We start from the raw sequence: 57,339 nt of genomic DNA on the forward strand, positions 1-57,339 counted from the left end.
AAGAGGATTTTTTTTACCTGGTTGTACGACCCCAGTTTCTTTATCTTCCTCCATTGCAATTGTTCCACCTGTGTGTAAAACTAGGATTCTTTTCAATGCTTATACCCCTTTCAAGTAAAAAAATACATTTAGAACATAACATGTTTTGAGTAAATTCGACAATGGAAATGTATAAAAGTATGCCTCGAAAATGACAATAAAATTAACTGCTATATGTACGATGTATAAAATTACGAAACGAAATGTGCAAATATAGTATAGGAGGGAGAAATTACGGTGAAAAAGATGGAGAGAATTTTTATTCGTATATTAATAATACAATTCATTTGTCTTTCTGTTGTACAATTGTTATTTATACATAGGTCATCAGTGAAATATTTATCTAAAATTGTTTATTATGAGGGTGTTATGGTAAAAAACAAAGTGGAAATCTTGCAGGTGAATCGGTAGTTTTCATTTTCTTCTATGAAGGATTATGCTACAATAATTGAGGATTTAATGACGCGAAGCAAATGAGAAGAAGCAGGGTGAACACCTGCTTTTCGTTTTGTTTTATAAGTGAAAAAATGAGGTGTTACAATGGATAAACGAATTTCGATTGCTATAGATGGTCCAGCAGCTGCAGGGAAAAGTACAGTGGCAAAAGTTGTTGCGAAGGAACTTTCTTATGTTTATATTGATACAGGCGCAATGTACCGTACGCTTACATATGCAGCCCTTGAACAAAAAGTAGACATTGAAAATGAAGAGCAGTTAATGGAAGTTGTAAAGAATGTAAATATTGAGTTTCAGCAAGGAGAAAATACACAGCTTGTATTTTTAAATGGACAAGATGTTTCTGAAGTAATTCGTACACCTGATGTGACGAATCGAGTATCTATTGTAGCGAAACATCGCCTTGTTCGTGAAGAAATGGTACGTCGTCAGCAAGAGTTAGCGAAAAAAGGTGGCGTTGTAATGGATGGCCGTGATATTGGTACACATGTATTACCGGATGCTGAAGTGAAAATCTTTATGCTTGCTTCTGTTGAAGAAAGAGCGGAAAGAAGGCATTTAGAAAATTTAAATAAAGGTTTCGATTCTAATTTAGAGCAGCTAAAAGAAGAAATTGCTCAGCGTGATAAATTAGATTCAGAACGCGAAGTTTCTCCACTAAAAAAGGCTGATGATGCATTGGAATTAGATACGACTTCTTTATCAATTGAAGAAGTTGTCCAAAAAATTATGAGCATTGTTTCTGGAGTGTTTGCGAAATAAAGAAAGGGGATAATCCTCTTTCTTTTTTTGTTTAAATAGAAATGTAAAGGATACGTGAATTGTGAGTCTCTTTCCTTGACAAATGAGCTGATTTGTAAGAAGTTAGTTAAAGAGGAATAAAACTGTCAGAATATATTCGCTATTATATTTCAAAACATACTTTTTTCAAGCTGGTTTTGCTGTATACTATTTATATAGGTTTAATATATTTTCTTGTGAATGTTATTGAAAAAGAGTATGTGATGAGAAATTCTTAAACATGCAAATGAAAACTTTGTTTTCATTTCGTATATACATAAAAAATGCTTTGTCAATTCTGTAGGGAGGTATTTCCATGGTAGAGAAAATGAATGAAGAAGTTATGGATTCAAAAGAATTACAAGTTGGTGACGTTGTTACAGGTTCTGTAACGAAGGTTGAAGAGAAACAAGTGCTTGTAAATGTTGGATACAAAACAGATGGCGTAATTCCAATTAGTGAATTAGCTAACGTTCATATTGAAAAAGCAAGCGATGTTGTAGAATTAGATCAAACACTAGAGTTAAAAATTATTAAATTAGAAGAAGATGATCTTGTCTTATCTAAACGTGCTGTTGATGCAGAAAAAGCATGGGTAGAACTACAAGAGAAATTTACTTCTGGTCATGTATTTGATGTTACTGTAAAAGATATTGTGAATGGCGGATTAGTTGTGGACCTTGGTGTTCGCGGTTTTATTCCAGCTTCACTTGTAGAAGTACATTATGTAGAAGACTTTACTGACTATAAAGGTAAAACATTAGCGGTGAAAATTGTTGAATTAGACCGTGAAAAAAATCGTGTAATCCTTTCGCATAAAGCGGTAGTAGAATTAGAACTAGATTCTAAGAAAAAAGAAGCAATTTCTTCATTAAAAGAAGGGGACGTTGTTGAAGGAACAGTACAACGATTAACTGACTTTGGCGCATTCGTTAATGTTGGTGGAGTGGACGGTTTAGTTCACATTTCACAAATTTCACATGAACGTGTAGAGCAACCTTCTGAAGTGTTAGAGCAAGGTCAAAAGGTTAAGGTAAAGGTGTTATCTGTTGATGCTGATACACAACGTATTTCTTTATCAATTAAAGCAGCTCAACCAGGACCTTGGGAAAACGTTGCTGGCGAAATAAAAGCTGGAGATATTCGTGAGGGAGTAGTAAAACGCCTTGTTACATTTGGTGCATTCGTTGAGGTTTTACCGGGCGTTGAAGGACTTGTACACGTATCTCAAATTGCAAATCGTCACGTGAAAAATCCGAATGAAGTATTGGAAATGGGACAAGAAGTAAAAGTGAAAGTACTTGAAGTTCACGTAGCAGAGAAACGTATTTCTTTAAGTATAAAAGAAGCGCTTGAGGAAAATAATGTAACTGAAGATTATAGTCAGTATGAGCCAAATGCTGATTCTGCTACTTTCCAATTAAGTGATATTATTGGTGAACAACTGAAAAAATTAAAGAAATAATGAGGGGTACAAGTGGTAAGGGCAAAACGTAAATTAGATCATATTGAATACGCTCTTTCTACTGGTCAGTCTCGTACGCATGGCTTTCATGATATTGATTTTGTGCATCAAAGCTTGCCAAATTCAAATTATGACACAATAACATGTGAAACAAAAATCGGCGAACTTTCACTAAGTTCGCCGATTTTTATCAATGCGATGACTGGTGGTGGAGGAGAGAAAACGTTACATATTAATGAGCAATTAGCATATGTAGCGAAACATCATAACCTTGCTATGGCTGTAGGTTCGCAAATGGCGGCGTTAAAAGATGAAAGTGAAGCTGCTTCTTATAAGGTGATTAGAAAGGTAAACCCAAATGGTATTTTCTTTGCTAATTTAGGTAGTGAGGCAACTATCGAGCAGGCAGAGCGCGCCGTTGATATGATTGAAGCGAATGCATTACAAATTCATTTAAATGTCATACAAGAGTTAACGATGCCAGAAGGAGACCGTGATTTTACTGGAGTACTTCAGCGTATTGAGAAAATTGTTTTAAATAGTAAAGTTCCTATCATTGTAAAAGAAGTTGGATTTGGGATGAGTAAGGAAACAATGCAACAGTTAGTGAACGTAGGTGTAACAGCAATTGATATTGGTGGGCAAGGTGGTACAAATTTTGCTGCTGTTGAAAATGAAAGAAGACAGCGAATGCTTTCTTATTTTAATAACTGGGGCATACAAACAGCAACCTCGATTATTGAAGCAACCTCTACAAATAATAACCTCTCTTTTATTGCATCTGGGGGTATACAAACAGCGCTTGACGTAGCGAAAGCGATCGCATTAGGGGCGAATACAACTGCATTTGCTGGTTACTTTTTACGTATTTTAATGCAAGATGGTATCGAGAAGTTAGTGGATGAAATTGAGCTTCTACATACAGATTTGAAATTTATAATGACAGCTCTTGGTGCGAAGACGATAGAAGAGTTGCAATCTGTACCTCTTGTTGTAAAGGGTGAAACATATCATTGGTTAATGCAGCGTGGTATTGATACTGCGCATTATAGTAGGAGATAAAAAATCAACCGTTCGGTTGATTTTTTTTGTTCTATTCTTTTTCGTAATATAAAGTGGAGAATGGGACTAGTATTATATAAAAATATCATTTCGTAAAAATTGCAATTGAAAAAGGACTAAAAAATGTAGATGGTGTGTTGTCGAATTACTGGATAGAACTTAATTTTTAACGGGAATAGGTGAAGGTAAAAAGAAGTAATGGGAGGATATAGTGCGCAAAATATTATTTCAATATAAATAGAAAACATTAAACTGATTATGTAAAAGACGGTTTCGTACAATATCGAAACCGTCTTTTTGTATTAATTAGTGCTGGTTTTGTTTTCGAGCCTGTTCTGGTGTATCAAGTCCAGTTGCACCTGGATATTGTAGTGATTGATCACGATCGGATTCAACGCGGCGTGATTCTCGTAGTTTTCGTTCTTGGCGATCTTTACCCATAATGAATAACACCTCCTTGTTAAAAGTGTTGCTGTTATAAGAAAAAACTATGCGTAAATAAAGTGGATTAACTTTCATAAAAAGTTCCCATAATGGAAAACATAGGAGGTGAAGTTGATGGATGGAAGTACTTTTTATTTTGTAGCTTGGATAGGGTGGATCATTGTAACCTTTTTTATGAAAAAGGACCTTATTCGGTGGAAGTTAGGCGCTTGTATACTGATTTTTATAATTTGCTCTCCGTTACATGTAACGATTGCCTCATTCGTGGTATCAGTAAATGCTCTTTTACTTTGTATTATTTCTTTTATAGGGATCACGCTATATTCTGTCTGGAAAAAATTATATAGCTTACTTTCGGCACTTATTATTGCAATGTTATATACAAGTTTTCATCTGTTAGAAATATATGATCCGATTTGGATTGTGGTGGATAGAGTGTTTCTGCTAAGTAGTGCTCTTGTGTATGCATCGGTGTTATTGCATGGGGATCGCATATTACGATTATGTTCTCTATATGTAGGGATGTTACAAGGAGAGCTGCTAGTGACATTTATTTTTAGGAAATTGAATTTCCCATATGATTACGGTAGTTTAGCATTTTTTGATATCGTCGCCGTTTCTACATTATTCATGGCAGTATTGTTTTGGAGTGCAAAAGCATCAGTATACATGGAACGGTTTAAGAGAAAAACACGTAAAAGAAAGGCGAGGGTAATACATGACTGAATATACACCAGCCATTTTATGCGGCGTAATAGCGGGGACAGTTACAAGGGTGCTAATGCTTCGGACGGATACGCGGCAATATCCGACGAGGCTGCATGGGAAAATTATTCATATTGCAATGGGGTTAATTGCAGCTGCTTTAGGAGCGATTGCAATCCCGTCTATTTTGAAAAAAGATTTTTCTGCCATTACATTTCTTACGTTAGCAGCGACACAATTTCGTGATGTACGTAATATGGAAAGAAATACGCTTCAACAATTAGATGGGTATGAGCTCGTACCGCGTGGAAATACATACATTGAAGGAATTGCATTGGTTTTTGAAAGTCGCAACTATTTGGCAATGTTAACGTCGTTTGCAACGACGTTTGCGTATATAGGATTCCGTTCATGGATTGCAGGAGTAATTATGGCTATAATCGCATTTTTTATCGCGAAAAAATTAATGTCTGGTAAAAGGCTGCATGATCTTGTTGAAATTGAGCACGTTCCGCTTCGTTTTGAAGGAGCAGGGCTTTATATTGACAATATTTACATTATGAATATTGGATTGCCAGCAAGACAAGAAGAAATTATGAAATATGGTATGGGTTTTATTTTAAAGCCGAAATCAATTGATGCGATGGTTACAATCTCAAATTTAGGGCAACGACAAGCTATTTTACACGATGTTTCAGTAGCGTTAGGGATTTATAGAGATTCTGGTACACCAGCGCTTGTACCGTTAGCAAAGCGTGATTTAGAGGATGGCAGGGTTGGGATTTTTGTACTGCCGCAAGATCAAGATGCAGAGAAAGCGATAGGTGTCATAGGAAATGTACCAACGTTAGAAAGTGCTGTCCATATGTCATCGGAAGCCCCGAAAGGAAGGGGAGATAAGAGATGATGTTAGAAAGTGTTATTCTGGCAGTTATAACAACGACTCCAGAAAAATTTGCAGGTGGTGCTCCTTTATTCGTTTGCGAATCGACAGAGGAACTAGAATTTATTGCAAATAATTTAGAGGCAATTTTAGATGGTATTGCACATCGCTTACAAGAGAATGTATATATTATTGTGAAACATTAGCAACGTGTGTTATAATGTGAGGTGTTTTGATACGTTGAGAAATATTCTGGAATGCAAATCCCTTCTTGCACAAAGAAGGGTTTTTTACATAATAAACAGAAGCAAGTTGAAAGGATGAAAGTATATGCCGAAACCAGTAATAGCGATAGTAGGTCGCCCGAACGTAGGGAAATCTACTATTTTCAATAGAATTGTTGGAGAAAGAGTTTCAATCGTAGAAGATATTCCAGGTGTAACGCGCGATCGTATTTATAGCGCTGGAGAATGGTTAAATCATGAATTTAACATTATTGATACGGGCGGAATTGATATTGGAGACGAGCCGTTTTTGACACAAATTCGTCAACAAGCTGAAGTAGCAATTGATGAAGCGGATGTTATCATTTTTATGACAAACGGTCGTGACGGTGTAACAGCAGCTGATGAAGAAGTTGCAAAAATTTTATATCGTTCAAATAAACCGGTTGTACTTGCAGTAAATAAAGTGGACAATCCGGAAATGCGCAGTGACATTTATGACTTTTATGCATTAGGATTTGGCGAACCATTCCCAATTTCAGGTACACACGGATTAGGATTAGGTGACTTACTAGACGAAGCTGCACAACATTTTCCAAAGATTGAAGAAGACGGATATGATGAAGACACAATTCGTTTCTCTTTAATTGGACGTCCAAACGTAGGGAAATCATCACTTGTAAATGCTCTTCTTGGTCAAGAGCGTGTAATTGTTAGTAATGTAGCAGGAACAACTCGTGATGCTGTCGATACACCATATAGTAAAGATGGAAAAGATTATGTAATTATTGATACAGCTGGTATGCGTAAAAAAGGAAAAGTGTATGAAAGTACAGAAAAATATAGTGTACTTCGTGCGCTAAGAGCGATTGAACGTTCTGACGTTGTTTTAGTCGTTTTAGATGGTGAAGAAGGAATTATTGAGCAAGATAAAAAAATCGCTGGATATGCTCATGATTCAGGGCGAGCTGTTGTTATCGTTGTAAATAAATGGGATGCAGTGAAAAAAGACGAGAAAACAATGAAAGCATTTGAAGAAAATATCCGTGCTCATTTCCAATTCTTAGAATACGCACCAATTGTTTTCTTATCTGCAAAAACAAGAAAACGTACACAAACATTAATACCGGTTATCGATGAGGTAAATGAAAGTCATAGTATCCGTATTCAAACGAACGTATTAAACGATGTAATTATGGATGCGGTAGCGATGAATCCGACGCCAACTCATAATGGTAGCCGTCTGAAAATTTTCTATGCAACACAAGTTGCGGTAAAACCACCGACATTTGTTGTGTTTGTAAACGATCCAGAATTATTGCACTTCTCATATGAGCGTTTCTTAAAGAATCGCTTACGTGAATCATTTGGCTTCGTAGGAACACCGATTCACATTATCGCTAGAGCAAGAGACTAATGGAGAGGATGTGATTTTATGACAAAAATCACAGTAGTAGGAGCAGGTAGCTGGGGAACAGCGTTAGCGATGGTATTAGCTGACAATGGACATGATGTACGTATTTGGGGAAATCGCCCAGAACTTATGGATGAAATTAATACGAAACATGAGAATAGTCGATATCTCCCAGGCATTACATTGCCAAGCACAATCGTAGCCTACTCTTCTTTAGAAGAAGCATTAGTAGATGTAAATACAGTACTGCTAGTAGTACCAACGAAAGCGTACAGAGATGTATTACAAGAGATGAAAGAAATTGTTACTGAACCAATTACTTGGATTCATGCGAGCAAAGGAATTGAACCTGGTACGTCAAAACGTATTTCGGAAGTGATTGAGGAAGAAATTCCAGAGCATTTAATTAAAGATGTTGTTGTACTGTCTGGACCGAGTCATGCTGAAGAAGTCGGTTTACGACAAGCGACAACAGTTACGTCTGCAGCAAAGCGTATGGAAGCGGCTGAGGAAGTACAAGATTTATTTATGAATAGTTATTTCCGTGTATACACAAATCCAGATATCGTTGGAGTTGAACTTGGTGGTGCGTTAAAAAATATTATCGCATTAGCTGCTGGTATAACTGATGGTCTTGGATTAGGTGATAATGCAAAGGCGGCATTGATGACACGTGGTTTAACAGAGATTGCTCGTTTAGGAAGAAAAATGGGCGGGAATCCGTTAACGTTTGCTGGTCTAACTGGTATGGGAGACTTAATTGTAACGTGTACAAGTGTTCATAGCCGAAATTGGCGCGCTGGAAATATGCTTGGAAAAGGACACTCTTTAGAAGAAGTGTTAGAAAGTATGGGTATGGTTGTGGAAGGTGTAAGAACAACGAAAGCTGCTCATGAATTGGCAGAGAAAATGGAAGTTGAAATGCCGATTACAGCTGCTTTATATGACGTGCTGTTCAATGGGAATAACGTAAAAGCTGCGGTAGGCTCATTGATGGGGCGTGTTCGAAAACATGAAGTGGAAGCTATACCTGATTTACTGTAAAGAAAAGCGACAGAAGTACATTTGTACTTCTATCGCTTTTTTTATTTTTTGGGTCTTTTCACCATTTTTTCATTTTTGCATAGGATGAAGAGTAACTTGAGGAGAGGGTGAAAAGAATGGATAATAACATTTTTAATAATATTGAGAAGGAAGCGAAAGTAAATAAAGAGGATATTTTTAAATTAGCATCATCCGTGCAAAATGCGAATTTACGTGATGAAACTGTACTTCGTCAATTAATTCATCAAGTGGCTCTTATGGCGGGACGTGAAGTGCCGAAAGAGCAAGAGGATCAAATTGTAAAAGCGATTATTAATAATAATATGCCAACAGATTTTGGCTCGTTAAGCAAAATGTTTAAAAAATAAATTATGAGAAACAAAGAGTTTGTAGATTGCATATGATAGCCATGAAAGAATGGGAATAGAGCTGTTTTTGGGCATATTTGGTCAACCGAAGCGAGAGATACAATCGCTTCGGTTTTATTTTTGTCTAGATTGGTGAGAAATGCTGGAAAACCTATTGATTAAAGTTACATATTCGCAATTTGTAGTAAAAAGTTCTTTTTGTATTTGTTTAAAGATTTTAATTTGTTAAAATAGTATAAAAATAGATTAATAAAAAGGGGTGTGTATATGTCAGAAGGGCTTATGAAAATGTGGTTAGCTTTAGGGGCAATTGGATTTATGTTTTTTGCAGTAAGTTTTATTTTATTAAGTAGACATAAAATAAAGAATAAATTTTTGAAAGGGATTACAGCGTTAGTAGCGTACACCCTTATGATTGTGTCAGGAATTGTTATTTTTCTTGTTGTATTTAGTGGACCTGTACAGCAGTAAATGGAATGGTCTCGAAAATACTACATACGGAGCAAGTTAGATTAGTATGAAAAGGTGATGGTAGTGAAAAAATTCCATATTATTTTAATATTTTGTTGTATGAGCCTTTTAACGGGGTGTCTGTATCCGAAAGAAAATATGAAGCAAAATGCGGTTCCTTATGAAGATCAGCTACAGGTTGTTCAAAAAGCTGTTGTGACATTTAAGGAGCAAAATGATGGGATATTGCCAATTAAGACGAGGGATATGAGTACACCTATTTATCAAAAGTATCCAATCGATTTTCAACAGATTGCCCCGCGTTACATACAAGAAGCGCCAGGGAATGCGTATGAAAGTGGAGGAGTATACCAATACGTATTAATAGACGTTGAAACAAATCCAACAGTAAAGTTAATTGATGTTAGGATAGCTGAACAAATTCAGGAACTATCTTTAAAGCTTAGGATGTATCGTGATGAACATCAATATCCACCTTTTAAAAAAGTAATTTCAGATGGTGTATATGAATTGGATTTCAAAAAACTAGGATATAAAGATGTGCCACAAGTGACAAGTCCATATTCTGGTAAAGGACTTCCTTTTGTAATTAATGAAAAAGGAGAAGTTTTTGTTGATTATAGAATCGACTTATATGACGCTTTGAAAAGAAATGAAGGGCAGTTTGCGGAGGGAGAAGATATTCGAAATATACTTTCGAAAGGTTCCCCGTTTGTACCAGCTTATTCTTTACCGTACACAGTAAAGGACGGAGAACCAATTTTTTTAAAATGATAAGTCATGAACCTTTCTTTTAGTGAATAAGTTCTAGAAGAAAGGTTTTTTATGTTATACAACTTACGATGCAAACAAAAGATATTTTTTAATAGTCATATGAAATTGGACAAAATTATATGATATATTGTCCGAACTTCTAGAATACCATTATATTATATCAGATATTATAGGCAACGTTAGAGAAGGTATTAGTTGACTATAAACGCGGAATTATTCCCAAAAATTTTGAGGGAGGGAATCACTTGGAAAAGGTAGATATTTTTAAAGATATTGCAGAACGAACAGGCGGTGATATTTATTTTGGAGTTGTAGGAGCTGTTCGAACAGGGAAATCAACATTCATTAAAAAATTTATGGAACTTGTAGTTATTCCAAATATTGAGAATGAGTCTGACCGTCAAAGAGCGCAGGATGAATTGCCTCAAAGTGCTGCTGGTCGTACAATTATGACGACGGAACCGAAGTTTGTTCCAAACCAAGCGGTTTCTATCGAAGTAGATGAAGGACTTGAAGTGAATATTCGATTAGTAGATTGTGTTGGATATACGGTTCCTGGAGCGAAGGGCTATGAAGATGAGAATGGCCCGCGCATGATTAATACCCCTTGGTATGAAGAACCTATTCCATTCCATGAAGCTGCAGAAATCGGCACGCGTAAAGTAATTCAAGAACATTCAACAATTGGTGTTGTAATTACAACAGATGGAACAATTGGTGAAATTCCAAGAAGAGATTATATAGAGGCAGAAGAACGCGTTGTAAATGAGTTGAAAGAAGTAGGAAAACCTTTCATTATGATAATTAATACGGTACAGCCGTATCATCCAGATACAGAGCAATTACGCCAAAGTTTATCAGAAGAATATGATATCCCGGTTATTGCAATGAGTGTGGAGAGTTTAAGAGAAACAGATGTATATAATGTACTTCGTGAAGCGCTATTTGAATTCCCTGTATTAGAAGTGAATGTGAACCTTCCGAGCTGGGTAATGGTGCTAAATGAAGGGCATTGGTTGCGTCAAAGTTATCAAGAAGCAGTTCAAGAAACTGTGAAGGATATAAAACGTCTTCGTGATGTGGATCGCGTTGTTTGGCAGTTTAGTCAATATGAATTTATTGATCGAGCGAGCCTAGCTGGCATTGATATGGGGCAAGGTGTGGCGGAGATTGATTTATATGCGCCAGATGAATTATATGATCAGATTTTAAAAGAAGTAGTAGGAGTAGAAATTCGAGGGAAAGATCATTTATTAAAGCTTATGCTCGATTTATCTCATGCGAAAATAGAGTACGATCAAGTGGCGGATGCACTGCGTATGGTTAAGCAAACAGGATATGGTGTAGCAGCGCCTGCATTAGCGGATATGAGCTTAGATGAGCCAGAAATTATTCGTCACGGTTCAAGGTTTGGTGTGAAGTTAAAAGCGGTAGCGCCATCTATTCATATGATTAAAGTAGATGTAGAGTCAACGTTTGAGCCGATTATTGGTACTGAAAAGCAAAGTGAAGAATTAGTTCGTTATTTAATGCAAGATTTTGAAGATGACCCGTTATCAATTTGGAATTCTGATATATTTGGACGTTCACTTAGCTCGATTGTTCGAGAAGGAATTCAGGCGAAATTATCTTTAATGCCAGAAAATGCTAGATATAAATTAAAAGAAACGCTAGAAAGAATTATTAATGAAGGATCTGGCGGATTAATTGCGATTATACTATAAGAAAAAATCCCTCTCACTGTAGAGGGATTTTTTGTTTTTTTGATTATAAAATAGAAAAATAAACAGTCATTATCTAATACATTGTTGTAAATTGTCAAGTTTCATCAGATTTTCACATTTTCAGAGTAACAATTTCCTTAAAAATATTGAATTATAAAGGAGAATCGTATAATATAGGCGTTGATAATGATTTATCTACATCTTTGTAGTATAGAATTTGCAAAAATTGCCTACAAATGAAAGTAAGACTCATTTTATGATCATTATACAGTCTTATCTTTGGGAGGAGGTGAATGGCATGAACAAGACAGATTTAATCAATGCTGTTGCAGAAGCAAGTTCCCTTTCTAAAAAGGACGCAACAAAAGCAGTAGACGCTGTTTTTGATTCTATCTTAGAAGCTTTAAAACAAGGTGATAAAGTACAACTGATCGGATTCGGTAACTTCGAAGTTCGTGAGCGTGCGGCTCGTAAAGGTCGTAACCCACAAACAGGTGAGGAGATTGAAATCGCTGCAAGTAAAGTACCTGCATTCAAACCTGGTAAAGCGTTAAAAGATGCGGTTAAATAATCCTTACATATTAACAGGGAAGAAGAGTTTCCTTTTTGGGAACTCTTCTTTTTGCTTTTAAAAACATAAATATGCTAGAATGTGTTCGTATCACTTTTAGGTTTTCGGGAGGGCTAGCGGATGGCAAAAGTTAATTTAGAACAAATTGAACATGCAGTACGCCTTATTTTAGAGGCGATTGGGGATGACCCAAATCGTGAGGGAGTACTTGATACACCAAAGCGTGTTGCAAAAATGTACGCAGAAGTGTTCTCAGGTATGCATGAAGATCCGAAAGAGCATTTGCATAAAGTATTCGGAGAAGATCACGAAGAGCTTGTACTAGTAAAAGATATACCATTTTATTCGATGTGTGAGCATCATTTAGTTCCATTCTATGGAGTTGCTCACGTTGCATATATTCCGCAAGGTGGAAAGGTGACAGGGTTAAGTAAATTAGCTCGTACCGTAGATACAATTGCACGTCGCCCACAACTGCAAGAACGTATTACATCAACAGTAGCGAACTCTATTATGGAAGTACTAGAGCCTCATGGTGTAATGGTAGTAGTAGAAGCAGAACATATGTGTATGACGATGCGTGGTGTAAAAAAACCAGGTGCGAAAACAGTAACGACAGCAGTGCGTGGTGTGCTTGAAAATGATGCTGCAGCGCGCAGTGAAATTTTATCGTTTATTAAAACGAAGTAAAGAAAAGCGGGAAACTGCTTTTCTTTTTTTTTTTAGTAAATAAATGATATAGTTTTAACTAGACAGAGTGAGATTAGAAAGATTGCTTACATGAATGGTAGGTGTAGCCAAGTTTTGGTTATAGAAAATAGAGTGTATGTGTTATAATAAGTTTTATGAATTAGAAAACAAGGGTGATTTTTTGTGTGTGACATCTACGGAGGGTATGCGGGTATAAAAGAAAAATTGATGGAGAAATTACGCCATCCTTACTTTATAAACTATATTGAAGAACCATTTATTGATGAAGAAAAGATAGCATTGTTATATGGTGCTTTAAAGAGTGCAAACTTACATATAGAACAAATTGAGCATTACGTAGTAACAATTATGCTTGTACAAATTGCGCTTGATACGCATGAAAGGGTATCAAATAAAGCAGGCGAGGAAGAGATTGAATTCCATAAATGTCGTCAATTAACAGTACTTGCAGGCGATTACTATAGTGGACTATATTATTATTTATTGTCTATGAATCGTGATATTGTTTTAATTCGTGCACTTGCTGAAGGAATTAAAGAGATAAATGAACACAAAATTATGTTATACCAAAAAGCGCATGAAACGACGGATGACATAATGAAAAGCGTAGTAGCGATTGAGTCTGCGCTCCTTCAAAAAACATGTGATCATTTTCATTTATCACATTGGAAGCCATTTATTACATACGTATTAGGTGGAAATCGCCTTCAAAAAGAAATTCAATTGTATGCTGATAAGCAACATTCACCTGTTTTTCAAGCTATGCAAGATGCTTTAGGGGATAAAGCAGAAGTAGTGATTAATGGTTGGATGAAGGAATTGAGAAAGAAAGAAAAACAATTTTTAGAAAATCACACAGACATAAATGAAATAAATTCTGTGTTAAGGAATAAATAGAAGACATAAGCAATTTTACATTGGAAGAAGGTACGAGCATGCAACAATCAAAAGAAGAAAGAGTACATGACGTATTTGAAAAGATTTCTGATAAATACGATGTGATGAATTCTGTAATTAGTTTTCAAAGACATAAAGCGTGGCGTAAAGAAACGATGCGAATTATGGATGTACAACCAGGTAGTCAAGCGCTTGATGTATGCTGTGGAACCGCAGATTGGACAATTGCGCTAGCTGGAGCCGTAGGTGAACAAGGAAAGGTTGTTGGCTTAGATTTCAGTGAAAATATGTTATCTGTCGGTAAGCAAAAGGTAGAGGCGTTACAATTAAAACAAGTAGAACTTCTACATGGGAATGCAATGGAACTTCCGTTTGAAGATAATACGTTTGATTATGTGACGATTGGGTTTGGTTTACGTAACGTACCGGATTATATGCACGTATTAAAAGAAATGACACGTGTAGTAAAACCAGGTGGAAAAGTAATCTGTTTAGAAACATCTCAACCAACAATGATTGGTTTTCGACAAGGGTATATTTTATACTTTAAATATATCATGCCGTTATTTGGAAAGATGTTTGCGAAAAGTTATAAAGAATATTCATGGCTTCAAGAATCTGCTAGTACGTTCCCAGGGATGAAAGAATTGGCTCAAATGTTTGAGCAAGCTGGACTTGAACGTGTGCAAGTGAAACCATTTACTTTCGGGGTAGCAGCGATGCATTTAGGTATTAAACCAGAATCAAAATAGAAAAAAGAAGTTTTAGGTTAAGGTGAACAATATGAAGTTACAACTTATGTACTCTTTTTTACGATCGGATATTAATGTGATAGAAAAAGAATTAAAAAAGACAGTCGCTTCTGAACAGCCATTAGTAGAAGAGGCAGCATTACAGCTTATTGAAGCTGGTGGGAAACGAATTCGTCCTGTATTTGTGTTGCTTGCAGGGAAATTTGGAGATTATAAGTTAGATGCGATTAAGCATGTTGCTGTTGCGTTAGAACTTATTCATATGGCTTCTCTTGTTCACGATGATGTTATTGATGCTGCATTTTTACGACGCGGCAGTGCGACTGTGAATGCGAAATGGGGAGATCGTATTGCGATGTATACAGGGGACTATCTGTTCGCTAAGTCTCTTGAATGTATAACAAATATCGAAATTCCAGAGGCGCATCAAGCGTTATCACATACTATTTTAGAAGTCTGTAAAGGTGAAATTGAACAAATTAAAGATAAATACAATTATGACCAAAATTTAAGAACGTATTTAAGAAGAATAAAGCGAAAAACAGCATTATTAATTGCCGCGAGTTGTCAATTGGGAGCGATTGCTGCTGGTGCTAATCGTGATACGGTAAATCGTCTATTTTGGTATGGGTATTTTGTAGGGATGTCTTATCAAATTATTGATGACATTTTAGACTTCGTTTCCACAGAAGAGAAACTTGGAAAACCTGCTGGCGGAGATTTACTACAAGGGAATATTACACTTCCTGCTTTATATGCGATGGAAGATCCAGTACTTCGTCAGAAAATCACATCTGTACATGAAAATTCAACAGCAAGTGAAATGCAAGAAATTATTGATGCTGTAAAAAATAGTACAGCAATTGATCAAGCATTTGCGTTTAGTGAACGTTATTTACATAAAGCTTTAGAAATAATAAAACCACTTCCACGTGGAAAAGCAAAGTACGCATTACAAAATGTTGCAAAGTATATTGGAAAACGAAAATTTTAATGTTTATTCTAAAAAATAAAATAATCTCTCTATTTCAAAACTATTGCACAATTGTGATAAGGGTGATAATATGTGTGTGGGGATATACAATTACATACATAATTCAGAAGTGGAGAGATTTTTTATGGAAAAAACATTTCTAATGGTAAAACCAGACGGTGTACAACGTGCCTTCATTGGGGAAATTGTAGCTCGTTTTGAGAAAAAAGGCTTTCAATTAGTTGGTGCAAAATTAATGCAAGTCACTCCGGAAATTGCTGGACAACACTACGCTGAGCATAAGGAAAAACCTTTCTTTGGTGAGTTAGTAGACTTTATTACATCTGGACCTGTGTTCGCAATGGTATGGCAAGGTGAAGGTGTAGTAGATACAGCGCGTAACATGATGGGGAAAACAAGACCACATGAAGCAGCTCCTGGAACAATTCGTGGAGATTTCGGTGTAACTGTTGCGAAAAACATTATCCATGGTTCTGATTCTTTAGAAAGCGCAGAGCGCGAGATTGCTATTTTCTTTAAAGAAGAAGAATTAGTTGACTACTCAAAATTAATGAATGAATGGATTTACTAATTATTTTGAAATAATTTGTAAACGCTTTAATCACTGTGATAATAGTAAAAAGTGCAAGGAGAATAGGGGTATTCTTCTTGCACTTTTTTTATTTTCAGTTAGTTACGAAGTTTGAGCTGTTATGATATGTTGATATTTAAATTAGGCCTATCGGAAATATAGAATAAGAAAATGGTCGATTTATGATATAATTTCTTTAATATTTTTAGAATGATAAAAGTTAATATAGTGAGATAAATACATATACGAAAAGAGGAATAACGTATGCGATATATTACAGCTGGTGAATCTCATGGTCCACAACTTACAACGATTATAGAAGGTGTTCCGGCAGGATTGTCTTTAGTAGCAGATGATATAAACGAAGAGTTAGCTAGAAGGCAAAAGGGATATGGGCGCGGTAGACGCATGCAAATTGAAACGGATCAAGTGCAAATTTTAAGTGGTGTTAGACATGGAGAAACATTAGGTTCCCCTATTGCACTTGTTGTTGAAAATCGTGATTTTGCACACTGGACAAAAATTATGGGGGCGGAGCCTTTAACTGAGCAAGAAGAAAAAGAGATGAAAAGGAAAGTGACAAAACCAAGGCCTGGGCATGCTGATTTAAATGGTGCGATTAAATATGGTCATAGAGATATGAGGAATGTACTGGAACGCTCGTCAGCGCGCGAAACGACGGTGCGTGTTGCTGCTGGTGCGGTTGCTAAAAAGGTGTTAGCAGAACTTGGTATTAAAGTGGCGGGCCATGTAATTGAAATTGGCGGTGTACAAGCTAAGGAGATTACGTATAGTTCAATTGAAGAATTAAAGAGTATTACAGAAGCATCTCCTGTACGTTGCTTAGATGAAGAAGCTGGTAACCAAATGATGAAAGCAATTGATGATGCGAAAGCAAATGGTGATTCAATCGGTGGAATCGTTGAAGTAATTGTGGAAGGGATGCCAATTGGAGTAGGTAGCTACGTGCATTATGATCGAAAACTGGATGCGAAATTAGCAGCTGCAATTATGAGTATTAATGCTTTTAAAGGTGTCGAGATTGGAATTGGTTTTGAAGCAGCGCATAGACCAGGAAGTGAAGTTCATGATGAAATTCTGTGGGATGAGGAGCATGGATATACACGAAGAACAAATAATGCAGGTGGACTAGAAGGCGGTATGACGACTGGAATGCCAATTGTTGTGCGCGGTGTGATGAAACCGATACCTACACTTTATAAACCTCTTCAAAGTGTAGATATTGATACGAAAGAGCCTTTTACAGCGAGCATTGAACGTTCAGATAGTTGTGCAGTGCCAGCAGCTAGTGTCGTTGCAGAAGCGGTTGTGGCTTGGGAATTAGCGACAGCTTTAATAGAACAATTCGGATTAGATCGTATGGAACTAATTCGTGAAAATATTGAGAAACATAATGAATATGCGAGGGGATTTTAATGGGAAACATACATATTCAAACGAAATCAAAAGAATATGATGTACATGTTGGTAAAGAAGCGTTGTCAAACTTAACAACGATCGTTCAAAATATGCAGCCAGCGGTATCTAACGTAATGATCATTTCAGATGAAGCTGTTGCATCACTACATTTACAGACAGTTATCGATGCATTACAAGTAGAGCAGCACGTGTTTTCGTTTGTTGTACCAAGTGGCGAAAAGGAGAAGTCTTTCGAAAATTTCTATGCGGCTCATACGTCAGCTCTTGAAAATAAATTAGATAGAAATTCTTTAATTCTTGCACTTGGAGGCGGAATGATTGGAGATTTAGCTGGTTTTGTTGCTGCATCGTTTATGCGTGGTATTCGCTTTGTGCAGGTTCCGACAACTTTATTAGCGCACGATAGCGCAGTGGGTGGGAAAGTCGCGATTAACCATCCGTTAGGTAAAAATATGATTGGTGCATTCCATCAGCCAGAAGCAGTTGTATATCATACACCGTTTTTACAGTCTCTTCCTGAAAAAGAGTGGCGTTCAGGTTATGCAGAGGTGATAAAGCATGCTCTTATCGGTGATGTGGAGCTATACCATTGGTTAAAAGAAGAAGTGCAAACATTAGCGGATCTTCATGATGAGAAGTTAATCCATATATTAACGAAGGCGATTCCTGTAAAGGCAAATGTTGTGTCACAAGATGAAACAGAGAAGGGTGTACGTGCTCATTTGAACTTTGGACATACGTTAGGACATGCTCTTGAAAAAGAGCTAGGGTATGGAAATATTACTCACGGTGACGGTGTAGCGGTTGGAATGTTATTCGCCATATTTTTAAGTGAGCAAGTGTACAAGGTTGATCTTGCTTATGAAGATATGAAGCAGTGGTTCTTGAAATACGGCTATCCAAAAATGCCAAGAGATTTGAATGTAGAGCGCCTCGTTCAATTGATGAAACAAGATAAGAAAGCAAATGCAGGAGCAATTCATATGGTGCTTATGCAGGAATATGGGGTAGTGAATGTCGTATCTATTTCAGATGAGACTGTTCATATTGCGTTAGAGGCATTTCAAAAAGATATGGTTTAAAATGATAGCGAAGTGCTGTGAAGTGCTCATTTAGAGGTATTCTCGTAATAGTGACGGTTATGACAAAAGATTACAGTAAGGGGCTATAACCGTATTGTAATCAAATTGAATGAAATGACTGGGGGAAGAAAAATGAGAGTGAAAGAGCAATTGTTAACTTTGAGAGCGTATGTGCCTGGGAAAAACATTGAAGAAGTAAAAAGAGAATATGGTTTATCAAAAATTGTGAAATTAGCATCCAACGAAAATCCATTCGGTTGTTCAGCACGTGTGACAGAAGCATTAACTTCTTTAGCGAGCCAATATGCCCTTTATCCAGATGGATATGCCTTTGAACTTCGGACAAAAGTAGCGGAACATTTAGGTGTAAAAGCAGAACAACTACTATTTGGTAGTGGATTAGATGAAGTCATTCAAATGATTAGCCGAGCGTTACTACATGAAGGAACAAACGTTGTAATGGCGAATCCTACGTTTTCACAATATCATCACCATGCTGTTATTGAAGGAGCAGAAGTTCGTGAAGTATCACTTAAAGATGGTATTCACGATTTAGATGCAATGCTAGAGCAAGTAGATGAGAAAACGAAAATTGTATGGATTTGTAATCCGAATAATCCAACAGGTACATATGTTGAGAAACAAAAATTACTTTCATTTTTAGAATCAGTTCCTAAGTCGGCTCTCGTTATTATGGACGAAGCATATTATGAATACGCGGAAGCAGAAGACTATCCGCAAACATTACCACTTCTTGAAAAGTATGAAAATCTTATGGTTTTACGCACGTTTTCAAAAGCATATGGTTTAGCTGCTTTTCGTATCGGATATGCGATTGGGGATGCGAAGTTAATCGGACAGTTAGAAGTAGCTAGGTTACCATTCAATACATCAACTGTAGCCCAATCTGTAGCACTCGCTGCATTAGAAGATCAAGCCTTTTTACAAGATTGTGTGCAAAAGAATGCTGAAGGTTTAAATCAGTATTATGCATTTTGTAAAGAATATAACGTATTCTATTATCCATCTCAAACAAATTTCATTTTCTTAAAACTCGGTATACCAGGTAATGAAGCTTTCGAACGATTAATGAAAAAAGGATATATCGTTCGTTCTGGTGCTGCATTTGGTATCGATGATGGTATTCGTATTACTGTCGGTTTGAAGGAAGAAAATGATGAAATTATAGAGTTGCTGAAAGAGCTTGTAAATGAGCAAGTACAGAAAGAAGAAACATATTCTTAAGAGATTGTGAAGGCTCCTAGTATAGGAGCCTTTTTTATCGCATTCAAAATAAAGGTTGAAGACTGCTAATTAAGTTATTCTGTAAACCACGGTTTGTATGGCTCGATAATTAGTGAGAGAAGTTATTTGCACGGTCATAAAAGAAAGCGGTACAATAGAATATGATGGTAAGGTATCGGTGTCATATCCGAACCTTTTGAACAATTAACTACTCTATAAGAAGAAGTATAAGAAGAAGCATGCTCATTCTAAAGGTTGCGTTCTAACAGTGAGTTGCTTATGATAAATGAACAGAAGAGAATATTTTTTAGAATTAAAGGAGACGTTTATGCAAAAGTTTGAACAAGCTGTTTCATATATTGAAAATGGTGAAGCGGAAAAAGGATTACAATTATTAAAAGAACAATTAAAAATTGCGAATGATGAAGAGAAGTATGATATCGCTCGTTACTATCATACGCTTGGATTTACAGATGAGGCATTAGCAATTACTGAAGACTTACGTTTACTGTATCCAGAAGAAAGTGAATTCACTGTATTTTTAGCAGAATTATATATTGATCTAGATAAAGAAGATGAAGCGATTGAAGTGCTTCATGATATTCCAGAAAATGACGATTTATATGTTCAATCGTTATTACTTGTTGCAGATTTATTCCAAATGCAAGGTTTTGATGATGTAGCAGAGCAAAAACTATTAAAGGCGAAAGAAATGATGCCTGATGAACCTGTTATTACGTTTGGGTTAGCAGAATTATATAGTAGTAAAGGTGAAGAACAAAAGGCAATTACTTATTATGAATCGCTATTAGCGGAACATAAAGTAATGGGTGGTGTTGTGATCGCACTTCGCCTCGCAGAAACGTTAAGCGCGATCGGAAACTGGGAAGAAGCGATTTCTTATTATGAAGCAGGCCTAGAGGAACAAAAAGATATTCACTCATTATTTGGATATGCCTTTACATTATACCAAGGTGAAGAATATCAGAGAGCAATTGGTGCTTGGCAAGAACTAAAAGAATTAGACCCTGAGTACGCATCACTGTACATGTATTTAGCGAAAAGCTATGAAAAAGAAGGAATGCTTCAAGAAAGCTATGAAACGCTTCATGAAGGAATTAAAGTAGATGAGCTTTCAGTTCCATTTTATGTAGAGTTAGCGAACATTGCGGCGAAATTAGGAAAAATAGTAGAAGCAGAGGAAGTTCTTCAAAAAGCGCTTGAGTTAGATCCAGGGCATTTAGGTGCAACATTAAAATATGCATATATCTTAAAAGAACAAGAAAAGTACGAAGAGTTAATTGCAATTGTAGAGCGTGCTATTGATAGTGGAGAACCAGATACACAACTACTTTGGGATCTTGCGTATGCAAAAAAACAATTAGAAATGTATTCGGATGCATTAAAACACTATGAAAGTGCATATACTTCTTTTAAGAATCATCCAGACTTCTTAGAAGAGTACGGTTATTTCTTATTGGAAGAAGGAAAACGAAAAGAGGCGAAAGAAGTATTTACCCAGTTATTACAACTAGACCCGACACAAATTCATATTGAAGAGTTGTTATATAATTTAGAGGATTTTTCATAAGTTGGAAGGAAACTGAATGCCGCTTCTTGAATCTAAAAAGAAAAGAGAAAGACAGAGGAGGGACTTAATTGCTATGAATACCCCTGTTTCTGTAAACGAGAAGAAGGATTTTGTAAAATGGTTTTTGAATAATTACCAACTGAAACAGCGTGAATGTGTATGGATTCTGAATTATTTAATGAGTCACGACCAATTGATGCATAAAGTCCACTTCGTAGAGCATGCAAAATATTGTCCGCGTGGCTTAGTGATGTCAGCGAATTGTGTGAAAGACACACCGTTTCACTTTTTTAAACAAAATGTTATGACAACAGATGCTGAAAAATCGTTTCATGATATTCGTTTAAATCGAGATGAGGATATTTATATTCAACTCAACTTTAAATCATCGTTTCAAAATGCGAATTATGTAGCTGTATTAGAAGAAAACCCATATCTACCAAAGCATATTGAAGTAAATGAAAAAGATCGTTTACTTGCAGAAAGGTTTTTGGAAGAAAGTGTATTTTCGTTTAGGAGAGAACGCCTTTTGAAACAAATTGATGAAGCGTTAGATAAGCAAGATAAGGAAGCGTTTCATAGATTAACGGCAGAGTTAAAGACTTTATAGAATTTATTTGGATTAATTAATTTTTACAAATTTCAGACTTTTATCAAGAAAAACTACCTATATTGGGTAGTTTTTCTTTTTTTACCTCTTTTAGTGTGGTTTAATATATATAAAGTGAAAGTTCTGTCATTTGTAAGTGAAGGAGGGAAGGGATTTGAAGTGGATTGTAAAAGATGTAGAACAGTTTGAACAAGCAAGAGAGTATGTTGATACAGGAGTAATACCGCTGTTATCAATTTCGGCAGCAAAAGAAATGAAAATGGTTGTAGAACAAGGCGAATTTATCGAATTGTTGAGCACGGAATTGGAAAGAGAGTATAAAGGAAGAGTGCTTTTACTGCCTGCGTTTACGTATTTGGTAGAAAGTCAAAAGAATGAAAAAGGTCGTTTGCAAGAATGGACAAATCATTTACGAAGTGAAGGTTTTAAGCATATTGCTTATGTTACAAGTGATTTTTCATGGAAAGAGGATATGCAAGAGTTACAGGGAGATTTATTTTGGTTTCCTTCATTAGCGTTAGAACAATTTAGTGATCAAGCAAAAAGAGAAGTTATTCATGCGCATATAAAAAATATAATGGTGATGTTGGAAGAGAAATGGGGAAACTCGCAATAAACAGAAAGTTCTTATTATTATGAGTAGTATGATATTGACCTGTGCATGAGCGTATTATATCATGATAGTGTCCTAGTTTTTATTTTTTATATAATTTATCACGAGGGGACAATTTCTGATAGAGGGGGGAAATTTTCGTGAGCGACAAAGAACATCGCGTGTCAAGAAGACAATTTTTAAATTACACACTCACAGGGGTAGGAGGCTTTATGGCTGCCGGTATTTTAATGCCGATGACGCGATTTGCGCTTGATCCGGTGTTAAGAAAAGAAGCGGGAACAGATATGGTTGCTGTTGCGCAAGTAAAGGATATTACAACAGAGCCGAAGCGTTTCGATTTTAAAGTGAAGCAGGTTGATGGTTGGTACAAGTCTGAAGAACCAAAATCGGCTTGGGTTCATAAAGATGAAAGCGGAGACATTGTTGCGTTCTCTCCAGTATGTAAACATTTAGGATGTACAGTTAACTGGAATTCGGACAAAGCACATCCGAATCAATTCTTTTGCCCATGTCACGGGGGGCGTTATACAAAAGATGGGATTAACATTAAAGGTACGCCACCCCTTGCTCCGCTTGATGTGTACGAGTCTAAAGTGAAAGATGGAACGCTGTATCTAGGAAAAGCGAAGCCAAGAGGGGGTGCAAAGTAGATGTTAAATAAAATTTATGATTGGGTGGATGAAAGATTGGATATTACACCAATATGGCGTGATATCGCTGATCATGAAGTACCTGAACATGTAAACCCGGCACATCACTTCTCTGCATTCGTCTATTGCTTTGGAGGACTTACCTTTTTCGTTACTGTAATTCAAATTTTATCTGGAATGTTTTTGACGATGTATTATGTGCCTGATATTAAAAATGCTTGGGAATCAGTTTACTATTTACAAAATGAAGTTGCTTATGGGCAAATTGTTCGTGGTATGCACCACTGGGGTGCTAGTCTCGTAATTGTAATGATGTTTTTACATACACTCAGAGTTTTCTTCCAAGGTGCGTATAAAAAGCCCCGTGAGTTAAACTGGATTGTTGGTGTTCTTATTTTCTTTGTTATGTTAGGTCTTGGTTTTACCGGATATTTATTGCCGTGGGATATGAAAGCTTTATTTGCTACAAAAGTAGGGATTCAAATTGCAGAGCAAACACCGCTCATTGGTCCTTATATTAAAACATTACTCGCTGGTCATTCCGAAATTGTTGGCGCTCAAACATTAACTCGCTTCTTTGCTATTCACGTCTTCTTCTTACCAGCAGCACTTCTAGGTTTAATGGCCTTCCACTTCATCATGATTCGCAAACAAGGTATTTCCGGTCCACTATAAGAGATTGCTAAATTAAAGGGGAAAGAACAAAAGGAGGGAGATTATGCATCGCGGCAAAGGGATGAAGTTTGTAGGAGATTCTCGGGTACCAGTAGCTCGGAAACCAAATATTCCAAAAGACTATTCTGAATACCCAGGGAAAACAGAAGCATTTTGGCCGAACTTCTTGTTAAAAGAATGGATGGTTGGTGCAGTTTTTTTAATCGGTTATTTATGTTTAACAGTGGCGCATCCGTCGCCGCTTGAGAGAATGGCGGACCCAACTGATGCTGGATATATACCACTTCCAGATTGGTATTTCTTATTCTTGTATCAGTTATTAAAGTATTCTTATGCTTCCGGTTCATTTACTGTAATTGGAGCATTTATTATGCCAGGGATTGCGTTTGGAGCATTACTGTTAGCTCCATTTCTTGATCGAGGTCCAGAAAGACGTCCATTGAAGCGTCCTGTGGCAACTGGATTTATGCTTTTAGCAATTGCATCGATTATTTTTTTAACTTGGGAATCTGTAGCACACCACGACTGGGAAGCTGCAAAAAAACAAGGAGCAATTGTAAAAACAGCGCCAGTTGATAAAAATGATGATGGCTATAAATTAATGCAAAAAAATACTTGTTTAACATGTCATGGTGACAATTTACAGGGCGGGGCAGCAGCACCGGCACTGCAAAACTTAACTTTAAAGCCAGAAGAAATTGCTAAAATTGCGAAAGAGGGAAAAGGTTCAATGCCTAAAGGTGTATTTAAAGGTACGGATGAGGAACTGAAGAAGCTTTCGGAATTCGTTGCAAAGTATAATAAAAAATAATAAAAAGCTGACTACAAAATTTGTAGTCAGCTTTTCTATTTAGTTGGATGAAGTTTGTTATAATAGAGTAGGATTTAATGAATGAATTACTTTGCTTGAAAGGTGTTGGACATACGGATTGGTGTACTTGTATGCAATGTTAAGACAACGCTCGGTATTATTATTTTTATTAATTGTTAACATATTAGGTACAATTTACGGATTTATATGGTACGGAAATCAATTGAAAGAAACGTCACCTATATTTTGGCCGTTTGTACCAGATAGTCCTATGGCGAGTCTCTTTTTTGTCTTTGTTTTAATTGCTTTTTTGGCAAAGAGAAACTGGGGATTAATAGAAGCGTTAGCGATTGTAACTTTAATAAAATATGGTATTTGGGCTGTTGTTGTAAACGGGATTATGATTTACGTAAAAGGGCCTATTGGCCTTATGGGCTACATGTTAATGCTTTCGCACTTTGCGATGGCAGTACAAGGATTTTTATATGCTCCATTCTATCGTATAAAAAAATGGCATTTTATAGTAGCAGCTGTGTGGACGTTGCATAACGATGCAATTGATTATTTATTTTGGCAAATGCCGCGATATGGAATTATGCATTTGTTTGTAGAGGAAATTGGTTATTTTACGTTTTGGTTAAGTATTGCTGTACTATGTATTACATATTATTGTTGCTTACGTGAGCAAAGGAAACAATTTTCTTTATGATGGTTAGAACATTTAGGGGGAGAACATGGAGAAAAATAAGAGTGGTACAAAAATATTGGATCGATTGATTACTTTAGTTGTTTCATATAGCATAGCATTTTCTATTTTTGCACTCGCAACAACGGCAGTTGTGTATGGAAAATGGCTGTATTATTTTGAAATTGATTTTTTAAATATTCCTGATTTAGCGGATATGACGAAGGATGAAATTAAAAGAAATTACGATGTGCTTATTACATATTTATCCCCGTTTTATGACGGAGCATTACATTTGCCAACATTAGATATGTCCACAAATGGCCGTATTCATTTTGTAGATGTTAAAAATATTTTAGTAAAGATTCAATATGTGATGTATGCGACAATTATGATTGCAGTGATAGGCGGAATTTATTTATTAAAAAAGAAAAATGAAAAGTTTTTACTGCATGGATCGATTTTAACAATCATTTTTCCGATAGCGCTTATGTTACCAATTGCTATTAATTTTGAAAAGAGTTTTGTATTATTCCATAAACTTTTATTTAGTAATGATTATTGGGTTTTTGATCCTGAAAAAGATCCAATTATATTAATGTTACCAGAAGAGTTCTTTATGCATGCTGCGTGTGCTATTTTATTATTCATTTTAGGTGGTAGTATACTTTGTTACAGTTTATATCGATATTTCGTAAAAAAGAAAAGGATGTCACAGAAAAAATTCTCTGCTTAAAGAGAATTTTTTTCTTTGTAAAATGATAATATATTTTTCGGTCTAGTTCTGTTCTATTCTTGTCCAAATTAACATATTTTGTACTAGTAGTTATAGGGGGGACCGGGATGAAGAGAACATTAATTGGATTGATAGCATTTCTAATTATAATGTTTCCGTTACGTATATATGCTGAAGAGTGGAATGAGCTAACAGGGTTGTTAGACGACTCGTTACAGTTAGTGAAGCGTAATGAAGATGAAAAAGCGGTACAAGTATTACAACATTTCTCGGAGCAATTTTTAATAAAGGGGAATGAAAAGAAGCAGGAAGTAACACCAGATCAAGTTAGAGTTATTTCTTTAGCTTACGATAAGGCGCAACAATCGCTCTCTGAAGAAGGTTTAGGTAAGCAAGCTAAAATTGATAATGTGCTGGCATTACAACTTGCTGTTGATGCACAAGTATCGAAATATCAACCACTTTGGATGGAAAGAGAAAGGAAAGTAATGGATGCCTTTTCTCAAATGGAAAAAGCGATGGAAAAAGAAGATGCTGGGCAGTTTCAACAAACGTTAAATACGTTTTTAAATGAATTCAATATTATTTATCCAAGCTTAATGATTGCTTTGCCAGAAAACGAGGTTCAGCGTGTAAATGTTCATTTATCTTATTTAGATGAATTTCGTAACGTTATGTTAAAAACGAAAGGCGGCCAAATGCAATTAGGGATTATTAAAGGGGATTTGCAAAAGATATTTCACACAGTAAAAAAAGATGAAATTGCACCCTCTCTCATTTGGTTTATGACAATTACTGGGGGACTTATTTTATTCACATTAACTTATGTTGGATGGAGAAAGTATAAAGGAGAGAGAGAAAAAAGAAAAAGTAATGTACATTCTAAAAATAGATAATGCAATAAATAAAGATATGGATTGTAAGGTTTATTCATTGACAATAGTGGCAGAAGAAAATAGAATGAGAAGTACTATAATTAAAACTTCAATGGAGGTTCATGATGTTTTATTTAATTTACTTCGCGATCATAATGATCATACCGTTGTATGCACAGTCAAGAGTACGTAGTGCCTATAGCAAGTATTCACAAGTTTATTCAACATCAGGTATGACAGGAGCGGAAGTGGCTCGAAAAATTTTAGATGAAAATGGATTATACAACGTAGCTGTAGAAGAAACACCAGGTCATTTATCAGACCATTATGATCCAACCGCTAAGACGGTTCGATTATCAACAGATAACTATTATGGACATTCAGTTGCTGGTACAGCAGTTGCAGCACACGAAGTAGGACACGCAATTCAAGATGCAAAAGATTATAAATTTATGCGCGTTCGTCATTCGTTAGTGCCAGTTGCAAACTTTGGTTCGAATATGTCTTGGATTTTCGTCCTAATCGGTATATTTGCACAAATGTCTGGTTTGTTGTTATTAGGTATCATTTTAATGGCAGCAGGTGTTGTGTTCCAGCTCGTTACATTGCCAGTTGAGTTTGATGCGTCAAAGCGCGCAATGCAACAAATTGAAGCGTTAGGTATTGTATCAACAGATGAATATGGGCAAGCTCGTAAAGTATTAAATGCGGCAGCATTAACATATGTAGCAGCTGCAGCTGTAGCGGTATTTGAATTATTACGTCTCGTATTAATGTATACTGGTATGCAGCGTAGCGACGACTAAAGACTATCAATTTTGATAGTCTTTTTTTATTGTATAGATTGAATTATATAATGTATTGCAAATAGAAATAATAGAAGTAATGCGGAAAGGCGGTGGGGGGAAATGAAATATCCAGACCATTTAGTAAAACAAGTGCAAGAGCGCAGTGCTCCTTATCAACTAGAAGGTTTTTTAAGTGGACAAGGTCCTGAAAATCCCAAATTTATGTTGTTAGGAGAAGCGCCTGGTGAAACAGAAATTCATAATGGGATTCCGTTTAGCGGGAGGGCGGGAAAACAATTAATGGATTTTTTAGAGCGTATTGATGTTACAAGGGAAGAAGTATATATTACGAGCGCTGTTCGAAGTAGACCTTATAAATGGCGAGAGAAAAAAGAACGAAATGGTGAAATCATACAAAAAAAGTATAATAGAACGCCAAATCAGGGAGAAATAGTTGCCCATGCGCCTTTGTTAGATTATGAATTAGAGAAAATACATCCGAAGCTTATCGTCACGCTTGGAAATATCGGTCTTCAACGTTTAACAGGAAAAAATAAAAAAATCACAGATATACACGGGCAATTATTAAAACAGCCCATTCAAAAATTAAAGGATATGCAAAGTGCAGAGTTTACATGGTCAGAGAAAGAATATCATGTTTTTCCGACTTTTCATCCAGCTTCCATTTTTTGTAATCGGAGTTTATTGGAGCTTATTCATGAGGATTTTGAGAAGCTTAAAAGACTTGTAATAAAAAACTAGAAAAGCTAAGGCGCTTTTCTAGTTACATTTAATTATGTAAAGGGTTTTTATTTTCATCTAACGTAAATCCTTCACCAACTACATCATGTACATCACTTACAGCGACAAAAGCATGAGGATCTACAGAAGTAATGATATTCTTTAATTTCACGATTTCATTTTTAGCAACAACGCAATACAATACGTTACGTTCCACTTTTGTATACGATCCAACAGCTTTTAAAAAGGTTGCTCCGCGCTCCATTTCAGATAAAATTTTGGCAGCAATTTCATCGTTTTTCTCTGAGATAATAGTCGCTCCTTTGGCAGCATAAGCTCCTTCTTGCATAAAATCAATGACTTTAGCACCGATAAAAACAGCAACTAGCGTATACATGCCCTCGCGGTATGATAAATAGGTAAGAATAGAGACTACGATAACGACAGCATCAAACATAAACATTGTTTTCCCCATACTCCAGCCAACATATTTGTGAGCTAGTCGTGCGATAATATCTACACCGCCAGTAGTCCCGCCATATTTAAATATTATTCCAAGGCCGATACCGATAAATGCCCCGGCGAATAAAGCTGCGAGTGTCATATCATTTTGCAAGTTTAAATGTAAGTTGAGTACTTCGTAACGCTGGAAAATCCATAGAAATAAAGATACGCTAAAGGTGCCAATTAATGTATATAAAAATGTCGTTCTGCCAAGTAACCTCCAACCAATAAAAAATATAGGGATATTTAAAATTAAGTTTGAGTAGGAAGGATCAAACTTAAATAAAAAATACAATAATAGTGTAATACCAGTAAATCCACCCTCTGCAAGGTGGTTTTCAATATTGATATTCACAATACCGAAAGAAAATATAGCGGAACCGATTAAAATAAAAATAATATTTCGCATCTTCAATTTTGATGTCATATAGAAATCCCCCTAATTATGTAATGATTGCATTGCTCCGCTGAAACAGTAAAACATAATAATAAGTAATTTCTAGTTGCTAGTGAAAATAGTAAGAATTTGATTGGTGTGGGCTGATCTTTTGCGAAAAGCACAAAAGAAGGTTTCACTTTATCCCGCTCTAACGGCTGGTAGGAGATGAAGCAAAGAAGAGGGGCAAACCAGCCGTAGGAACCCGATTAGTTCAACTAATCTTTTGCAAAAAGCGCAAAAGAAGTTTCACTTTACCCCGTACCAACGGCTGGTAGGAGATAAAGCTCTGAAGAAAGGCAAACCAGCCGTAGGAACCCGATTAGTTCAACTAATCTTTTGCAAAAAAGCGCAAAAGAAGTTTCACTTTACCCCGTACCAACGGCTGGTAGGAGATAAAGCTCTGAAGAAAGGCGAACCAGCCGTAGGAACCCGATTAGTTCAACTAATCTTTTGCAAAAAAACGCAAAAGAAGTTTCACTTTATTATAGTCTATCCAAAAATGGGTCGCAAATAGGTGTTTGGCGGGGAATAATATTTGTCAAATCGCGATGAATTGGCTAACATGAAAGAGGAAGGATTAGAGGTGAATAGTATGGAAGCAAAAACGATGAAAGATATGCAGAAAGAAGTAGATGCATATATTGGTCAGTTTAAAGAAGGTTATTTCAGTCCGCTTGCAATGATGGCTCGTTTAACGGAAGAAATGGGAGAGCTTGCAAGAGAGGTAAATCATTATTATGGTGAGAAACCGAAGAAAACAACTGAAAAAGAAAGAAGTATTGAAGAAGAGCTTGGAGATGTATTATTTGTTATGATTTGTATGGCAAATAGTTTAAATATTGATTTAGAGACAGCACATAACATTGTAATGAATAAATTTAATACACGTGATAAAGATCGCTGGACACGTATTGATGAGGGAGAGAAAGAATAATGAAAGAAATTAAAGTAATTATCGCCGGACCAAGAGGACGTATGGGACATGAAGCAGTTCTTCTTATGGAAAGAACGGAACATTTTAATTTAGTAGCAGCAGTGGATTATAAGCATGGTGGTGAGAAGATTTCTGATTTACCTGGCATGCCAGCATTACATGCACCGATTTACGCTGATTTACATACTTGTTTAGATGAAGTAGAAGCAGATGTGTTGTTAGATTTAACAACACCAGAAGTGGGGAAACAACACGTTACACTTGCAGTTGAGCGTGGACTTCGTTCGGTTATTGGTACAACTGGATTTACAGAAGAAGAATTGGCACGTTTAACAGAGAATGCAAAAGAAAAAGCAGTAGGAACAATTATTGCTCCAAACTTTGCAATTGGTGCAGTTCTTATGATGAAATTCTCACAAATGGCAGCGAAATATTTCCAAGATGTTGAGGTAATTGAATTACATCATGATCAAAAATTAGACGCACCATCTGGTACAGCTGTAAAAACGGTAGAGTTAATTCGTCAAAATCGTGAATCAAAGCAGCAAGGTCATCCAAATGAAGTAGAGCAACTAGCAGGTGCACGTGGTGCAAATGTAGACGGTATTCACATTCATAGTGTACGTTTGCCAGGGCTTATTGCACACCAAGAAGTAATGTTCGGTGGAGATGGACAAATGTTAACAGTTCGTCATGATTCATTCAATCGTGCATCATTTATGTCAGGTGTAAAACTATCAATTGAGACAGTAATGAACCTTGATCATCTTGTGTACGGTTTAGAAAATATTATCGACTAAAGGGGAGACAACGGATGAAAATTGCCTTAATCGCACATGACAAAAAGAAAAATGATATGGTTTCGTTTGCATACGCATATAAACCAATTTTTGAACAACATGAATTATTTGCAACAGGAACGACAGGGCTTCGTATTATGGAAGCGACTGGATTAGTTGTAACAAGATATCAATCTGGCCCTCTTGGTGGAGATCAAGAAATTGGTGCAATGATTGCAAAGAACGATTTAGATATGGTGATTTTCTTCCGCGATCCATTAACAGCACAGCCGCATGAACCGGATGTGAATGCATTGCTTCGTTTATGTGATGTATATGCGATTCCACTTGCAACGAATATGGCAAGTGCTGAAATGTTAATGCACGCATTAGAGCGAGGAGATTTAGATTATCGTAAGTTAAGAAAATGAGGGGAACAATTATGAGTGGATTACATATATTAGCGTTTGGTGCTCATGCCGATGATGTTGAAATCGGCATGGCTGGTACCATCGCTAAATATACAAAGCAAGGGTATGAAGTAGGTATTTGTGATTTAACAGAAGCTGATCTTTCTTCAAATGGAACGATAGAGTTGAGAAAAGAAGAAGCGAAGGTCGCAGCTCGTATAATGGGAGTAAAAACGAGGCTGAATTTAGCGATGCCAGACCGTGGTTTGTATATGAAAGAAGAGTATATACGTGAAATTGTCAAGGTGATCCGTACATATAAACCAAAACTAGTTTTTGCGCCGTACTATGAAGATCGCCATCCAGATCATGCAAATTGTGCAAAGCTTGTGGAAGAGGCTATTTTTTCAGCAGGAATCCGTAAATATATGCCGGAACTTTCACCACATCGTGTGGAGTCTTTTTATAATTATATGATTAATGGTTTTCATAAATCGAATTTTTGTATAGATATAAGTGAGTACCTCTCTATAAAGGTGGAAGCATTAGAAGCGTATGAAAGTCAGTTTTCAACAGGGAGCGATGGTGTTAAGACACCGTTAACAGAAGGTTACGTTGAAACTGTAATCGCTCGTGAGAAGATGTTTGGAAAAGAAGTTGGAGTCTTGTATGCCGAGGGATTTATGAGTAAGAAACCGGTTTTATTACATGCTGATTTATTAGGGGGATGTAAATGAAATTAAAAATAGGTATTACATGTTATCCTTCTGTAGGTGGTTCTGGAGTTGTTGGAACAGAATTAGGAAAGCAATTGGCGGAACGTGGGCATGAAATTCACTTTATTACATCGGGTTTACCATTCCGGTTAAATAAAGTATATCCAAACATTTATTTTCATGAAGTGACGGTAAATCAATACTCTGTATTTCAATATCCACCATACGATTTAGCGTTAGCAAGTAAAATGGCCGAGGTTGCACAAAGAGAAAACTTAGACATTTTACATGTGCATTACGCAATACCACATGCAATTTGTGCATATTTAGCAAAACAAATGATCGGAGAGCGTATTAAAATTGTTACAACCTTACATGGAACAGATATTACTGTGTTAGGTTCCGACCCTTCGTTAAATAATTTAATTCGTTTTGGTATTGAGCAATCGGATGTTGTCACTGCTGTCTCGCATTCATTAATTAACGAAACACATGAGCTTGTAAAACCAAGTAAAGAAATTCAAACGGTATATAACTTTATAGACGAACGTGTATATTTCAAGCGTAATATGTCTCAATTAAAGAAAGAATACGGTATAAGTGAGAGTGAAAAAGTACTTATTCATATTTCGAATTTCCGTAAAGTGAAACGTGTGCAGGATGTTGTTCAGGCATTTGCTAAAATTGTTAAAGAAGTAGATGCGAAGTTGCTTCTTGTTGGAGACGGACCAGAATTCTGTACGATTTTACAGATAGTGAAGAATTTACATATTGAAGATCGCGTTTTATTCCTAGGGAAGCAAGATAATGTTGCAGAACTACTTGCGATGAGTGATTTAATGTTGCTTCTATCAGAGAAGGAAAGTTTTGGTCTTGTTTTATTAGAAGCAATGGCGTGTGGTGTACCTTGTATCGGAACGCGGGTTGGAGGTATTCCAGAGGTTATTCAACACGGGGAAACAGGATATTTATGTGAAGTTGGCGATACAACAGGAGTGGCAAATCAAGCTATTCAGCTATTAAAGGACGAGGAACTTCACCGTAATATGGGAGAACGAGCAAGAGAAAGTGTTTATGAGCAATTTCGCTCAGAAAAAATTGTTTCACAATATGAAACGATTTACTATGACGTACTAAGGGATGACAAAAATGGAAAGATTTAAAAAAGCTAGTTCTATTATTGAGACATTAAAGCAACAAGGACATGAGGCTTACTTTGTTGGTGGGAGCGTACGAGATCTTATTATCGATAGGCCGATTGGAGATATTGATATTGCGACATCTGCTCTACCAGAAGAAGTGATGGCTATATTTCCAAGAAATGTTCCTGTTGGTCTTGAGCATGGAACTGTAATTGTTGTAGAAAATGGTGAGCCTTATGAGGTAACTACTTTTCGAACAGAAAGCGAATATGAAGATTTTCGAAGACCTAGTAGTGTTCAATTTGTTCGTTCATTAGAAGAGGATTTAAAACGTCGTGATTTCACGATGAATGCAATTGCTATGACAGAAGAAGGCAAAATGGTTGATTTATTTGCTGGACAGGAAGCCATTCAACAGAGAGAAATTGTGACAGTTGGAAATGCTGCGGATCGTTTTCAAGAAGATGCCCTGCGAATGATGCGTGGTATTCGGTTTGTAAGCACGTTAGGTTTTTCATTAGAAATGAAAACGAAGCAAGCGATTGAAACGCATGGGCATTTGCTAGAACATATAGCAATTGAGCGTATTACAGTAGAGTTTGAGAAACTGTTAACTGGTACCTATTGTGTGAAAGGTCTCAAAGAATTAGTAGAGACGAAGCTATTTTCTCATTTGCCATATTTACAAATGTCAGAAGAGAGACTGTTAAAAGCTACGCAGTATAAATGGGATTCTTTCGAAACGGATATTGAGGCGTGGGCATTTTTCTTATATTGTATCGGAGAAGAACATCCATCTGTCTTTTTACGTCAATGGAAGTTTTCGAATAAAAAAATAAAAGATATTGTTGCAGTTTTATTGGCAATTCGTACTAGAAAGGAGAAGGATTGGGATACAGTCCTTCTTTATAAAACGGGAATTCATATCGCTGAAATGGCAGAGAGAGTATATGAAGCGATGATTGAAAGCTATGACCCTACATCTGTTGAACGAGTACAATTAATGTTTCATGCATTGCCAATCCAGGAACGTCAAGAAATGAATGTGACTGGTAATGATTTATTAAACTGGGCAAACAAAAAGCCTGGTCCGTGGGTTGCTGAAATGCTTCAGAAAATCGAAGAAGCAATCGTACAAGGAAACGTAGTTAATGAGAAAGAGCGTATAAGGGAGTGGCTGCAAGGATGCAATCTACTATAAGAAAGCAGTTATTGCAAGTTTTTTCTGAAGCGGATGGCGAGTTTGTATCCGGCCAAACAATTAGTGATAAACTTGGTTGTTCAAGAACTGCTGTGTGGAAACATATGGAGGATCTGCGGAGTGAGGGATATGAACTTGAAGCTGTGCGCCGATTAGGTTACCGAATTGCAAGTAAGCCAGACAAAGTGACTGCTAATGAAATTCAGTTAGGGCTACAAACGAAGCGGATTGGTAGAACAGTGTATTTTGAAGAAACTGTTGAATCAACGCAGCACATTGCAGCAAAACTTGCTTATGAAGGTGCAGAAGAAGGAACTGTCGTTGTAGCAGAAGAACAAACAGCGGGAAGAGGTCGTTTAAGCAGAAAATGGCATTCACCAAAAGGAACAGGGATTTGGATGAGTATTATTTTACGCCCGTCAATCCCAGTTCATCATGCACCGCAACTTACTTTGTTAGCGGCTGTTAGTGTTGCACAGGCAATTGAAAAATGTACAGGTGTAAACGTAGGAATAAAATGGCCAAATGATATTTTAATTCAAGGTAAAAAGGCTGTAGGTATATTAACAGAAATGCAAGCGGATCCTGATAAAATTAATGCTGTCATTATGGGCATCGGTATTAATGCGAATCAAAAGCAAGAACATTTTGATGAAGAAATTCAGCACATTGCTACTTCATTAGCGATTGAATCAGGTAAGCCGATTGTTCGTGCAGAACTTATGCAACAAATCTATTTACAACTAGAAAAATTATATGAAGAATATTTACAAAATGGTTTCTCTGTCATTAAAATTCTTTGGGAAAGTTACGCTGTGAGCATCGGGAAAGAAATTACCGCTCGAACGATGAGAGAGACAATTACGGGGTTAGCAAAAGGAATCACAGAGGATGGTGTATTACTTCTGGAGGATCATGAGGGGAAAGTACATCATATTCATTCTGCAGATATCGAAATTAAGTAAAAGAAGTTCCCCTTTTGGAACTTCTTTTTATTTCAATAGTTTTGAGTTGAATTTGTAACATGATAATAAATTCTTTTCATATTTAAAGTTCATTTCAAAATAGCTTCCGTCGAGTTGACCTGGCATGTTATTTGACGATTACTTTGCCTGTCATTCCTTTAAGAAGATGGTATCGACATATTAATTCATATGTACCAGTATTTTTAGGTTTCACGGTAATATTCTTTTCTTTTCCTGACTGGACTACGACGTCAATACCGAGTTTTTTCACTGTAAAGGTGTGCTCGTTTTTACCTTTATTTTTCAATAGTAATGTTGTTGATCCTTCAAGCGGAATCGTTATGACATTTGGATTAAAGTAATCATCATTTAGTTCAACCTCAATCACTTTCGTTAAATCGGTGGGTTGTGTTACGACATGAACTGAGGCAAATACTTGGGAGGATCCTAAAGACATCCACCATACAATCATTACAAGCAAACTGCTGAATCGAAATAACCACCTGTTCATAGACATCTGCAATTCTCCTTTGTTAAGTACTTTCCTCAATTAACCTGCATCATTAGTTTAAGAGTTATACTATATAGTTAAATTGATTACAGAAAAAATTAACTTGGACTTTTTTAACATGCGTTGAAAAAACATGTATCTTTTCAGGATTGAATTATCCATAAAAACTGTATAGCATATATACTCTCGTGTTAAATTTCATATACCGTAATAAGAATAAAAAATTATTTTTTCGAAAAAATGTAGTAATTCCTTTTTGTAGTTTGCTATAATTAGTTCGAATGTGGGCAGTATCAGAGCGAACTGCACCATGATTCGAAGTCATACGAAAAATAATAACTTGGATTCTGCCTTGATCCAATAACGGACTGGGACAGAGGGATGAATAATGCCGACTAACACACAACCCTTCTGCCCTTTTATGGCCAGAGGGGTTTTTTTATATGATTTCGGCCATCTCCTCTCTCCTGCATAAAGGAGGAGTAGTTTTTGAAAACAAAAACAGATTTTTTGAAGATGAAAGAGCAAGGTGAGCCGATTACAATGCTAACGGCGTATGATTATCCATCTGCTAAATTAGCAGAAGAAGCTGAAGTTGATATGATTCTAGTTGGAGATTCTCTTGGAATGGTTGTACTCGGATACGATTCAACAGTACCTGTAACAGTAGAGGATATGATTCATCATACGAAAGCTGTACGCCGCGGAGCGAAAGAGACGTTTATTGTAACTGATATGCCATTTATGTCGTATCACGTATCATTACAAGAAACGATGGTGAATGCACGCCGCATCGTTCAAGAGAGCGGGGCACACGCACTGAAGGTAGAAGGTGCTGGAGAAGTTATATCGACGATTCAATATTTGACGAACGCAGGAATTCCTGTTGTAGCGCATTTAGGTTTAACCCCTCAATCTGTAGGAGTGTTGGGTGGATATAAAGTGCAAGGAAAAGATGCGGAGAGTGCAAAAAAATTAATAGAAGATGCAAAGAAATGTGAAGAAGCTGGTGCAATAGCGCTTGTGTTAGAATGTGTACCAATGCAGTTAGCAGAACTTATTTCAGAGCAACTAACAATACCGACAATTGGGATTGGCGCAGGACAAAAAGTAGATGGGCAAGTGCTTGTTTATCATGATCTTATCTCATACGGCGTAAATCGTGTTCCGAAATTTGTGAAGCAATATACGTCTGTTCAAGAGGAGATTGTGCGTGGGATTTCACAATATGTTACTGAAGTAAAGACAAGGCAATTTCCTGAAGAAAAACATTCGTTCACAATGAAAGAGGAAGAATGCTTAGCGTTATATGGAGGAAAACAATAATGAAAATCGTAACTACAGTGCAAGAGATGCAGCAAATTACGAGCGAACTTCGTGCAAGTGGAAAGAGTATTGGTTTTGTTCCAACAATGGGTTATTTACATGAAGGCCATGCTACTTTATTACGTAAGGCAAGAGAAGAAAATGAAATTGTAGTTTTAAGTGTATTTGTAAACCCACTACAATTTGGCCCAAATGAAGATTTAGATCGATATCCTCGTGATATTGATAGAGATGAAAATGTAGCAAAAGAAAACGGTGTAGATTATTTATTTTATCCGAGTGTAGAAGAAATGTATCCAGCAGAACAAACAACAACGGTAGAAGTTGTGAAGCGCACGGACGTATTATGCGGTCAACAAAGACCTGGTCATTTTGCTGGTGTTGCAACTGTACTAATGAAACTATTTAATATTACGCTGCCAAAGCGTGCTTATTTCGGTATGAAAGATGCTCAACAAGTTGCAGTAATTGAAGGATTTGTAACTGATTTCAATATTCCAGTTACAATCGTACCAGTTGATATTGTAAGGGAAGAAGATGGTTTAGCGAAAAGTTCTCGTAACGTGTACCTATCACAAGATGAACGTGAAGAAGCTCTTCATTTATACCGCAGCCTATGTATGGCGAAAGAAAGAATTGAGGCAGGTGAACGTAATCCGGAAATCATTACAAATCTTGTGAAAGAGTATATTGAGACGCATACGAAAGGCACTGTAGATTATGCAGATTTATATGCATATCCGTCATTAACAATGGTAGAGAAAGTCGAAGGAAGAATCATTTTAGCTATTGCAGTTAAGTTTGAAAATGTAAGATTAATTGACAATATAACATTAACGGTTAAATAAGGGGGAGCATCTATGTTTCGCACAATGATGAGAGCAAAGTTACATCGTGCAACTGTAACGGAGGCAAATTTAAATTATGTAGGTAGTATTACAATTGATGAAGACTTAATGGATGCAGTAAATATTGTAGAAAACGAAAAAGTCCAAATTGTAAATAATAATAATGGTGCTCGCTTAGAGACATACGTTATTAAAGGGGAACGCGGTAGTGGTGTTGTTTGTTTAAACGGTGCTGCGGCAAGGCTTGTACAACCAGGGGACAAAGTAATTATTATTTGTTATGGGCTAGTTACGGAAGAAGAGATTCATAAACAAGAACCAAAAATTGCAGTATTAGACGATAATAATCAAATTATTGAAATGTTAGGTGCTGAAAAAGCGAGTACGATATTATAAGTAGAAAGGCTATCTCTATTGCGGAGATAGCTTTTTTGTGCATCTTTTCATTAAGATGAGATAAAACGTGGTATAGTAACATTATATAAATTATTGTTGTTTGAAAGGTAAGAAATTGAGGTGTTACATATATGAGTAAGCGTTATGTCGTTGTTGATTTAGAGACGACAGGGAACTCCTGGAAAGATGGGAAGGATAAAATTACCCAAATTGCAGCTGTTGTAGTAGAAGATGGAGAGATATTGGAGATTTTTTCGTCTTTTGTTAACCCAAAGAGAGAGATCCCACCATTTATTACAGAATTAACAGGGATTGATGAAAGTCTTGTAAAACAAGCCCCGTTATTTCAAGATGTAGCCCCGATGATTGTTGAGCTATTACAAGGTGCGGCTTTCGTTGCGCATAATGTTCACTTTGATTGGAATTTTTTAAATGAAGAATTAAGGCAAGCTGGATATACAGAAATACATTGTCCGAAAATCGACACGGTTGAATTGGCTCAAATTCTTTTGCCGACAGCCGATAGTTATAAATTACGTGATTTAGCTAAGAAGCATGAACTAGAGCACGATCAACCGCATCGTGCGGATAGTGATGCTCTTGCAACAGCGGAATTATTTTTACAATTTTTAAATGAAATTGAAAAGTTACCACTTGTCACGTTGCAATCGCTTTATGAATTAAGTGATGTGTTCCAAAGCGATATAGCTGATGTGCTTTCTGAAAATATTTTAAAGAAAGTAATGCACGGTAAAGAAGATATAGCGGAGTATGAAATACATCGAAATATTGCGCTGAAAAAGCGGAACTATTCCTTAAACCTTGGAGAAACGTGTTCATCAAAGTTTGATGCTTTCTTGAATAAAACGATGGATAAATTGGAATCACATATGCCAAAGTTTGAAAGAAGAGAAAGTCAACAACTGATGATGAAAGAGATATATACGGCGTTAAGAGATTCTCGTTTTTCACTAATTGAAGCGGGTACAGGAACAGGAAAGACTCTTGCTTATTTGCTTCCTAGTCTTTATTTTGCAAAGAGAAAAGAAGAACCTGTCATTATAAGTACACAAACGGTACAACTCCAACAACAAATATTAGAAAAAGAAATTCCGTTATTACAAAAAATAATGCCATTTTCATTTGAGGCAGCTCTTCTAAAAGGAAGAAAGCATTATTTATGCTTACATAAATTTGAGTATGCTTTGCAAGAGGAAGAAAAAAATTATGATATGGCACTTACGAAGGCGAAGATTTTAGTTTGGCTATTGCAAACTGAAACAGGTGATCGAGACGAATTAAATATTCCTGAGGGCGGAAAGTTACTTTGGAATCGTATTTGTAGCGATGCGTATAGTCCAGGCGGTATGCAAAGTAATTGGTTTAGTCGTTGTTTTTATCAGCGAGCGAAGAATAAAGCTTTATTTGCAGATATCGTTATTACAAATCATGCGTTATTATTTCAAGATTTTTCAAGTGAAGAACCGTTGTTTGCTTCATGCGAACATATTATTTTTGATGAAGCTCACCATATTGAAGAAGCTGCGAGTAGAACATTGGGTGAACAGTTCTCTTGTATGTATTTTCAATTGGTTATATCTCGTCTTGGGACGCTAGAAACAGAAGATGTACTCTCCAAAGTATATAAAATGATGAAAAAATCAGAGCAAGCATCTCGTTCAACTTTCCGTATGATAAGTTATAGTTTGAAGGAACTTAAGTTTGATGCGGATGAACTCTTCCAAATGTTACGTACTTTTATATTTAAACAAACAAAGCAAGAGCAAGGAACGAATAATATGCCGCTCATCTATAGGTATAACGCAGAACTAGAAAAAGGTAAGTTGTGGGATAGTATCGTCGAATTAACAAATCGTTTTATATATGAATTAAGAAGGGTAGTAACTGCTCTTGAGAAGCAAGTGGATATATTGCAAAGTAAGTTAGAATGGGAGATGCATGTTGTAACAGGTGAATTTATGCATTTAATTGAGTTGCTGAGAAAGATGGCAGAATCATTACAGTTACTCGTATTAGAAAAGAATTCGTATGTAACTTGGATGGAGACTGAAACGAAAGGGACGATTCATTCAACAGTTCTATACGCACAGCCTATCCATATTGGTGAAAGATTTGCTGATGAATTTTTAACAGAAAAAAAGAGTGTTATTTTTACATCCGCAACACTAACAGTTAACGATACGTTTGATTATATAAAAGAGGAACTTGGTTTACATGATTTCGCTCCAAATACTTTAAAGGTTCCGTCACCATTTCGTTATGATGAACAGATGAAATTAATGGTTTCAACGGATGTACCTTTTATTAAGCAAGTAAGTAATGAGCGATATATTGAATCTGTATCGGAACATATTGCAAAGATAGCAAAAGCCACAAAAGGCAGAATGCTCGTTTTATTCACTTCGTATGAAATGTTAAAAGAAGCGTATGCGAATTTAAAAAATAATGATGAATTAGAGGGTTATTTATTACTCACCCAAAGTGTGAATAATAGAAGTCGAAGCCGCTTAATTCGAAAGTTTCAAGAGTTCGACAAATCAATTTTATTAGGGACGAGCAGTTTCTGGGAAGGAATAGATATTCCTGGAGATGCCTTAAGTTGTCTTGTTATAGTCCGTCTACCATTTACACCTCCTCATCAGCCGATGATGGAAGCGAAAGGTGAGTGGCTAAAAAATCAAGGTGAAGATGTATTCGCTAAATTAGCGCTCCCACAAGCAATATTACGTTTCAAACAAGGATTCGGCCGCTTAATTCGAACGAATACAGATACAGGAACGGTAGTAGTGTTAGATCGTCGTTTGACGAGTTCTTCCTATGGAAAACGATTTCTACAATCGATTCCTAACGTACCTCTTTATGAAGGACCATTAGAAGAATTGTTAGTACAATTAGAAGAACCATCAAATGAATAAAAATGGAAGAAAAATACGCCTGAAGTACTTATAAACTTCAGGCGTAAAAAATGTGGGTAGGAGGAATTTTATTTTTCTTACTTCTTGTATACAAAATGTGTTGGTTTTCGACTTGAAACCTTTTTTTGCTGTACATGTCCTGCTATAATAGATGGGTGATGAAGCAGGGGTTGTAAAGAATGTACTCTTATTGTAACCGCATTGCGTTCTTCTATAATTAGAAATTTTTGTGTAACGGAGGAGTTTTTTCATGGATAAGAAAATCGAAGTACTATCAACGACGCGTATTAAATATTCGTCGGATTTGTATAAAATTGTTGATAGTTTAAATCGTACGTTAAAAGAGCAGGACCTCATGTTCGGACTAGCATTAGACGAAAAAGATAAAGAAACAGCTGTATTTACGATTTACAGAACGTAGTGATACAATGAAAAAGTGGATCTTTGCAATCATTATTGTTACCGTTGCTAGCGGAATATATGGGGCGTATGTTTATAATAAAGCGATGGGAAAGAAAATTCCAAAAGAGTCGAAATTTGTAGAAATTGCTAAAGAAAAAGCAAAGCTTACAAAGGTGAAATCTGTTGATTATTACAACGGAAAATCTGCATATATAGTCGTGCAAGGTACAGATGAAAAGGGAGAACAACTTATCGTTTGGGTGCCTGAGAAAAAAGGGGATACTGTAGTAAGGAAAAAGAGCGAAGGTATTTCTGAAAAAGAGGCTATACAAAGAACAATAGAGCAAGTCGGCAATGAAAGTAAGGAATCAAAAAGTAAGCCGAAAGAGATTATGAAAGTGAAATTAGGCTTTGAAAATGATGTACCACTATGGGAAGTTACATATATTGATGATGACAATCGTTATAGTTATTACTATCTTGAATTTAAAGATGGAAAATTTTTAAGACGATATAGCATTGAAAAATAGATGTAGGGGGAACTACAAATGAAATTAGCAAAGCGAGTAGCTGCTTTAACACCGTCTTCAACTTTAGAAATTACAGCAAAGGCACAAGCATTAAAAGCAGAGGGTCATGATGTAATTGCATTAGGGGCAGGGGAACCTGACTTTAATACACCAGAGCATATTATGGATGCTGCACATAAAGCGATGTTAGAAGGGCATACGAAGTATACACCAACAGGTGGATTACAATCGTTAAAACAAGAAATTGTGAAGAAATTTACTCGCGATCAAGGTATTGCGTATGATCCATCTGAAATTATTGTATGTAATGGTGCAAAGCATGCATTATATACATTATTCCAAGTATTACTTGATGAGGGAGATGAAGTTATCATCCCAACTCCTTACTGGGTAAGCTATCCAGAGCAAGTAAAGCTTGCTGGCGGTAAGCCGGTTTATGTAGAAGGTTTAGAAGACAATGAGTACAAAATTACAGCAAAGCAGCTGCGTGAGGCAATTACAGAGAAAACGAAAGCAGTTATTATTAATTCACCGAGCAATCCAACAGGAATGATTTATAGCAAAGAAGAATTACAACAGCTTGGAGAAGTATGTTTAGAACATGATATTTTAATCGTTTCTGATGAAATTTATGAAAAATTAATTTATGGTGGCGTAGAATATACTTCAATTGCCCAGCTTTCTAATGCATTAAAAGAACAAACACTTATTATTAATGGTGTATCTAAATCTCATTCTATGACAGGATGGCGTATTGGATATGCTGCAGGAAATAAGCAGCTTATTAAAGCGATGACGAACTTAGCGAGTCATAGTACGTCAAACCCTACTTCAATCGCTCAATACGGCGCAATTGCGGCATACGCAGGCTCACAAGAACCTGTGGAAACAATGCGTCAAGCCTTTGAAGAGAGATTAAACATCATTTATGATAAATTAATCCAAATCCCTGGCTTTACTTGTATTAAACCGCAAGGTGCATTTTACTTATTTCCTAACGTAAAAGAAGCTGTAGCTTTATCAGGATATGCAACAGTTGATGATTGGGCAAAAGCTCTATTAGAAGAGGAAAAAGTGGCTCTTGTACCAGGTACAGGATTTGGCGCTCCAAATAATGTTCGTTTATCATATGCGACATCTCTTGAACAAGTAGAGAAAGCATTAGAGCGCATCCATACATTTATGAAAAGTAAAGTGCAAGCTTAATTTTATATTTCATTCATGTAATATAAAAAACCTCCCTATTAATGGGGAGGTTTTTTTGACGGATTGTGGCAAAAAGAAATAGCTAAAGGTGTGTTATACTAGAGAGCGAGGTGTTTGGTGATGAAAAAGAAAATGATGTTACAGTGGTTTGAGCAGGGAAGCATTGCAATTCCAAAATTGCTTATGATGCATTATAAAAAATTAGGTTTAAATGAGACGGAATTTATGGTTGTACTTCATGTACACACATTTTTAGAATCAGGTAATTCGTTTCCGACTCCTTCAGAGATTTCTGAACGGATGACGATAACGGAAATGAAATGTATGGAAGTAATTCAGACGTTGATTCAAAAAGGTTTTTTATCACTAGAAGGTGGACAAAGATCAGAAGCGATGATGTGCGAAAGTTATTCTTTACAACCGTTATGGGAAAAAATATTACATTTCTTAATGGATGAATCAATAGAGGAAGAGCAAAAAGAAAAAAAACAGCTACAAGTAAATTTATATACAGTATTTGAAAAAGAATTTGGAAGACCACTTTCGCCGTTCGAATGTGAAACGTTAGGGATGTGGGAGGACCAAGATCAACATCATCCAAATTTAATTCAAGCGGCTCTTAGAGAAGCTGTAATGAGTGGAAAACTAAATTTCCGATATATTGATCGTATTTTATTTGAGTGGAAAAAGAATGGAATTAAAACAGTAGATCAGGCTCAAAATCAAGGTCAAAAATTTAGAGCGAATCAACAAAGGGCACAGCAAATGACAAAACAAGAGACGAAATTTACTGGAAAAGTGCCTTTTTATAATTGGTTGGAGCAGTAATATAGGAGGAAAAATATGCTTAACAAAACGCAAATCCGTTATTGTTTAGACACAATGGCGGATATGTATCCAGAAGCACATTGTGAATTGGTTCATGATAATCCATTTGAACTTGTAATCGCGGTGGCGTTATCTGCACAATGTACGGATGTACTTGTAAATAAAGTGACAAGAAATTTATTTCAAAAATATAAAACACCAGAAGATTATTTAAGTGTATCTTTAGAAGAGTTACAACAAGATATACGTTCTATTGGGTTGTATAGAAATAAAGCAAAAAACATTCAAAAATTATGTCAGATGTTGCTGGATGATTACAATGGAAAAGTTCCAGAAGACCGTGACGAGTTGACGAAATTACCAGGAGTAGGGAGAAAAACAGCAAATGTTGTAGTTTCCGTAGCGTTTGGAATTCCGGCAATTGCTGTTGATACACATGTGGAGCGAGTGAGTAAACGATTAGCTATGTGTAGATGGAAAGACTCTGTGTTAGAAGTAGAAAAAACATTAATGAAGAAAGTACCGATGGATGAGTGGGGAGTTACACATCATCGTATGATTTTCTTTGGACGTTATCATTGTAAAGCACAACGACCGCAATGTGAGGAATGCAGACTGTTAGAAGTATGTCGTGAAGGAAAGAAGCGAATGAAGGTGAAATAAAGGATGGAACGAGTTATAGAAATACCGAAAGAATTTCACTGTTTACCATTTTTTAAAGAAAGTGTAAATTTAATTAAGTATCATACAGACAATTCTTTTGAAGAGATAATACAAAATACTTACTTTATATTTGATATTGAAAGACAGTATGAGCCATGGAAGGAAATTGAAAACAGCATTCCAGCGATGTTGAATGTATGGAAAAATAAGCATGAAGACATTGCTATACTGTTTCGAAATAGAAATAAGCAAGAGGCTGAGGGACCAATGATTCTTTTTGCAGCTCACTTGTTATCGGTTGTCTATTGGCTAAATGAACAACCTGTTCATAGTTTGAATGAAATGCAAATAAATACGAATAAATTAAAAGTGCAACCTGTTAATTTTATGGAAAGATATTCATTCATTATAAAGAAACCGAGTAATTATCATTCTTATATTCAATTAGCGCAGTTGTATATCGAAATAGAAAAGCTGTATGTAAAGAAAATGATAACAAAAAAGTAGTCCGCTTCTCGTTAAGAGAAACGGACTTCTTTTTTTGTATATTAGGACTCTGTTGTAACAACAGCACCGTCTGCGTGAGGTGTATCTCCTCCGGGATTTTGGTGTTGCTGTTCTTGTTGTTTCTTAGCCTCTTCTTCAGCTTTTTTCTTGGCCTCTTCTTCAGCTTTCTTCTTAGCTTCTTCTTCAGCTTTTTTCTTAGCTTCTTCTTCAGCTTTCCTTCTAGCTTCCTCATCAGCTTTCTTTTGAGCTTCTTCTTGCTGTTTACGTTGTTGTTCTTGCTGTTGCTGTTCTTGTTGTTTCTTAGCCTCTTCTTCAGCCTTTTTCTTAGCTTCGTCTTGTTTTACTTTATCTTCATTAGCCTTTTTCTGGGCTTCCTCATCAGCTTTTTTCTTAGCTTCTTCATCGGCCTTTTTCTTAGCCTCTTCTTCAGCTTTTTTTGCATCTGGAGTTCCGCCAGGCGCAGTGAAGGATGCACCAACTGCTGGGCTTGTGCCAGTACCTTTTTTCGCTATTACAGAGAAGCTGTAAGTAACACCTGGTTTAATACCACCAAGAGTAGCTGTCGTACCACTTATTGATAGGCTACCACTTGAACCGTCAGTTGCTTTATAGCTGGCTGCATATGCATCAACTTCTGCTGGTCCAGACCAGTTTAGTGTAACTGTGCTAGCGCCATCAAAAGTGACATTCAGACCACTAGGGGCATCTACTTTAATTTGTTTAATTGCATCTTTTTTCGCACCTTTTACGTATAACTCTCCGTTTATTTCTTGTACAGAAGAAGGACGTTCAAAGCGTGATTTATCTGTAGCGAATTTGCTCATCATTACTTGGAACATTTGCTGTGCAATTCTAGTGGAGCGATCGCTAACATAATTTTTTGGACCATCTTTTTCGTAACCGGTCCAAACAGCCATTGTGTATTGTGGCGTATATCCAGCAAACCAGCTATCTCTGTTTGCATCAGCTGGGATGTCATATTTTTGAAGAACTGATTCATCAAAGTTTTGTGTTCCTGTTTTACCTGCTACGTCAACACCTGAAACGTATGCTGTTGGACCTGTACCACCAGAACCAGGTTTTACTACGTCACGAAGAACGTCAGTAACCATATAAGCTGTATAGTCTTGCATTGCGCGATGTTCTTTCGGTTTAAAGCTTTTCTTTTTCCCGTCCGGGAAGGTTACTTCTTTTACGAAGTGTGGTTTATTATAGTTACCACTATTACCAAAGGTTGCATATGCACCTGCTACTTCTAATGGAGAACTATCGTTACTACCGATTGCTGTTGATTCGTAGACTTTTCCTTCTTTAAAGGTCATGCCTAAACCTTCAGCAAATTCTTTTGACTTATTAAGACCAACTGTTTGTGCTGTCTTTAAAGCTGGAATGTTTAATGACTTTTTCAAAGCTTCACGTAGTGAAACGTCACCTTTGTAACTCTTTGTTGCATTTTGTATTTTCTTACCATTGGAATACGTATACTCTGAGTCGTTTAATTGATGGTATGTAGACCATTGTAAATTTTCAATTGCCGGACCGTAGTCGAAAATTGGTTTCATTGTTGAACCAACTTGGCGTTTTAAATCAGTTGCCATATTATGACCTTTGAAAGTAGACTTACTTTCTTTACGTCCAGCACCAATTGCTCGAACTTCTCCAGACTGTGTATCCATAAATACGAATGAACCTTGGAATTGATCGTCCGGATACTTAATAAGATTGCCATCCATAATTTTGTCGGCGTAATCTTGAGCATCTTGATCAAGTGTTGTATGAATCGTTAAACCATCTGAACCGATATTTACATCAGGATATTCTTTTTCAACTTCTTTTACAACCGCATCTAAAAATGCTTGATACTTCATCTCAGTTACTTCTGAAGACGGTTGAAGGCCCTCAGTTACTGGAATCTTAACGGCGTTATTCATTTCTTCTTTTGTTATATAACCATGTCGATTCATTAATGATAATACGACATTACGACGATTTGTTGCTCGTTCAACATTTTCCTTTTTTGTTGGATCATAAATGTTTGGACCTTGGGGTAAACCAGCGAGCATAGCAGCTTCATGTAATTGCAAGTCTTTTAAATCTTTACCATAATATTTTTGCGCTGCTGTCGCAATACCGTATGAACGGTTACCTAAATTAATCTTATTTAAGTACATTTCTAAAATCTCATGTTTAGAGTATTGTTGCTCTAATTTGTAAGATAAGTACCATTCTTGCACTTTTCTTTTAGCAGTTTTGTCCATCGTTAGAAAGTAGTTTTTAACGACTTGCTGTGTAATCGTACTACCACCTTGGGAACCGAAACCACCAGTGACATTTTCCATAACTGCTTTTGTAGTTCGTTTAAAATCAATTCCATTATGATCATAGAAACGCGAATCCTCAGTTGCAAGAAATGCATTTTCAACTACTTTTGGAATTTGATCATAAGTAACATGTGTTCGTTTTTCAGCACCGTATTCATAGAAGAAATTTCCGTTTTTATCGAGAAACTTTGTTGATAAAGGATTAACAAGTTTGGATTTGTCTAATTTTGGAGCGTCCTTTACCATAACAAAGAAAGCGGAAACGCCGGCTACAAGACCAACGATACCAAGAAGTAGACAACCTATAAGGAATTTCTTGAAAAAGGAGCCTTTTTTCTTTGGTTTTTCTTCTTTATGTGTTTTTTTCTCTTGATTTTTCACATGATTTCGTTCTGTACGAGAACGATAATTATCTGACATTATACTTTCTCCTACCTTTCATTCTCTCCCCCAAAAGTCGAAAAAAGAGCCTTAGTGATGACTCTATCACGAAAAATAAACCATGTCTAGTACACGGATATAGTCAATCCGAGGGTGATAACCGCATGATAATAAGGATCCATGCTCTTCTATTTCTTCTTTCGTAATCGACTTGCGTCCACCAGTATTTTGACGATTCCAAAATGCAATAATATGTTTTGCATCTAGTAAATAAAATTCATCAAAAAGTGTAAATTTAATAATAACAAATGCAATTCCATTATGAGCAACCACTTGCTTCATATGTTCAATTTGATGAAGGTGGAAGTTTTGAAGTGGGAAACTAGTTTTATTTTTGGTTTCCTTTGCTTCAAAATCGATGTATTTCCCTTTGTATACACCGTTGTAATCTGTTGTAGAAGGTTGTTTAAAATACGCTTCTTTTACCACTGCAGCACTTCGAGCGGGGTAATCTACTTTTACAATTTGAAGAGGTGTAGGCTTTTTATGTACACATGCAATATTATGGGTTAAGTAATATTGATTTGTTTCATTCAATTCCTCTTCAAGGGACATACCTCTATTACTATAAGTATGTGTTTTTATAGGTGTTTTTTGAGGTTGTGAAGCTTGATTATACCTTTTTCCATTTGGGTAACGAATGGTCATAGTGTGTCCACCCCCAACTTGCTAAGAATTACTTACAAAGGTGATTATATCAAAAAATGAAAAAAGATGTGACCTTTTTGATGAAAGGTATGATGACTTATTTATGTTTACATGGAATGATTATATAAAAATTAAACAAAATCGAGAAAAAAATTTTTGTACAGAGGAAGAAAAAGCAATCATTCACAATATTAAAAAGAAAACAGAAATAGCTAATGTGGACAATATTTCTCGGACACAATCTTATCAAGAATATTATTTAAGAAATAGTGAAATCAGGTGGGCCTTTTTAGCGAGTATGGTTTCGAGAAATGCGGGCTGGAATATGACTGATTTAGAAGGGAGATATTATGCTACTGTTTTACCTAGAACGGTAAAAAAACATTTATTTCTTCTGTACGAACAGGCTAATTGGATTATTTTTTTAGATGCATTTCCTCAGCTATTATTGTATGAGGAAAGTAAGAAGAGACATGCACCTCTCTTTCATTTGTTGCAATACTTCAATGTATCAATTTTTATGGAAAAAGAATGGTTACTTTTCTGGGAAAGAAGAGATATGAATAGACTTATGACAGCGCTTATTATAAATGAACAAAATAAAATTCAAAAACCAGTCATTGAGAACACATATTTTAAAAAACATGTATTCCATACTGCGCTTTTTAAAGTACAAGAAAGACTTCATATTAGTGCAGTTATCTTCCCAACAATTGAAGGGAGAATGTATGGGTTTTCGGTTTATCAATTTGAAACGTTACAAAAGCGTATAGAACTAGGAAAAAAATTAGCATGGTTATTGTTTCATCCAATTTATAATGGTTCGTTTTATAAGTTTGCACTGCAAACTACACATACTGGGTCTAGAGAAGATTATGAAGTTTACGCAAAGGAAACTCGAAAGTCTTATACGCCAACACTTAGAGATATTTATCCTGTTATTTTACATGAAGAAATAAAAATGAGAGATTGGTTTTGTGCAAATATGAAAATGAATGTGCTATTTGTACTTGAAGAACCTAAAGGGGAAGTTAATATAACAGAATGGTATAGAAGAAAGAGAGAACAAATCTATAGGCTATCTATCGTAAACCGTTTTGCTAAAAGAATCGATGAGTTCATGATATAATAAAAAAGAAGTCCCGTCTTCCATTTTGAAGACGGGACTTCTTAATTTGAAAAAATCCTGCTATGCGTGCTACAACTTTAATTTCAAAACGTAATGCTAGTAGGAGATTAAGGATGATTTGAAATTTAAATGTTCGTAATAAAGTCTCGCTTTATGTAGCAGGGAAGTTTGGACCATCTAGCTTTGGATTGCCAGTCTCGGGTTTATTTTGTTGTTTGTTTTGGTTTTTCTTTTTTTCATTTTTGTTCTTTGCCATTGTAATACACCTCCTTTTTGTATTGTTACCATTTCTATAAATGACATACGAAATGATTTCTTTGACGAATAACAACTAGTTTTGTCATGTGGGCAGGAGTGGTGAATCATTCGGCGAAATTACATGACAAAGGAAAAGCAAAGAAGGAGGCGTTTTGTATATGGCGATGGTTCAGAAAGAAGATGTAATGAAAAAAATGGATCAAATGTTAAGTTCTCTCGATTTGCTGGAAATGAATATAGGGATTAGAATGAATCATGCGTTAAAGGATGCGAGTGAAAAAATATGTAATAAGATAGAAATAACAGAAATGCATATTGAACATATGGAAAATAAATTAGTGCATCACGAAGAAAAAGGGAATTGGGTGAAGACATTTCAAAACGTCGTAGTGAGTGCATAATAAGGTGGGAAAGAAATGAAGAATGAAGCATTAATACAGTCTTCAGAAAAACTCATGCAGTATAATAATGAAGCGAATGTAAAAAAAAGAGAACTAACTGAATACGACTTTTATAAGGATATGAAACCGTTTGTAGATATAGTAGATGAGGAATTAAAGAAGTGGAAAGAACTAGCTTATAAGTGGATTAAAGAAGAAAAGCCAAAGTATATACATGTACAGCAAATTGATCAAGTATACGATAATTTACAAACGAATGTGTTGCAATGCTTTGTAAATAAAGGTAAAGGTAAACGATTCTTTGAAACACACCAAGCCATTTCGTATACTTTGCAAAATATAGTTGAGCAATGTAAATAACAAGAGGGAGAGCCCTCTTGTTATTTTTATGCTTCTGTCATTGTTGTAGGTTTTGTTGCGCCGTTTATTTCTAATTCTTTTATTAATGTTCGATAATCTGATATGCATATTTTTCCTTCGAGATACCAATGTCTCGCAAAGTCTAATAATTCATTTGCATTCTCTGTGCAATACCCCTTTTTTTGAGAAAACGCTTGTTTTAAATCCCCTAATACCATGTTGATTCCTCCCCCATGAGAATCTTCTTCTTAATTATCATAGCATGGAAGGGTTTTCTTTTTTAATTTTTTAAAAATTTAAACTTCCGACAAAAATAGACATATATTCCATCACACATATTATTTTATAGGTACATATTATATATGTAGAAACTTATGTGAAGGAGGAGAGAATGCATGTTTCAACAACCTAACGTATATCAGCAAACGAATCCATATGCACAGCAAAATATGTACCAATATAATACGGATACATATTTACGGTATAATATGTATCCTTTCGAGCCTTATTATGGAAATCAAAATTATTATCAACCGTTTGAAGTGTCCTTTATGAATCAAGCTCAACAACCACAACAGCAGCAACCTTATGTGAATCAAGCTCAACAACCACAACAGCAGCAACCTTATGTGAATCAAGCTCAACAACCACAACAGCAGCAACCTTATGTGAATCAAGCTCAACAACCACAACAGCAGCAACCTTATGTGAGTCAAGTTCAACAACCACAACAGCAGCAGCCTTATATGAATTCGCAATATTATATGCCACCACCATCGCCGTATGCTAATCAACAAGCGATGTTTTATCCACCAAAACAACCGTACCCGACGCAGGGTAAGCAAAAGCAACAACAGCCAAGTCAGTTTTCTAGTTTTGTTTCTCAATTTAAAACATCAGATGGGAACTATGATGTAAATAAAATGATGAATACAGCTGGACAAATGATGAATGCGATGAATCAAGTGACAGGTATTGTAAAGCAAGTTGGAGGCTTTTTTGGTAAGTGATGTTGAAGGATTGTCTATAAAAATAATGTAAATGAAATAAAGGACTAGACAAATTTCCTTGTAATAAATGGGTATATATAACAAACGGCTTTCTCTCTTTTCTCATACTGTAAAGTGTAATCAGATTTTTTTAACGAGAGAGGAGAGAAAAACTATGCATCATTGTCATCCTTGCTTTGGAGGGCATAAGCCTACAGGACCTATTTGTACGACTGCTCCTGTCATTCATCCGACGAAACAATGCGTAACACACTCTTTTTCAACAACGGTGGTGCCACACATTTTCCCAACACATACAACACATGTACATCATCAACAAATTAAAAACCAAAACTTCTTCCCACAAACAAATTCAAATGTAAATGTTGTGGACCCAATCGACCCAGGATTCGGCGGCGGATGTGGACCGTGTGGCCATGGTCATCATCATCACCACCACGGTCATCAAATATCTCCATTTGGGCCAGGACCGAATGTATCACCGTTTGGACCAGGACCAAATGTATCACCGTTTTTACCAAACAATGTATCACCAGTAGGTCCAAATATCGGACCAAACGTTGGTGGAATATTTAAAAAGTAAATGATATGTTAGAACTAGCGAAATGCTAGTTCTTTTTTTGTAATTGGAGTGTTGATATGAAAGTTATTGCAGTAACAGGATATAAGCCATTTGAACTTGGAATATTTAAAAATGATCATCCAGGGGTGGAGTGTATAAAGAAAGCGTTACACCGTAAATTAACCAATTTTGTAGAAGATGGTTTAGAGTGGGTTATAATAAGTGGCCAATTAGGTGTAGAATTATGGGCTGCTGAAGTTGTTTTTGAAATTCAAGTAGAATATCCAGATTTAAAATTAGCGGTATTCACTCCGTTTTTAGAACAAGAAGAAAATTGGAAAGAAGATAATCGTGAATATTACGAATTTATCCTTTCTCAAGCAGACCATGTTGATAGTATCACGAAACGGAAGTATGAAAGTCCAGAGCAATTTAAATTAAAAAATCAATTTTTTATTGAAAAAAGTGATGCGCTTTTAGCGGTATACGATGAAGAAAAACCAGGAAGTCCCAAATATATTGTAGAAGCAGCAAAGAAAAAAGGAGAAATAGAAAATTATCACAGTTATTTCATTCTTTTTTCTGATTTACAAGATATAATAGAAGAGGAACAGTGGAATAATGCAGAGTAAATATGTAATATAGTACTCGTATATATGATTGACAAAAAGCATTGTTTCTGAAAAAATTTAGTTAATGAAAGTTTTGGTAAAAATTTGAGGTGAAGAAAATGATTTCGGATAAAATTAAATTAACAGCGAAAGATATTTTAGAAAAAGAATTTAAAACAGGTATGAGAGGTTATCAGCAAGAAGAAGTAGACAAGTTTCTTGATATGATCATTAAAGACTATGAAGCTTTCCACAAAGAGTTTGAGCAATTAAAGCAACAAAATGCTCGTTTAAAGCGTGAATTAGAGGAACAAAAACTAGCAGTAACGCAAGTTCCACAACAACCTGTACAAACACCAGTTGCACAACCAGTTTATAACAACACGAATACGGATATTTTAAAACGCTTATCTAACTTAGAAAAAGCTGTATTTGGAAGTAAGTTATACGAATGATGTAAGGTGGGAAAAGGTTTAAGCATTTTACATAGAAAAAAACGTTGCAAAATCTTTTTGTTTCCACTATACTAATGGATGTCATAACGTTTGGGTAATCGCTGCAACGCCAACGTTGTAGAGGAAAGTCCATGCTCGCACGGCCTGAGATGGCTGTAGTGTTCGTGCCTAGCCAATTCATAAGCTAGGGTATTCTGGCTGTAAGGCTGGTTTAACGGCAGGGAAAAAACCTAAGTCCTTTCGGATATGGTTTGACTACCTTTAAAGTGCCACAGTGACGAAGTCCTTGAAGAAATGATAGGAGTGGAACGAGGTAAACCCCACGAGCGAGAAACCCAAATAATGGTAGGGGAATCTTTTCCAAGGAAATGAACGACGGGAAAGGACAGGTTTTATAACCTGTAGATAGATGATTGCCACCGGAGTACGAGGCGTGGGCCGTTTGTAGTACAAAGGAACAGAACATGGCTTACAGAACGTTATGAACCAACTATGAAATAACTCAGCTCTCCTTTGTTAGAGGAGGGCTTTTTATTTGTATGAAGTTATAAAGTATGAGTTAAAATGGTTAATGAGAAAATTTTTCGTAAAATGTAATGATTAATAGGACCAATTGCTATTAATTATTGTTTGAATATACATAAGAGGTGAATGCAAATGGGAAAAGTTACTTTAATTGCAACAGCGGCAATGGGTATTGAAGCGTTAGTTGCCCGAGAAGTTCGCGATCTTGGTTATGAATGTCAAGTAGAAAACAGCAAAGTAACATTTGAAGCAGATGAAAAGGCGATTTGTCGCACGAATTTATGGTTACGTACTGCGGACCGTGTAAAAATTAAAGTTGGCGAATTTAAAGCAACAACATTTGATGAGCTATTTGAAAAAACGAAAGCATTAAACTGGGGAGATTATATTCCAGAGAATGGCGAATTCCCTGTTATCGGTAAATCTTTAAAATCTGAATTATTCAGTGTTTCGGATTGCCAACGTATCGTTAAAAAAGCTGTCGTTGAAAAATTAAAAACAACATATAAACGTACAACTTGGTTTGAAGAAGATGGTCCGTTATTCCGTATCGAGATTGCAATGCTCAAGGATATTGCAACATTAACAATTGATGCGAGCGGTGTTGGACTTCATAAACGTGGATACCGTATGGATCAAGGGGAAGCTCCGTTAAAAGAAACATTAGCTGCCTCTTTAATTAAATTAACAAACTGGAAGCCAGATCGTCCATTTGTTGATCCATTCTGTGGATCAGGTACAATTCCGATTGAAGCAGCATTAATTGGACAAAACATTGCACCAGGATTTAACCGTGGTTTCGCATCTGACGAGTGGGGCTGGGTAGGTAAACAAAACTGGCGTGAAGCTCGTCAAGAAGCTGAAGATTTAGCGAACTATGATCAACGATTACAAATCATTGGATCGGATATTGATCATCGTATGATTCGAGTTGCTCAAGATAACGCAGAAGAAGTAGGCTTAGGTGATTTAATTACATTTAAACAAATGCAAGTAAAAGATTTCACAACAAAAGAGGATTATGGCTACGTTGTAACGAATCCTCCATACGGAGAACGTTTAAGTGAAAAAGCACTCGTTGAACAACTGTATAAAGAAATGGGACAAGTATTCCGCCCATTAGATACATGGTCAGCGTATGTATTAACAAGCTATGAAGCATTTGAGAAGTGTTACGGAAAAGATGCGTCGAAGAAGCGTAAACTGTTTAACGGATTTATCCGTACAGATTACTACCAATACTTCGGAAAACGTCCACCGCGTAATTCATAGTATAAAACTCCTCCAGCGCGCATATACTGGCTATTATGTAATGCGTAAAGGAGGAAGTGATATGGATAATTTCCAATTATCAATGATTCAAAAAGCTATTCACCGTACGTATGATGAGCTCGGAAAAGAAGTGGATAGTCAAGATGCGATTGTAGATGAAATACAAAAAGCACAAGAAGAATATTTGTCAGCTCTTTCACATGAAACAGCGATTGATAAAAGGTATTTAAAGTCATTAATATAGAAGAAAATTTTCCTTTTTCGAAAGGAAAATTTTTTTTCGTGTATTTATATGTATGGCAACAGGGGAAAGTAGCTGCACACATATGAGTAGCGGTTACTATATCTTTTTATAGAAAAACTTTTTGGTTGGAGGCTAAGGATGTTTACTGAGAAGAGATTACCATTTGAAGTAGGAAAACAAGACAATTTTTATGATAAGTTGAATGAGTGGATTGGAGATGTGTTTTACGACATCCTTCCGGAAAAAGGTTTTGAAGAGCGTGATGAACAAATTTTTATGGCGTTTCAATTAGAGCGTGCTTTCCAAGAAAAGAAAGTTATGTTCGCAGAAGCGGGTGTAGGAACAGGGAAAACTATTGTATATCTTCTATATGCAATTTGCTATGCGCGTTATACTGGAAAACCAGCTATTATTGCTTGTGCAGATGAAACGTTAATTGAGCAGCTTGTGAAAGAAGAAGGAGACATTGCGAAATTATCTGAAGCGTTAGGCTTATCTGTAGATGTACGACTTGCGAAATCAATGGATAATTATTTATGTTTACGTAAGCTTGAAGATGTTATGAGTGGACGAGCTCCAGAAGTAATTGAAGACGTATATTATGAATTACCACAATTCGTATTTGATCATGGTACGATGCAAAACTTTACTCACTATGGTGACCGAAAAGAATTTCCACTATTAAATGACGAAGAATGGTCAAAAGTAAATTGGGATTACTTCCAAGATTGCTTCACTTGTGATTCTCGTCATCGTTGCGGTCAAACTCTTTCACGTGAACATTATCGTAAAGCAGCAGATTTAATTATTTGTTCTCAAGATTTTTATATGGATCATATTTGGACGTACGATGCTCGAAAGCGTGAAGGACAAATTCCATTATTACCAGAAAGTAGTTGTGTTGTATTCGATGAAGGACATCTTGTAGAATATGCAGCTCAAAAAGCTTTAACATATCGTTTAAA

General features: G+C 36.1%; 68 protein-coding genes and 1 other RNA gene (2 of these 69 only partly in view). 61 read left to right on the plus strand and 8 right to left on the minus strand.

The annotated features are described in order from the left end of the window. Positions 1-96, minus strand: the 5' portion of a protein-coding gene (gene ansA, locus EBQ15_RS15290; RefSeq protein ID WP_000822027.1) for an asparaginase. 879 nt of this gene lie to the left of the window's left edge; only the first 96 of its 975 coding nucleotides appear in the window; it begins with the start codon at positions 94-96; its stop codon lies off the left edge, out of view. 180 nt (positions 97-276) lie between these two features. On the opposite strand from ansA, the gene EBQ15_RS31170 reads away from it, so the two are divergent. From EBQ15_RS31170 to EBQ15_RS15305, 4 genes are all read left to right on the plus strand, one after another. Continuing rightward, positions 277-450, plus strand: a complete 174-nt coding sequence (locus EBQ15_RS31170; RefSeq protein WP_000738058.1) for a YpfB family protein — start codon at positions 277-279, stop codon at positions 448-450. Positions 451-579: 129 nt separating this feature from the next. After that, positions 580-1,257: a (d)CMP kinase gene (cmk, locus tag EBQ15_RS15295; protein WP_000361252.1), complete on the plus strand. Its 678-nt coding sequence runs from the start codon at positions 580-582 to the stop codon at positions 1,255-1,257. 334 nt (positions 1,258-1,591) lie between these two features. Continuing rightward, positions 1,592-2,740: a 30S ribosomal protein S1 gene (gene rpsA / locus EBQ15_RS15300; protein ID WP_000229561.1), complete on the plus strand. Its 1,149-nt coding sequence runs from the start codon at positions 1,592-1,594 to the stop codon at positions 2,738-2,740. 12 nt (positions 2,741-2,752) lie between these two features. Then, entirely contained in the window at positions 2,753-3,802 is a 1,050-nt protein-coding gene (locus tag EBQ15_RS15305; RefSeq protein ID WP_000251036.1) for a type 2 isopentenyl-diphosphate Delta-isomerase, read from the plus strand. A 306-nt stretch (positions 3,803-4,108) separates the two neighbouring features. Here the strand turns inward: EBQ15_RS15305 and EBQ15_RS15310 are convergent, their stop codons facing one another. After that, the gene (locus tag EBQ15_RS15310; protein WP_000513900.1) at positions 4,109-4,243 is read right to left on the minus strand and encodes a YpzI family protein; all 135 of its coding nucleotides are present in this window, start codon (positions 4,241-4,243) and stop codon (positions 4,109-4,111) included. Between the two features lie 117 nt (positions 4,244-4,360). Between EBQ15_RS15310 and EBQ15_RS15315 the strand changes: the two genes are divergently transcribed. From EBQ15_RS15315 to EBQ15_RS15455, 29 genes are all read left to right on the plus strand, one after another. Next, positions 4,361-4,972 carry a YphA family membrane protein gene (locus tag EBQ15_RS15315; RefSeq protein ID WP_000349096.1) on the plus strand — a complete coding sequence of 204 codons (612 nt, stop codon included), beginning with the start codon at positions 4,361-4,363 and terminating at the stop codon, positions 4,970-4,972. Next, positions 4,965-5,858, plus strand: a complete 894-nt coding sequence (locus tag EBQ15_RS15320) for a YIEGIA family protein (RefSeq protein ID WP_000141596.1) — start codon at positions 4,965-4,967, stop codon at positions 5,856-5,858. Before EBQ15_RS15315 ends, EBQ15_RS15320 begins: the two co-directional genes overlap by 8 nt. Then, positions 5,855-6,040 (plus strand): capping complex subunit for YIEGIA, encoded by a 186-nt coding sequence (locus EBQ15_RS15325; RefSeq protein ID WP_000979058.1) that lies wholly within the window; start codon positions 5,855-5,857, stop codon positions 6,038-6,040. The genes EBQ15_RS15320 and EBQ15_RS15325 overlap by 4 nt, the downstream gene beginning before the upstream one ends. A gap of 124 nt (positions 6,041-6,164) precedes the next feature. After that, entirely contained in the window at positions 6,165-7,475 is a 1,311-nt protein-coding gene (gene der, locus EBQ15_RS15330) for a ribosome biogenesis GTPase Der (protein WP_001125893.1), read from the plus strand. Positions 7,476-7,493: 18 nt separating this feature from the next. Continuing rightward, positions 7,494-8,516, plus strand: a complete 1,023-nt coding sequence (locus EBQ15_RS15335; protein WP_000161762.1) for an NAD(P)H-dependent glycerol-3-phosphate dehydrogenase — start codon at positions 7,494-7,496, stop codon at positions 8,514-8,516. 116 nt (positions 8,517-8,632) lie between these two features. Next, complete coding sequence (locus EBQ15_RS15340; RefSeq protein ID WP_000369754.1) at positions 8,633-8,884, plus strand: stage VI sporulation protein F; 252 nt, start codon at positions 8,633-8,635, stop codon at positions 8,882-8,884. 267 nt (positions 8,885-9,151) lie between these two features. Continuing rightward, the gene (locus EBQ15_RS15345) at positions 9,152-9,355 is read left to right on the plus strand and encodes a DUF2768 domain-containing protein (protein WP_001289004.1); all 204 of its coding nucleotides are present in this window, start codon (positions 9,152-9,154) and stop codon (positions 9,353-9,355) included. 63 nt (positions 9,356-9,418) lie between these two features. Beyond that, complete coding sequence (locus EBQ15_RS15350) at positions 9,419-10,129, plus strand: hypothetical protein (protein ID WP_000713405.1); 711 nt, start codon at positions 9,419-9,421, stop codon at positions 10,127-10,129. A 245-nt stretch (positions 10,130-10,374) separates the two neighbouring features. Continuing rightward, complete coding sequence (spoIVA, locus tag EBQ15_RS15355; protein ID WP_000416519.1) at positions 10,375-11,853, plus strand: stage IV sporulation protein A; 1,479 nt, start codon at positions 10,375-10,377, stop codon at positions 11,851-11,853. Positions 11,854-12,151: 298 nt separating this feature from the next. Continuing rightward, on the plus strand, positions 12,152-12,424 hold the full coding sequence (locus EBQ15_RS15360; protein WP_001043860.1) for an HU family DNA-binding protein: 273 nt from the start codon (positions 12,152-12,154) through the stop codon (positions 12,422-12,424). A 120-nt stretch (positions 12,425-12,544) separates the two neighbouring features. Beyond that, the gene (gene folE, locus EBQ15_RS15365; protein ID WP_001151482.1) at positions 12,545-13,114 is read left to right on the plus strand and encodes a GTP cyclohydrolase I FolE; all 570 of its coding nucleotides are present in this window, start codon (positions 12,545-12,547) and stop codon (positions 13,112-13,114) included. A gap of 183 nt (positions 13,115-13,297) precedes the next feature. Further along, positions 13,298-14,032 (plus strand): heptaprenyl diphosphate synthase component 1, encoded by a 735-nt coding sequence (locus EBQ15_RS15370; protein ID WP_000332850.1) that lies wholly within the window; start codon positions 13,298-13,300, stop codon positions 14,030-14,032. Positions 14,033-14,070: 38 nt separating this feature from the next. Beyond that, complete coding sequence (gene menG, locus EBQ15_RS15375; RefSeq protein WP_001187674.1) at positions 14,071-14,784, plus strand: 2-heptaprenyl-1,4-naphthoquinone methyltransferase; 714 nt, start codon at positions 14,071-14,073, stop codon at positions 14,782-14,784. 31 nt (positions 14,785-14,815) lie between these two features. After that, complete coding sequence (gene hepT, locus EBQ15_RS15380; protein WP_000776077.1) at positions 14,816-15,778, plus strand: heptaprenyl diphosphate synthase component II; 963 nt, start codon at positions 14,816-14,818, stop codon at positions 15,776-15,778. 124 nt (positions 15,779-15,902) lie between these two features. Beyond that, complete coding sequence (gene ndk, locus EBQ15_RS15385; RefSeq protein ID WP_000415883.1) at positions 15,903-16,349, plus strand: nucleoside-diphosphate kinase; 447 nt, start codon at positions 15,903-15,905, stop codon at positions 16,347-16,349. Positions 16,350-16,613: 264 nt separating this feature from the next. Further along, complete coding sequence (aroC, locus tag EBQ15_RS15390; protein WP_001269386.1) at positions 16,614-17,786, plus strand: chorismate synthase; 1,173 nt, start codon at positions 16,614-16,616, stop codon at positions 17,784-17,786. Continuing rightward, positions 17,786-18,871, plus strand: a complete 1,086-nt coding sequence (gene aroB / locus EBQ15_RS15395; protein WP_000526812.1) for a 3-dehydroquinate synthase — start codon at positions 17,786-17,788, stop codon at positions 18,869-18,871. Before aroC ends, aroB begins: the two co-directional genes overlap by 1 nt. A 132-nt stretch (positions 18,872-19,003) precedes the next feature. Further along, positions 19,004-20,116 (plus strand): histidinol-phosphate transaminase, encoded by a 1,113-nt coding sequence (gene hisC / locus EBQ15_RS15400; RefSeq protein WP_001264023.1) that lies wholly within the window; start codon positions 19,004-19,006, stop codon positions 20,114-20,116. A 328-nt stretch (positions 20,117-20,444) separates the two neighbouring features. Continuing rightward, a complete protein-coding gene (locus EBQ15_RS15405) occupies positions 20,445-21,707 on the plus strand; it encodes a tetratricopeptide repeat protein (RefSeq protein ID WP_001168671.1) in 1,263 nt (420 codons plus the stop codon). A 73-nt stretch (positions 21,708-21,780) separates the two neighbouring features. Then, positions 21,781-22,317 (plus strand): ReoY family proteolytic degradation factor, encoded by a 537-nt coding sequence (locus EBQ15_RS15410; protein ID WP_001095925.1) that lies wholly within the window; start codon positions 21,781-21,783, stop codon positions 22,315-22,317. Positions 22,318-22,471: 154 nt separating this feature from the next. After that, positions 22,472-22,933 carry a YpiF family protein gene (locus tag EBQ15_RS15415; RefSeq protein WP_000871314.1) on the plus strand — a complete coding sequence of 154 codons (462 nt, stop codon included), beginning with the start codon at positions 22,472-22,474 and terminating at the stop codon, positions 22,931-22,933. A gap of 137 nt (positions 22,934-23,070) precedes the next feature. Then, positions 23,071-23,583: a menaquinol-cytochrome c reductase iron-sulfur subunit gene (gene qcrA / locus EBQ15_RS15420; RefSeq protein ID WP_001280593.1), complete on the plus strand. Its 513-nt coding sequence runs from the start codon at positions 23,071-23,073 to the stop codon at positions 23,581-23,583. After that, positions 23,584-24,258: a menaquinol-cytochrome c reductase cytochrome b subunit gene (gene qcrB / locus EBQ15_RS15425; protein ID WP_000932700.1), complete on the plus strand. Its 675-nt coding sequence runs from the start codon at positions 23,584-23,586 to the stop codon at positions 24,256-24,258. Positions 24,259-24,301: 43 nt separating this feature from the next. After that, entirely contained in the window at positions 24,302-25,069 is a 768-nt protein-coding gene (qcrC, locus tag EBQ15_RS15430; protein ID WP_000554603.1) for a menaquinol-cytochrome c reductase cytochrome b/c subunit, read from the plus strand. 118 nt (positions 25,070-25,187) lie between these two features. After that, the gene (gene lhaT / locus EBQ15_RS15435) at positions 25,188-25,778 is read left to right on the plus strand and encodes a lipoprotein heptaprenylglyceryl N-acetyltransferase LhaT (RefSeq protein WP_025967075.1); all 591 of its coding nucleotides are present in this window, start codon (positions 25,188-25,190) and stop codon (positions 25,776-25,778) included. A gap of 25 nt (positions 25,779-25,803) precedes the next feature. Then, entirely contained in the window at positions 25,804-26,490 is a 687-nt protein-coding gene (gene lit, locus EBQ15_RS15440) for a lipoprotein intramolecular transacylase Lit (protein ID WP_000414377.1), read from the plus strand. Positions 26,491-26,597: 107 nt separating this feature from the next. Next, positions 26,598-27,386 (plus strand): sporulation protein YpjB, encoded by a 789-nt coding sequence (gene ypjB, locus EBQ15_RS15445; protein WP_000831584.1) that lies wholly within the window; start codon positions 26,598-26,600, stop codon positions 27,384-27,386. A 101-nt stretch (positions 27,387-27,487) separates the two neighbouring features. Further along, positions 27,488-28,171, plus strand: a complete 684-nt coding sequence (locus tag EBQ15_RS15450) for a zinc metallopeptidase (protein ID WP_058839490.1) — start codon at positions 27,488-27,490, stop codon at positions 28,169-28,171. Positions 28,172-28,273: 102 nt separating this feature from the next. Further along, positions 28,274-28,915 carry a uracil-DNA glycosylase gene (locus EBQ15_RS15455; RefSeq protein WP_000876870.1) on the plus strand — a complete coding sequence of 214 codons (642 nt, stop codon included), beginning with the start codon at positions 28,274-28,276 and terminating at the stop codon, positions 28,913-28,915. Positions 28,916-28,943: 28 nt separating this feature from the next. Here EBQ15_RS15455 and EBQ15_RS15460 read toward each other — a convergent pair whose 3' ends face one another. Continuing rightward, positions 28,944-29,825, minus strand: coding sequence for a YitT family protein (locus EBQ15_RS15460; protein WP_000202121.1), 882 nt, complete (start codon positions 29,823-29,825; stop codon positions 28,944-28,946). Positions 29,826-30,429: 604 nt separating this feature from the next. Between EBQ15_RS15460 and EBQ15_RS15470 the strand changes: the two genes are divergently transcribed. The 7 genes from EBQ15_RS15470 to EBQ15_RS15500 are packed head-to-tail and all read left to right on the plus strand — an operon-like array spanning position 30,430 to position 35,984. Further along, positions 30,430-30,771 carry a nucleotide pyrophosphohydrolase gene (locus EBQ15_RS15470; RefSeq protein WP_002108639.1) on the plus strand — a complete coding sequence of 114 codons (342 nt, stop codon included), beginning with the start codon at positions 30,430-30,432 and terminating at the stop codon, positions 30,769-30,771. Further along, positions 30,771-31,571, plus strand: a complete 801-nt coding sequence (gene dapB / locus EBQ15_RS15475; protein ID WP_000658810.1) for a dihydrodipicolinate reductase — start codon at positions 30,771-30,773, stop codon at positions 31,569-31,571. Before EBQ15_RS15470 ends, dapB begins: the two co-directional genes overlap by 1 nt. A 14-nt stretch (positions 31,572-31,585) precedes the next feature. Continuing rightward, a complete protein-coding gene (mgsA, locus tag EBQ15_RS15480; RefSeq protein ID WP_000684765.1) occupies positions 31,586-31,981 on the plus strand; it encodes a methylglyoxal synthase in 396 nt (131 codons plus the stop codon). A gap of 11 nt (positions 31,982-31,992) precedes the next feature. After that, on the plus strand, positions 31,993-32,697 hold the full coding sequence (bshB1, locus tag EBQ15_RS15485) for a bacillithiol biosynthesis deacetylase BshB1 (protein WP_000015675.1): 705 nt from the start codon (positions 31,993-31,995) through the stop codon (positions 32,695-32,697). Then, a complete protein-coding gene (gene bshA / locus EBQ15_RS15490) occupies positions 32,694-33,839 on the plus strand; it encodes an N-acetyl-alpha-D-glucosaminyl L-malate synthase BshA (protein WP_000768305.1) in 1,146 nt (381 codons plus the stop codon). The genes bshB1 and bshA overlap by 4 nt, the downstream gene beginning before the upstream one ends. After that, on the plus strand, positions 33,826-35,019 hold the full coding sequence (locus tag EBQ15_RS15495) for a CCA tRNA nucleotidyltransferase (RefSeq protein WP_000439316.1): 1,194 nt from the start codon (positions 33,826-33,828) through the stop codon (positions 35,017-35,019). The genes bshA and EBQ15_RS15495 overlap by 14 nt, the downstream gene beginning before the upstream one ends. Next, on the plus strand, positions 35,004-35,984 hold the full coding sequence (locus EBQ15_RS15500; protein WP_001192063.1) for a biotin--[acetyl-CoA-carboxylase] ligase: 981 nt from the start codon (positions 35,004-35,006) through the stop codon (positions 35,982-35,984). The genes EBQ15_RS15495 and EBQ15_RS15500 overlap by 16 nt, the downstream gene beginning before the upstream one ends. 127 nt (positions 35,985-36,111) lie before the next feature. On the opposite strand, the gene EBQ15_RS15505 is transcribed toward EBQ15_RS15500, so the two are convergent. After that, entirely contained in the window at positions 36,112-36,501 is a 390-nt protein-coding gene (locus tag EBQ15_RS15505; RefSeq protein ID WP_000062393.1) for a cupredoxin domain-containing protein, read from the minus strand. Between the two features lie 483 nt (positions 36,502-36,984). Here EBQ15_RS15505 and panB point away from each other — a divergent pair, with 483 nt between their 5' ends. From panB to EBQ15_RS15560, 10 genes are all read left to right on the plus strand, one after another. Beyond that, positions 36,985-37,821, plus strand: coding sequence for a 3-methyl-2-oxobutanoate hydroxymethyltransferase (panB, locus tag EBQ15_RS15515; RefSeq protein ID WP_000851108.1), 837 nt, complete (start codon positions 36,985-36,987; stop codon positions 37,819-37,821). Further along, on the plus strand, positions 37,821-38,669 hold the full coding sequence (panC, locus tag EBQ15_RS15520) for a pantoate--beta-alanine ligase (RefSeq protein ID WP_000707024.1): 849 nt from the start codon (positions 37,821-37,823) through the stop codon (positions 38,667-38,669). The genes panB and panC overlap by 1 nt, the downstream gene beginning before the upstream one ends. 12 nt (positions 38,670-38,681) lie before the next feature. Beyond that, a complete protein-coding gene (gene panD / locus EBQ15_RS15525; protein ID WP_000490183.1) occupies positions 38,682-39,065 on the plus strand; it encodes an aspartate 1-decarboxylase in 384 nt (127 codons plus the stop codon). 131 nt (positions 39,066-39,196) lie between these two features. Then, complete coding sequence (gene dinG / locus EBQ15_RS15530; protein WP_000044953.1) at positions 39,197-42,001, plus strand: ATP-dependent DNA helicase DinG; 2,805 nt, start codon at positions 39,197-39,199, stop codon at positions 41,999-42,001. Positions 42,002-42,251: 250 nt separating this feature from the next. Beyond that, positions 42,252-42,422 carry a YpmA family protein gene (locus tag EBQ15_RS15535; protein WP_000358352.1) on the plus strand — a complete coding sequence of 57 codons (171 nt, stop codon included), beginning with the start codon at positions 42,252-42,254 and terminating at the stop codon, positions 42,420-42,422. Positions 42,423-42,429: 7 nt separating this feature from the next. Beyond that, positions 42,430-42,933 (plus strand): cell wall elongation regulator TseB-like domain-containing protein, encoded by a 504-nt coding sequence (locus tag EBQ15_RS15540; RefSeq protein WP_000758743.1) that lies wholly within the window; start codon positions 42,430-42,432, stop codon positions 42,931-42,933. Positions 42,934-42,951: 18 nt separating this feature from the next. Next, positions 42,952-44,139 (plus strand): aspartate transaminase AspB, encoded by a 1,188-nt coding sequence (gene aspB / locus EBQ15_RS15545; protein WP_000761560.1) that lies wholly within the window; start codon positions 42,952-42,954, stop codon positions 44,137-44,139. 120 nt (positions 44,140-44,259) lie between these two features. Continuing rightward, positions 44,260-44,967: a DNA replication protein DnaD gene (gene dnaD, locus EBQ15_RS15550; protein WP_000728552.1), complete on the plus strand. Its 708-nt coding sequence runs from the start codon at positions 44,260-44,262 to the stop codon at positions 44,965-44,967. Between the two features lie 15 nt (positions 44,968-44,982). Further along, a complete protein-coding gene (gene nth, locus EBQ15_RS15555; protein WP_000933033.1) occupies positions 44,983-45,630 on the plus strand; it encodes an endonuclease III in 648 nt (215 codons plus the stop codon). Positions 45,631-45,633: 3 nt separating this feature from the next. Beyond that, positions 45,634-46,137 carry a YpoC family protein gene (locus EBQ15_RS15560; protein ID WP_000442649.1) on the plus strand — a complete coding sequence of 168 codons (504 nt, stop codon included), beginning with the start codon at positions 45,634-45,636 and terminating at the stop codon, positions 46,135-46,137. 41 nt (positions 46,138-46,178) lie between these two features. Here EBQ15_RS15560 and EBQ15_RS15565 read toward each other — a convergent pair whose 3' ends face one another. Continuing rightward, entirely contained in the window at positions 46,179-48,878 is a 2,700-nt protein-coding gene (locus EBQ15_RS15565; RefSeq protein ID WP_001283097.1) for a PBP1A family penicillin-binding protein, read from the minus strand. Positions 48,879-48,944: 66 nt separating this feature from the next. Further along, entirely contained in the window at positions 48,945-49,547 is a 603-nt protein-coding gene (gene recU / locus EBQ15_RS15570) for a Holliday junction resolvase RecU (protein WP_000155598.1), read from the minus strand. 103 nt (positions 49,548-49,650) lie between these two features. Here recU and EBQ15_RS15575 point away from each other — a divergent pair, with 103 nt between their 5' ends. After that, complete coding sequence (locus EBQ15_RS15575; protein ID WP_000495645.1) at positions 49,651-50,676, plus strand: DUF2515 domain-containing protein; 1,026 nt, start codon at positions 49,651-49,653, stop codon at positions 50,674-50,676. A gap of 151 nt (positions 50,677-50,827) precedes the next feature. On the opposite strand, the gene EBQ15_RS31885 is transcribed toward EBQ15_RS15575, so the two are convergent. After that, on the minus strand, positions 50,828-51,007 hold the full coding sequence (locus EBQ15_RS31885; protein ID WP_001987054.1) for a hypothetical protein: 180 nt from the start codon (positions 51,005-51,007) through the stop codon (positions 50,828-50,830). Between the two features lie 85 nt (positions 51,008-51,092). On the opposite strand from EBQ15_RS31885, the gene EBQ15_RS15580 reads away from it, so the two are divergent. After that, positions 51,093-51,335: a hypothetical protein gene (locus tag EBQ15_RS15580; RefSeq protein ID WP_001252036.1), complete on the plus strand. Its 243-nt coding sequence runs from the start codon at positions 51,093-51,095 to the stop codon at positions 51,333-51,335. A 15-nt stretch (positions 51,336-51,350) separates the two neighbouring features. Next, positions 51,351-51,695 carry a YppE family protein gene (locus tag EBQ15_RS15585; RefSeq protein ID WP_000786938.1) on the plus strand — a complete coding sequence of 115 codons (345 nt, stop codon included), beginning with the start codon at positions 51,351-51,353 and terminating at the stop codon, positions 51,693-51,695. A 26-nt stretch (positions 51,696-51,721) separates the two neighbouring features. On the opposite strand, the gene EBQ15_RS15590 is transcribed toward EBQ15_RS15585, so the two are convergent. After that, entirely contained in the window at positions 51,722-51,913 is a 192-nt protein-coding gene (locus EBQ15_RS15590) for a YppF family protein (RefSeq protein ID WP_000242652.1), read from the minus strand. Between the two features lie 177 nt (positions 51,914-52,090). On the opposite strand from EBQ15_RS15590, the gene EBQ15_RS15595 reads away from it, so the two are divergent. The 8 genes from EBQ15_RS15595 to EBQ15_RS15630 form a co-directional block, all read left to right on the plus strand. After that, a complete protein-coding gene (locus EBQ15_RS15595) occupies positions 52,091-52,705 on the plus strand; it encodes a YppG family protein (RefSeq protein ID WP_000487623.1) in 615 nt (204 codons plus the stop codon). Positions 52,706-52,859: 154 nt separating this feature from the next. Continuing rightward, the gene (locus tag EBQ15_RS15600) at positions 52,860-53,288 is read left to right on the plus strand and encodes a CotD family spore coat protein (RefSeq protein ID WP_000546270.1); all 429 of its coding nucleotides are present in this window, start codon (positions 52,860-52,862) and stop codon (positions 53,286-53,288) included. A 56-nt stretch (positions 53,289-53,344) separates the two neighbouring features. After that, positions 53,345-53,899 (plus strand): SLOG family protein, encoded by a 555-nt coding sequence (locus tag EBQ15_RS15605; protein WP_000862912.1) that lies wholly within the window; start codon positions 53,345-53,347, stop codon positions 53,897-53,899. Positions 53,900-53,997: 98 nt separating this feature from the next. Further along, a complete protein-coding gene (gpsB, locus tag EBQ15_RS15610; RefSeq protein ID WP_000622431.1) occupies positions 53,998-54,333 on the plus strand; it encodes a cell division regulator GpsB in 336 nt (111 codons plus the stop codon). 86 nt (positions 54,334-54,419) lie between these two features. Then, positions 54,420-54,810, plus strand: an RNA gene (gene rnpB / locus EBQ15_RS15615) — RNase P RNA component class B. 180 nt (positions 54,811-54,990) lie between these two features. Then, entirely contained in the window at positions 54,991-56,130 is a 1,140-nt protein-coding gene (locus tag EBQ15_RS15620; protein WP_000521224.1) for a THUMP domain-containing class I SAM-dependent RNA methyltransferase, read from the plus strand. Positions 56,131-56,191: 61 nt separating this feature from the next. Continuing rightward, the gene (locus tag EBQ15_RS15625) at positions 56,192-56,374 is read left to right on the plus strand and encodes a DUF3921 family protein (protein WP_000368569.1); all 183 of its coding nucleotides are present in this window, start codon (positions 56,192-56,194) and stop codon (positions 56,372-56,374) included. 138 nt (positions 56,375-56,512) lie between these two features. Beyond that, on the plus strand, positions 56,513-57,339 hold the beginning of the coding sequence (locus EBQ15_RS15630) for an ATP-dependent DNA helicase (RefSeq protein WP_000493698.1). 1,111 nt of this gene lie beyond the right edge of the window; the window shows 827 of its 1,938 coding nt (coding positions 1-827); it begins with the start codon at positions 56,513-56,515; its stop codon lies off the right edge, out of view.

It is taken from the genome of Bacillus sp. 2D03 (assembly GCF_003946765.1).
GTDB lineage: Bacteria > Bacillota > Bacilli > Bacillales > Bacillaceae_G > Bacillus_A > Bacillus_A cereus.

Bases quoted from the DNA above. Each gene is read 5' to 3' on its own strand.
- EBQ15_RS15605 (WP_000862912.1), top strand. From the start codon at position 53,345: ATGAAAGTTATTGCAGTAACAGGATATAAGCCATTTGAACTTGGAATA.
- EBQ15_RS15495 (WP_000439316.1), top strand. From the start codon at position 33,826: ATGGAAAGATTTAAAAAAGCTAGTTCTATTATTGAGACATTAAAGCAA.
- ypjB (WP_000831584.1), top strand. From the start codon at position 26,598: ATGAAGAGAACATTAATTGGATTGATAGCATTTCTAATTATAATGTTT.
- EBQ15_RS15535 (WP_000358352.1), top strand. From the start codon at position 42,252: ATGGATAAGAAAATCGAAGTACTATCAACGACGCGTATTAAATATTCG.
- aroB (WP_000526812.1), top strand. From the start codon at position 17,786: ATGGGAAACATACATATTCAAACGAAATCAAAAGAATATGATGTACAT.
- EBQ15_RS15450 (WP_058839490.1), top strand. From the start codon at position 27,488: ATGATGTTTTATTTAATTTACTTCGCGATCATAATGATCATACCGTTG.
- der (WP_001125893.1), top strand. From the start codon at position 6,165: ATGCCGAAACCAGTAATAGCGATAGTAGGTCGCCCGAACGTAGGGAAA.
- dapB (WP_000658810.1), top strand. From the start codon at position 30,771: ATGAAAGAAATTAAAGTAATTATCGCCGGACCAAGAGGACGTATGGGA.
- EBQ15_RS15340 (WP_000369754.1), top strand. From the start codon at position 8,633: ATGGATAATAACATTTTTAATAATATTGAGAAGGAAGCGAAAGTAAAT.
- menG (WP_001187674.1), top strand. From the start codon at position 14,071: ATGCAACAATCAAAAGAAGAAAGAGTACATGACGTATTTGAAAAGATT.
- bshB1 (WP_000015675.1), top strand. From the start codon at position 31,993: ATGAGTGGATTACATATATTAGCGTTTGGTGCTCATGCCGATGATGTT.
- cmk (WP_000361252.1), top strand. From the start codon at position 580: ATGGATAAACGAATTTCGATTGCTATAGATGGTCCAGCAGCTGCAGGG.
- EBQ15_RS15325 (WP_000979058.1), top strand. From the start codon at position 5,855: ATGATGTTAGAAAGTGTTATTCTGGCAGTTATAACAACGACTCCAGAA.
- aroC (WP_001269386.1), top strand. From the start codon at position 16,614: ATGCGATATATTACAGCTGGTGAATCTCATGGTCCACAACTTACAACG.
- EBQ15_RS15320 (WP_000141596.1), top strand. From the start codon at position 4,965: ATGACTGAATATACACCAGCCATTTTATGCGGCGTAATAGCGGGGACA.
- EBQ15_RS15580 (WP_001252036.1), top strand. From the start codon at position 51,093: ATGGCGATGGTTCAGAAAGAAGATGTAATGAAAAAAATGGATCAAATG.
- EBQ15_RS15410 (WP_001095925.1), top strand. From the start codon at position 21,781: ATGAATACCCCTGTTTCTGTAAACGAGAAGAAGGATTTTGTAAAATGG.
- EBQ15_RS15625 (WP_000368569.1), top strand. From the start codon at position 56,192: ATGGATAATTTCCAATTATCAATGATTCAAAAAGCTATTCACCGTACG.
- recU (WP_000155598.1), bottom strand. From the start codon at position 49,547: ATGACCATTCGTTACCCAAATGGAAAAAGGTATAATCAAGCTTCACAA.
- EBQ15_RS15540 (WP_000758743.1), top strand. From the start codon at position 42,430: ATGAAAAAGTGGATCTTTGCAATCATTATTGTTACCGTTGCTAGCGGA.
- EBQ15_RS15310 (WP_000513900.1), bottom strand. From the start codon at position 4,243: ATGGGTAAAGATCGCCAAGAACGAAAACTACGAGAATCACGCCGCGTT.
- EBQ15_RS15590 (WP_000242652.1), bottom strand. From the start codon at position 51,913: ATGGTATTAGGGGATTTAAAACAAGCGTTTTCTCAAAAAAAGGGGTAT.
- EBQ15_RS15315 (WP_000349096.1), top strand. From the start codon at position 4,361: ATGGATGGAAGTACTTTTTATTTTGTAGCTTGGATAGGGTGGATCATT.
- qcrC (WP_000554603.1), top strand. From the start codon at position 24,302: ATGCATCGCGGCAAAGGGATGAAGTTTGTAGGAGATTCTCGGGTACCA.
- nth (WP_000933033.1), top strand. From the start codon at position 44,983: ATGCTTAACAAAACGCAAATCCGTTATTGTTTAGACACAATGGCGGAT.
- ndk (WP_000415883.1), top strand. From the start codon at position 15,903: ATGGAAAAAACATTTCTAATGGTAAAACCAGACGGTGTACAACGTGCC.
- panD (WP_000490183.1), top strand. From the start codon at position 38,682: ATGTTTCGCACAATGATGAGAGCAAAGTTACATCGTGCAACTGTAACG.
- panC (WP_000707024.1), top strand. From the start codon at position 37,821: ATGAAAATCGTAACTACAGTGCAAGAGATGCAGCAAATTACGAGCGAA.
- folE (WP_001151482.1), top strand. From the start codon at position 12,545: ATGGCAAAAGTTAATTTAGAACAAATTGAACATGCAGTACGCCTTATT.
- EBQ15_RS15565 (WP_001283097.1), bottom strand. From the start codon at position 48,878: ATGTCAGATAATTATCGTTCTCGTACAGAACGAAATCATGTGAAAAAT.
- hisC (WP_001264023.1), top strand. From the start codon at position 19,004: ATGAGAGTGAAAGAGCAATTGTTAACTTTGAGAGCGTATGTGCCTGGG.
- EBQ15_RS15595 (WP_000487623.1), top strand. From the start codon at position 52,091: ATGTTTCAACAACCTAACGTATATCAGCAAACGAATCCATATGCACAG.
- lit (WP_000414377.1), top strand. From the start codon at position 25,804: ATGGAGAAAAATAAGAGTGGTACAAAAATATTGGATCGATTGATTACT.
- gpsB (WP_000622431.1), top strand. From the start codon at position 53,998: ATGATTTCGGATAAAATTAAATTAACAGCGAAAGATATTTTAGAAAAA.
- EBQ15_RS15345 (WP_001289004.1), top strand. From the start codon at position 9,152: ATGTCAGAAGGGCTTATGAAAATGTGGTTAGCTTTAGGGGCAATTGGA.
- mgsA (WP_000684765.1), top strand. From the start codon at position 31,586: ATGAAAATTGCCTTAATCGCACATGACAAAAAGAAAAATGATATGGTT.
- EBQ15_RS15455 (WP_000876870.1), top strand. From the start codon at position 28,274: ATGAAATATCCAGACCATTTAGTAAAACAAGTGCAAGAGCGCAGTGCT.
- EBQ15_RS15470 (WP_002108639.1), top strand. From the start codon at position 30,430: ATGGAAGCAAAAACGATGAAAGATATGCAGAAAGAAGTAGATGCATAT.
- EBQ15_RS15560 (WP_000442649.1), top strand. From the start codon at position 45,634: ATGGAACGAGTTATAGAAATACCGAAAGAATTTCACTGTTTACCATTT.
- EBQ15_RS15500 (WP_001192063.1), top strand. From the start codon at position 35,004: ATGCAATCTACTATAAGAAAGCAGTTATTGCAAGTTTTTTCTGAAGCG.
- dinG (WP_000044953.1), top strand. From the start codon at position 39,197: ATGAGTAAGCGTTATGTCGTTGTTGATTTAGAGACGACAGGGAACTCC.
- EBQ15_RS15360 (WP_001043860.1), top strand. From the start codon at position 12,152: ATGAACAAGACAGATTTAATCAATGCTGTTGCAGAAGCAAGTTCCCTT.
- EBQ15_RS15505 (WP_000062393.1), bottom strand. From the start codon at position 36,501: ATGTCTATGAACAGGTGGTTATTTCGATTCAGCAGTTTGCTTGTAATG.
- EBQ15_RS15405 (WP_001168671.1), top strand. From the start codon at position 20,445: ATGCAAAAGTTTGAACAAGCTGTTTCATATATTGAAAATGGTGAAGCG.
- bshA (WP_000768305.1), top strand. From the start codon at position 32,694: ATGAAATTAAAAATAGGTATTACATGTTATCCTTCTGTAGGTGGTTCT.
- EBQ15_RS15335 (WP_000161762.1), top strand. From the start codon at position 7,494: ATGACAAAAATCACAGTAGTAGGAGCAGGTAGCTGGGGAACAGCGTTA.
- hepT (WP_000776077.1), top strand. From the start codon at position 14,816: ATGAAGTTACAACTTATGTACTCTTTTTTACGATCGGATATTAATGTG.
- aspB (WP_000761560.1), top strand. From the start codon at position 42,952: ATGAAATTAGCAAAGCGAGTAGCTGCTTTAACACCGTCTTCAACTTTA.
- qcrB (WP_000932700.1), top strand. From the start codon at position 23,584: ATGTTAAATAAAATTTATGATTGGGTGGATGAAAGATTGGATATTACA.
- EBQ15_RS15600 (WP_000546270.1), top strand. From the start codon at position 52,860: ATGCATCATTGTCATCCTTGCTTTGGAGGGCATAAGCCTACAGGACCT.
- EBQ15_RS15575 (WP_000495645.1), top strand. From the start codon at position 49,651: ATGTTTACATGGAATGATTATATAAAAATTAAACAAAATCGAGAAAAA.
- dnaD (WP_000728552.1), top strand. From the start codon at position 44,260: ATGAAAAAGAAAATGATGTTACAGTGGTTTGAGCAGGGAAGCATTGCA.
- EBQ15_RS15620 (WP_000521224.1), top strand. From the start codon at position 54,991: ATGGGAAAAGTTACTTTAATTGCAACAGCGGCAATGGGTATTGAAGCG.
- EBQ15_RS15585 (WP_000786938.1), top strand. From the start codon at position 51,351: ATGAAGAATGAAGCATTAATACAGTCTTCAGAAAAACTCATGCAGTAT.
- EBQ15_RS15460 (WP_000202121.1), bottom strand. From the start codon at position 29,825: ATGACATCAAAATTGAAGATGCGAAATATTATTTTTATTTTAATCGGT.
- rpsA (WP_000229561.1), top strand. From the start codon at position 1,592: ATGGTAGAGAAAATGAATGAAGAAGTTATGGATTCAAAAGAATTACAA.